The 57671-nt window shown below is 68.7% G+C and carries 49 protein-coding genes (2 of these 49 running past the window's edge); 36 read left to right on the plus strand and 13 right to left on the minus strand.

Annotated elements, in window-relative coordinates:
• The 7 genes from AAEX60_RS08480 to AAEX60_RS08510 all read left to right on the plus strand — a co-directional run.
• Positions 1–2645: the 3' portion of a glycoside hydrolase family 2 TIM barrel-domain containing protein gene (locus tag AAEX60_RS08480; RefSeq protein ID WP_342102650.1), read on the plus strand. It extends 535 nt beyond the left edge of the window; the window shows 2645 of its 3180 coding nt (coding positions 536–3180); its start codon lies beyond the left edge, outside the window; its stop codon occupies positions 2643–2645.
• Positions 2645–3679, plus strand: a complete 1035-nt coding sequence (locus AAEX60_RS08485; protein WP_342102652.1) for a LacI family DNA-binding transcriptional regulator — start codon at positions 2645–2647, stop codon at positions 3677–3679. Before AAEX60_RS08480 ends, AAEX60_RS08485 begins: the two co-directional genes overlap by 1 nt.
• On the plus strand, positions 3676–4974 hold the full coding sequence (locus tag AAEX60_RS08490) for an ABC transporter substrate-binding protein (RefSeq protein ID WP_342102653.1): 1299 nt from the start codon (positions 3676–3678) through the stop codon (positions 4972–4974). The genes AAEX60_RS08485 and AAEX60_RS08490 overlap by 4 nt, the downstream gene beginning before the upstream one ends.
• A 44-nt stretch (positions 4975–5018) precedes the next feature.
• Positions 5019–5948 carry a carbohydrate ABC transporter permease gene (locus tag AAEX60_RS08495; RefSeq protein WP_342102655.1) on the plus strand — a complete coding sequence of 310 codons (930 nt, stop codon included), beginning with the start codon at positions 5019–5021 and terminating at the stop codon, positions 5946–5948.
• Complete coding sequence (locus AAEX60_RS08500) at positions 5945–6844, plus strand: carbohydrate ABC transporter permease (protein ID WP_342102656.1); 900 nt, start codon at positions 5945–5947, stop codon at positions 6842–6844. The genes AAEX60_RS08495 and AAEX60_RS08500 overlap by 4 nt, the downstream gene beginning before the upstream one ends.
• A 61-nt stretch (positions 6845–6905) precedes the next feature.
• Positions 6906–10463, plus strand: coding sequence for a DNA polymerase III subunit alpha (gene dnaE / locus AAEX60_RS08505; RefSeq protein ID WP_342102658.1), 3558 nt, complete (start codon positions 6906–6908; stop codon positions 10461–10463).
• A gap of 42 nt (positions 10464–10505) precedes the next feature.
• Positions 10506–11231, plus strand: a complete 726-nt coding sequence (locus tag AAEX60_RS08510; protein WP_342102661.1) for a hypothetical protein — start codon at positions 10506–10508, stop codon at positions 11229–11231.
• On the opposite strand, the gene bluB is transcribed toward AAEX60_RS08510, so the two are convergent.
• The 3 genes from bluB to AAEX60_RS08525 all read right to left on the minus strand — a co-directional run bounded on the left by bluB (position 11228) and on the right by AAEX60_RS08525 (position 14351).
• Positions 11228–12964: a 5,6-dimethylbenzimidazole synthase gene (gene bluB / locus AAEX60_RS08515; RefSeq protein ID WP_342102663.1), complete on the minus strand. Its 1737-nt coding sequence runs from the start codon at positions 12962–12964 to the stop codon at positions 11228–11230. The two genes, AAEX60_RS08510 and bluB, sit on opposite strands and share 4 nt — an antisense overlap.
• Before the next feature lie 135 nt (positions 12965–13099).
• On the minus strand, positions 13100–13588 hold the full coding sequence (gene ybaK, locus AAEX60_RS08520) for a Cys-tRNA(Pro) deacylase (RefSeq protein WP_342102666.1): 489 nt from the start codon (positions 13586–13588) through the stop codon (positions 13100–13102).
• Between the two features lie 10 nt (positions 13589–13598).
• Positions 13599–14351, minus strand: coding sequence for a DUF554 domain-containing protein (locus AAEX60_RS08525; protein ID WP_342102668.1), 753 nt, complete (start codon positions 14349–14351; stop codon positions 13599–13601).
• A gap of 95 nt (positions 14352–14446) precedes the next feature.
• Here AAEX60_RS08525 and hisD point away from each other — a divergent pair, with 95 nt between their 5' ends.
• From hisD to AAEX60_RS08565, 8 genes are all read left to right on the plus strand, one after another.
• Complete coding sequence (gene hisD / locus AAEX60_RS08530) at positions 14447–15802, plus strand: histidinol dehydrogenase (protein ID WP_446721296.1); 1356 nt, start codon at positions 14447–14449, stop codon at positions 15800–15802.
• Complete coding sequence (locus AAEX60_RS08535; protein WP_342102669.1) at positions 15802–16932, plus strand: histidinol-phosphate transaminase; 1131 nt, start codon at positions 15802–15804, stop codon at positions 16930–16932. The genes hisD and AAEX60_RS08535 overlap by 1 nt, the downstream gene beginning before the upstream one ends.
• The gene (hisB, locus tag AAEX60_RS08540; protein ID WP_342102671.1) at positions 16929–17537 is read left to right on the plus strand and encodes an imidazoleglycerol-phosphate dehydratase HisB; all 609 of its coding nucleotides are present in this window, start codon (positions 16929–16931) and stop codon (positions 17535–17537) included. The genes AAEX60_RS08535 and hisB overlap by 4 nt, the downstream gene beginning before the upstream one ends.
• Positions 17534–18187, plus strand: a complete 654-nt coding sequence (gene hisH, locus AAEX60_RS08545) for an imidazole glycerol phosphate synthase subunit HisH (protein ID WP_342102673.1) — start codon at positions 17534–17536, stop codon at positions 18185–18187. The genes hisB and hisH overlap by 4 nt, the downstream gene beginning before the upstream one ends.
• Before the next feature lie 9 nt (positions 18188–18196).
• Positions 18197–18934, plus strand: a complete 738-nt coding sequence (gene priA, locus AAEX60_RS08550) for a bifunctional 1-(5-phosphoribosyl)-5-((5-phosphoribosylamino)methylideneamino)imidazole-4-carboxamide isomerase/phosphoribosylanthranilate isomerase PriA (protein WP_342102675.1) — start codon at positions 18197–18199, stop codon at positions 18932–18934.
• Positions 18931–21255, plus strand: a complete 2325-nt coding sequence (locus tag AAEX60_RS08555; protein ID WP_342102676.1) for an HAD-IB family hydrolase — start codon at positions 18931–18933, stop codon at positions 21253–21255. Before priA ends, AAEX60_RS08555 begins: the two co-directional genes overlap by 4 nt.
• Positions 21216–22274: a GNAT family N-acetyltransferase gene (locus tag AAEX60_RS08560; protein ID WP_342102678.1), complete on the plus strand. Its 1059-nt coding sequence runs from the start codon at positions 21216–21218 to the stop codon at positions 22272–22274. The genes AAEX60_RS08555 and AAEX60_RS08560 overlap by 40 nt, the downstream gene beginning before the upstream one ends.
• Positions 22275–22351: 77 nt before the next feature.
• On the plus strand, positions 22352–23152 hold the full coding sequence (locus AAEX60_RS08565; protein WP_342102679.1) for a YebC/PmpR family DNA-binding transcriptional regulator: 801 nt from the start codon (positions 22352–22354) through the stop codon (positions 23150–23152).
• A gap of 70 nt (positions 23153–23222) precedes the next feature.
• Here AAEX60_RS08565 and AAEX60_RS08570 read toward each other — a convergent pair whose 3' ends face one another.
• Positions 23223–23846, minus strand: a complete 624-nt coding sequence (locus AAEX60_RS08570) for a trimeric intracellular cation channel family protein (protein ID WP_342102680.1) — start codon at positions 23844–23846, stop codon at positions 23223–23225.
• Positions 23847–24018: 172 nt separating this feature from the next.
• On the opposite strand from AAEX60_RS08570, the gene ruvC reads away from it, so the two are divergent.
• The 8 genes from ruvC to AAEX60_RS08610 all read left to right on the plus strand — a co-directional run bounded on the left by ruvC (position 24019) and on the right by AAEX60_RS08610 (position 32651).
• Entirely contained in the window at positions 24019–24573 is a 555-nt protein-coding gene (gene ruvC / locus AAEX60_RS08575) for a crossover junction endodeoxyribonuclease RuvC (RefSeq protein WP_342102827.1), read from the plus strand.
• Positions 24570–25175, plus strand: coding sequence for a Holliday junction branch migration protein RuvA (gene ruvA, locus AAEX60_RS08580; RefSeq protein ID WP_342102681.1), 606 nt, complete (start codon positions 24570–24572; stop codon positions 25173–25175). Before ruvC ends, ruvA begins: the two co-directional genes overlap by 4 nt.
• A 10-nt stretch (positions 25176–25185) precedes the next feature.
• Complete coding sequence (gene ruvB, locus AAEX60_RS08585) at positions 25186–26229, plus strand: Holliday junction branch migration DNA helicase RuvB (RefSeq protein WP_342102682.1); 1044 nt, start codon at positions 25186–25188, stop codon at positions 26227–26229.
• A 124-nt stretch (positions 26230–26353) separates the two neighbouring features.
• Complete coding sequence (yajC, locus tag AAEX60_RS08590; protein WP_342102684.1) at positions 26354–26797, plus strand: preprotein translocase subunit YajC; 444 nt, start codon at positions 26354–26356, stop codon at positions 26795–26797.
• 85 nt (positions 26798–26882) lie between these two features.
• Positions 26883–28565 carry a protein translocase subunit SecD gene (gene secD / locus AAEX60_RS08595; RefSeq protein WP_342102828.1) on the plus strand — a complete coding sequence of 561 codons (1683 nt, stop codon included), beginning with the start codon at positions 26883–26885 and terminating at the stop codon, positions 28563–28565.
• A complete protein-coding gene (gene secF, locus AAEX60_RS08600; RefSeq protein ID WP_342102686.1) occupies positions 28565–29722 on the plus strand; it encodes a protein translocase subunit SecF in 1158 nt (385 codons plus the stop codon). Before secD ends, secF begins: the two co-directional genes overlap by 1 nt.
• Before the next feature lie 19 nt (positions 29723–29741).
• Positions 29742–30275 (plus strand): adenine phosphoribosyltransferase, encoded by a 534-nt coding sequence (locus tag AAEX60_RS08605; RefSeq protein ID WP_342102687.1) that lies wholly within the window; start codon positions 29742–29744, stop codon positions 30273–30275.
• Positions 30276–30308: 33 nt separating this feature from the next.
• On the plus strand, positions 30309–32651 hold the full coding sequence (locus tag AAEX60_RS08610; RefSeq protein WP_446721297.1) for a RelA/SpoT family protein: 2343 nt from the start codon (positions 30309–30311) through the stop codon (positions 32649–32651).
• A gap of 108 nt (positions 32652–32759) precedes the next feature.
• Here AAEX60_RS08610 and AAEX60_RS08615 read toward each other — a convergent pair whose 3' ends face one another.
• The gene (locus AAEX60_RS08615; RefSeq protein ID WP_342102688.1) at positions 32760–34043 is read right to left on the minus strand and encodes a DUF349 domain-containing protein; all 1284 of its coding nucleotides are present in this window, start codon (positions 34041–34043) and stop codon (positions 32760–32762) included.
• Here AAEX60_RS08615 and AAEX60_RS08620 point away from each other — a divergent pair.
• Genes AAEX60_RS08620 through AAEX60_RS08630 form a run of 3 tightly spaced genes read left to right on the plus strand, consistent with a single transcriptional unit; the run spans position 34036 to position 36605 of the window.
• Positions 34036–34743 carry an MBL fold metallo-hydrolase gene (locus AAEX60_RS08620; RefSeq protein WP_342102689.1) on the plus strand — a complete coding sequence of 236 codons (708 nt, stop codon included), beginning with the start codon at positions 34036–34038 and terminating at the stop codon, positions 34741–34743. The two genes, AAEX60_RS08615 and AAEX60_RS08620, sit on opposite strands and share 8 nt — an antisense overlap.
• Entirely contained in the window at positions 34743–36086 is a 1344-nt protein-coding gene (gene hisS / locus AAEX60_RS08625) for a histidine--tRNA ligase (RefSeq protein WP_342102690.1), read from the plus strand. Before AAEX60_RS08620 ends, hisS begins: the two co-directional genes overlap by 1 nt.
• A gap of 6 nt (positions 36087–36092) precedes the next feature.
• Complete coding sequence (locus AAEX60_RS08630) at positions 36093–36605, plus strand: hypothetical protein (protein ID WP_342102692.1); 513 nt, start codon at positions 36093–36095, stop codon at positions 36603–36605.
• An 81-nt stretch (positions 36606–36686) separates the two neighbouring features.
• On the opposite strand, the gene AAEX60_RS08635 is transcribed toward AAEX60_RS08630, so the two are convergent.
• On the minus strand, positions 36687–38753 hold the full coding sequence (locus AAEX60_RS08635) for a glycoside-pentoside-hexuronide (GPH):cation symporter (RefSeq protein WP_342102694.1): 2067 nt from the start codon (positions 38751–38753) through the stop codon (positions 36687–36689).
• Positions 38754–38996: 243 nt separating this feature from the next.
• Here AAEX60_RS08635 and aspS point away from each other — a divergent pair, with 243 nt between their 5' ends.
• The 6 genes from aspS (at position 38997) to AAEX60_RS08665 (ending at position 46622) form a co-directional block, all read left to right on the plus strand.
• The gene (gene aspS, locus AAEX60_RS08640) at positions 38997–40838 is read left to right on the plus strand and encodes an aspartate--tRNA ligase (protein ID WP_342102697.1); all 1842 of its coding nucleotides are present in this window, start codon (positions 38997–38999) and stop codon (positions 40836–40838) included.
• 70 nt (positions 40839–40908) lie between these two features.
• Entirely contained in the window at positions 40909–41958 is a 1050-nt protein-coding gene (locus AAEX60_RS08645) for a lipoate--protein ligase family protein (protein WP_342102699.1), read from the plus strand.
• A 115-nt stretch (positions 41959–42073) separates the two neighbouring features.
• Complete coding sequence (locus AAEX60_RS08650; protein WP_342102700.1) at positions 42074–43591, plus strand: sodium:solute symporter family protein; 1518 nt, start codon at positions 42074–42076, stop codon at positions 43589–43591.
• 52 nt (positions 43592–43643) lie between these two features.
• Positions 43644–44495 carry a tyrosine-protein phosphatase gene (locus AAEX60_RS08655; protein WP_342102701.1) on the plus strand — a complete coding sequence of 284 codons (852 nt, stop codon included), beginning with the start codon at positions 43644–43646 and terminating at the stop codon, positions 44493–44495.
• On the plus strand, positions 44492–45250 hold the full coding sequence (locus tag AAEX60_RS08660; protein WP_342102702.1) for a dienelactone hydrolase family protein: 759 nt from the start codon (positions 44492–44494) through the stop codon (positions 45248–45250). Before AAEX60_RS08655 ends, AAEX60_RS08660 begins: the two co-directional genes overlap by 4 nt.
• 7 nt (positions 45251–45257) lie before the next feature.
• A complete protein-coding gene (locus AAEX60_RS08665; protein WP_342102703.1) occupies positions 45258–46622 on the plus strand; it encodes a replication-associated recombination protein A in 1365 nt (454 codons plus the stop codon).
• Positions 46623–46640: 18 nt separating this feature from the next.
• On the opposite strand, the gene glsA is transcribed toward AAEX60_RS08665, so the two are convergent.
• The 7 genes from glsA to AAEX60_RS08700 form a co-directional block, all read right to left on the minus strand.
• Entirely contained in the window at positions 46641–47558 is a 918-nt protein-coding gene (glsA, locus tag AAEX60_RS08670; protein WP_342102705.1) for a glutaminase A, read from the minus strand.
• Positions 47559–47592: 34 nt separating this feature from the next.
• Positions 47593–47916 carry a hypothetical protein gene (locus AAEX60_RS08675; RefSeq protein WP_342102706.1) on the minus strand — a complete coding sequence of 108 codons (324 nt, stop codon included), beginning with the start codon at positions 47914–47916 and terminating at the stop codon, positions 47593–47595.
• Between the two features lie 40 nt (positions 47917–47956).
• Positions 47957–49435 carry an SDR family NAD(P)-dependent oxidoreductase gene (locus tag AAEX60_RS08680; protein WP_342102830.1) on the minus strand — a complete coding sequence of 493 codons (1479 nt, stop codon included), beginning with the start codon at positions 49433–49435 and terminating at the stop codon, positions 47957–47959.
• A 138-nt stretch (positions 49436–49573) separates the two neighbouring features.
• Positions 49574–50368 (minus strand): amino acid ABC transporter ATP-binding protein, encoded by a 795-nt coding sequence (locus AAEX60_RS08685; RefSeq protein WP_342102709.1) that lies wholly within the window; start codon positions 50366–50368, stop codon positions 49574–49576.
• Complete coding sequence (locus AAEX60_RS08690) at positions 50368–51315, minus strand: amino acid ABC transporter permease (RefSeq protein WP_342102711.1); 948 nt, start codon at positions 51313–51315, stop codon at positions 50368–50370. The genes AAEX60_RS08685 and AAEX60_RS08690 overlap by 1 nt, the downstream gene beginning before the upstream one ends.
• A complete protein-coding gene (locus AAEX60_RS08695) occupies positions 51312–52199 on the minus strand; it encodes an ABC transporter substrate-binding protein (RefSeq protein ID WP_342102712.1) in 888 nt (295 codons plus the stop codon). Before AAEX60_RS08695 ends, AAEX60_RS08690 begins: the two co-directional genes overlap by 4 nt.
• Positions 52200–52379: 180 nt before the next feature.
• Positions 52380–53531: a YihY/virulence factor BrkB family protein gene (locus AAEX60_RS08700; protein WP_342102713.1), complete on the minus strand. Its 1152-nt coding sequence runs from the start codon at positions 53529–53531 to the stop codon at positions 52380–52382.
• Between the two features lie 135 nt (positions 53532–53666).
• On the opposite strand from AAEX60_RS08700, the gene AAEX60_RS08705 reads away from it, so the two are divergent.
• The 4 genes in view from AAEX60_RS08705 to mltG are tightly spaced (at most 29 nt apart) and all read left to right on the plus strand, a layout consistent with a single transcriptional unit that may run on beyond the window.
• On the plus strand, positions 53667–54191 hold the full coding sequence (locus AAEX60_RS08705) for a DUF948 domain-containing protein (RefSeq protein WP_342102715.1): 525 nt from the start codon (positions 53667–53669) through the stop codon (positions 54189–54191).
• Positions 54191–56875, plus strand: a complete 2685-nt coding sequence (gene alaS / locus AAEX60_RS08710) for an alanine--tRNA ligase (protein WP_342102717.1) — start codon at positions 54191–54193, stop codon at positions 56873–56875. Before AAEX60_RS08705 ends, alaS begins: the two co-directional genes overlap by 1 nt.
• Positions 56876–56904: 29 nt before the next feature.
• A complete protein-coding gene (gene ruvX / locus AAEX60_RS08715; protein ID WP_446721298.1) occupies positions 56905–57348 on the plus strand; it encodes a Holliday junction resolvase RuvX in 444 nt (147 codons plus the stop codon).
• Positions 57345–57671, plus strand: partial view of an endolytic transglycosylase MltG gene (gene mltG / locus AAEX60_RS08720; protein WP_342102720.1) — the start only. Its footprint extends 801 nt past the window's final position; the window shows 327 of its 1128 coding nt (coding positions 1–327); its start codon is at positions 57345–57347; its stop codon lies off the right edge, out of view. The genes ruvX and mltG overlap by 4 nt, the downstream gene beginning before the upstream one ends.

Raw genomic sequence — 57671 nt, forward strand, 5'->3', positions numbered from 1 at the left:
AACTGGACGTCACCGAACACCTGCACCCCGGCGCCAACCTGCTGCACATCCGCGTGCACCAGTGGAGCGCCAACACCTACGTCGAGGACCAGGACCAGTGGTGGCTGCCGGGCATCTTCCGCAGCGTCAGCCTGGTGGGCCGCCCCGTCGCCGGCATCGACGACGTCTGGCTGCGTGCCGACTACGACCACACCGACGCCACCGGCACCATCACCCCCGAGGTACGGGCCACCGAAGCCGCCTACCCGATCACCCTGCGCGTCCCGCAGCTCGGCGTCGACGTCACCTGGCAGAGCGAAGCCGAGATCGGGCCCATCCGGATCAACAGCGTCGAGCCCTGGTGCCCGGAGACGCCCCGGCTCTACCCGGCCACGGTCAGCAACCAGGCCGAGCAGATCGAACTGCGGCTGGGCTTCCGCACGGTGCAGATCATCGGCCGCGACTGGCTGGTCAACGGCGCACCCGTGCGCTTCCGCGGCGTGAACCGGCATGAATTCCACCCCAGCAAGGGACGGGTTTTCGACGCCGCGGACGCCCGCGCCGGGCTGGAGCTGATGAAGCGCCACCACCTCAACGCCGTGCGCACCAGCCACTACCCGCCACACCCCGAGCTGCTGGAGATGTGCGACGAGCTGGGTTTCTGGGTGATCGACGAATGTGACCTGGAGACCCACGGCTTCGAGCTGAACGGCTGGGTTGGCAATCCGTCGGAAGACCCGGCCTGGCAGCAGAACTACCTGGACCGCGCCGACCGGATGCTGGAGCGGGACAAGAACCACCCGTCGATCATCTGCTGGAGCCTGGGCAATGAGTCCGGCACCGGCGCCAACCTGGCCGCGATGGCCAACCAGATCAAGCGCCGCGACCCCGGCCGTCCCGTGCACTACGAGGGCGACTACGAGGCGGCGTATTCAGACGTGGTCAGCCGGATGTACACCTCACTGGTGGAGATGCGCGAGATGAGCGAGGGCTTGGGAGTGGCTCTCACGCATCGCAGCGCGCAATCCGTCCGGCTGGCCGCCAAGCCAATGATGCTCTGCGAATACGCGCACGCCATGGGCAATGGCCCCGGCGCACTCGCCGAGTACGACGAGGCCTTCAACCTGCCCGGCTGGCACGGTGGCTTCGTCTGGGAGTGGCGCGACCATGGCCTGCTCACCCACACCGTCGACGGCACACCCTTCCACGGCTACGGCGGCGACTTCGGTGAACGGGTGCACGACGGCTCCTTCGTCTGCGACGGCCTGTTGCTGGCCGACGGCACGCCGAGCCCCGGGCTGGCCGAGCTGGCGGCGGTCAATGCCCCCTTCACCTTCGCCCTGACCGAGGATCGACGGCTGCGGATCACCAATCGCTGGCACGGACTGGATTCCGCCAAGGTGGACTTCGTGTGCACCTGGGCGGTGGGGGAGAGCCCCGCCCCGTTGCTGGAGGCGATGGAGCGCGGCGAGATCCGACGGGACAAGAGCGTGCGGTTGGACGTGCCGGTGATCCCGGCCGGTCAGAGCGTCGTGGTGAGCCTGCCCGACTGGGTCAGGGAGAGCTACCAGCCCGGCTCGTGGGCCACCATCGCCCTCACCGCCCTGTGGTTCGAGCACGAATGCGCCAAGCGGAGCTGGCTGGCGGGTGAACACGCCTTCGAGCTGGGCCATGCCCGCTTCCGGCTGGACCGGCCCGCCGCACCGCAGCCCCTGCCGCGCCCCACGGCCGCCCCGACACTGGACGGCGATGTGGTTCGGATCGGTCCGGCGCGCTTCGACGCCCTCACCGGCACCCTGACCAGCCTGGGGGAGGTTGCCGTCGACGCCTGCCACCTGGAGCTGTGGCGCGCGCCGACGGAGAACGACTCGCTGACCACCTTTGGCTCCTATGAGCTGGCCGACCCGGAACTGACCCACGGCCACGGCGTCGATGGCCCCTCGTCGGCCGACCGCTGGCGCGCCGCCGGCCTGGACCGGCTGCATGCCCGGCTGGTGCACGCCCGGATCGAGGGCGACGAGTACGTGGTGCGGGAGCGGCTGTTGCCCGCCCAGGGCACCCACGGCGCCGAGGTGGAATTCCGCTGGGCACTCGTCGATGGGGCACAGGTTGAGGGGGCACGGGTTGAGGGGACGCAGCTGGACGGGGCGCTGCGCTGCGAGGTCAGCGTCGACCCGATCGGCCCGCGCGAACCGATCTGCACCTGGCCCCGGATCGGCGTCCACCTGGCGCTTCCGCTGGGCTACACCGAAGCCCGGTGGTGCGGGATGGGCCCCGATGAGGCCTACCCGGACTCCCGCACCGCCGCCCGGCACGGCTGGTGGGAACGCCCGATCGACGAGATGACCACGCCCTATGCCGTGCCACAGGAGAGCGGCCACCGGCCCGAGCTCTTCTGGGCCTGGCTGAACGGCCGGGACCTGCCCACCCTGCGGATCGGTTCGGTGGGGGAGCGGCGGATCGGTTTCGGCGTCGGCCGGCACGACGCCCACCAGCTCACCGCGGCCACCCACCAGCACGAGCTGCCGCCGGCCAGCCACACCCACCTCTACCTGGACGCCGCCCAGCACGGCCTGGGTTCGCGCTCCTGCGGCCCCGACGTGCTGCCGCGTTACCAGCTGTGGCCCACCAGCCTGCGGTTCGGCTTCACCCTGGGGTGCCAGTGATGCCCAAGCAGGCCACCATCCAGGACGTCGCCCAGCTCGCGGGGGTTTCCCGCGGGACGGTCAGCCGCGTCCTGAATGGCAGTCCCAAGGTGAGCCCCGAGGCCCGCAAGGCCGTCGAGGCGGCGGTGAAGAAGACCGACTACCGGGTCAATCCGCACGCCCGCTCCCTGGCCAGCGGCCGCAACAATGCGATCGCGGTGCTGCTCACCCAGCCGCAACACGAGTTGTTCGCCGACCCCACCTTCAGCCTGCTGCTGCAGGGCGTCTCCGACGGTCTGGCCGGCAGCGACACCGCCCTGGTGCTCCTGCTGGCGGGCAACGACGAGGAACGCCGGCGCACCGCCAACTTCCTGCGCTCCCGGCACATCGACGGGGTGGTGCACCTGACCCCGCACGTCAGCGACCCGATGCTGGACGTGATTGCCGACGCCGAGGTGCCGGTGGTGGTCTGCGGCATCCCGCCGGCCGACCACCACAACAAGCGGCTGTGGTCGGTCACCATCACCGACCGGGCCGGGGCCCGCGAGGCCGTCCAGCACCTGCAGGAGCTGGGTGCGTGCCGGATCGGCATGATCGCCGGGCCCACCGACGCCCTCGGCAGCTGCGAGCGGGTGGTCGGCTTCCGGGAAGCGCTGGGGGAGGCCTTCACCCCGGACCTGGTGGCCCACGGTGACTACGGACGAGACTCCGGCGCCGCCGCCCTCAAGACCCTGCTGACCCGTCACCCGGACCTGGACGCCGTCTTCTGCGCGTCGGACCGGATGGCGATCGGCGCGCTGGACGAGGCCCGGCTGCGCGGCCTGGCCGTCCCGGAAGACCTGCTGCTGGTCGGCTTCGACGACCACGAGATCAGCCGGATCTCCCAACCTCCATTGACCACCGTCGCCCAACCCCTGCGCCAGCTTGGCCGGGCGACGGTGCAGATGCTCACCACGGCACTGCAGGGAGACGATCCCGGACATCGGGTCTTCTCCACCCAGCTGGTCCGCCGGGCCAGTACCCAACCCATCCGCTCTCAAGGAGGAGAACGATGACCAATCCAACCATTCCCATGCCGCACTTCGGCCGCCGCGCCATGCTGCAGGGCCTCGTCGGCGCCGCCGCCCTGGGCGGTCTGACCGCCTGCGGTGGGGACAAGAAGAGCAGCACCGCGCCCGGTTCCGGCGCGTCGGTGGGCGGCACCGTGACCGTCGGCTCCAGCCAGTCCGACGACATCCCGAAGAAGGCCTTCGCCCAGATGATGGCCGGCTTCAAGAAGGCCGACGTCAAGATCAACACCATCCAGCACGAGACCTTCAAGGAGGGCATCAACAACTACCTCCAGGGCAGCCCCGACGACGTCTTCACCTGGTTTGCCGGCTACCGCGCCCGCTACTTCGCGGACAAGGGCCTGGTGGGTGACATCACCGACGTCTGGGAGAAGATCGACGGGATGCCGGAGTCGATGAAGAAGCTGGCCACCGCCAATGACAAGCAGGTCTTCGTGCCCTCCACCTACTACCCGTGGGGCATCTTCTACCGGCCGAGCGTCTGGAAGCAGCACGGCTACGAGGTTCCCAAGACCAAGGACGAGTGGCTGACGCTGTGCGAGAAGATGAAGAAGGACGGCCTGACCCCGATCGCCTTCGCCAACAAGGACGGCTGGGAGGCGATGGGCACCTTCGACATGCTGAACCTGCGGATCAACGGCTATGACCACCACGTCAAGCTGATGGCCGGCGAGGAGTCCTGGGAGAGCGAGCAGGTCAAGAAGGTCTTCGCCGCCTGGAAGGAACTGCTGCCCTTCCACCAGGCTGACTCCCTGGGCCGCACCTGGCAGGAGGCCGCGCAGAGCCTGGTGCAGAAGAAGTCCGGCATGTACACCATGGGCATGTTCATCTCCCAGCAGTTCCAGGCCTCCAAGGACGCCAAGGATGACCTGGACTTCTTCCCCTTCCCGGAGTTCGACGCCGGGATCGGCGCCAAGGTCGTCGAGGCCCCCGTGGACGGCTTCATGATGGCTGCCAAGCCCAAGAACGAGGCCGCCGCCAAGGAACTGCTGCTCTACCTGAGCACCCCGGAGGCCGTCGGCATCACCATCAAGTCCGACCCGTCGGTGATCGGCGCCAATTCCAAGGCCGACCAGGCCAGCTACACCGCGCTGCAGAAGAAGGCCGTGACCATGATCGAGGAGGCGGAGAACATCTCCCAGTTCCTGGACCGCGATTCCCGGCCCGACTTCGCCAACACCGTCGTCGGCCCCGCCTTCCAGCAGTTCACCAAGGATCCGTCCCAGATCGATTCCATCCTGAAGTCCGTCGAGGAACAGAAGAAGTCCATCTTCGCCTGATCTGCCCCGCGCGTCCGGGAGGACAGCGCGACCAGAGGAGAACCATGTCTGTCACCACCCCTGCCGTGACCACCACGGAAACCCCACCCCCGCAGCGTCGGCGCCGCAAGATGCGCGCCGCCGACAAGGCCACGGTCATCGCCATGGCGACGATCCCCGTCCTGCTGGTGGTGGTCTTCGTCTGGATCCCGGCGATCACCTCGGTCGCGCTGTCCTTCACCAAGTGGGACGGTGTCGGCGGCCTGGACCAGATCAAGTTCGTCGGCCTGCAGAACTACACCGATCTGGCCACCATCTACCCGCCCTTCTGGCCGGCCCTGACCCACAACGTCATCTGGCTGCTGGGGCTCTTCCTGGTCTTCACCCCGCTGGGTATGTTCCTGGCCGTCCTGCTGGACAAGGAGATCCGGGGCTCGCGGGCCTACCAGACCGCGCTCTACCTGCCGGTGGTGCTGTCCGCCGCGCTGGTGGGCTTCATCTGGCAGCTGATGTACAGCCGGGACCAGGGCTTCCTGAACTGGCTGTTCGGCACCCAGATCGACTGGTACGGCAATTCCAACATCAACCTGTGGGCGGCCATGCTGGCCAATGGCTGGCGGCACGTCGGCTACATCATGCTGCTCTACCTGTCGGGCCTGAAGGGGATCGACCCGTCGCTGCGGGAGGCCGCCGCCATCGACGGCGCCAGCCAGTTCAAGACCTATCGCGACGTGATCTTCCCCGCCCTGCGGCCGATCAACATCATCGTCGTCACCATCACCGTCATCGAGGGCCTGCGCGCCTTCGACCTGGCCTGGGTGATCAATCGGGGCCGCAATGGCCTGGAGCTGATCTCCACCCTGGTCACCACCAATGTGGTGGGTGAGGCCAGCCGGATCGGCTTCGGCTCCGCCCTGGCCACCATCATGCTGCTGATCAGCTCGGTCTTCATCGTGATCCAGCTCCGCGTCGTCATGAAGGGAGAGGGCCAGTGAGCACCTCCACCACCAGCCCCGAGGCCCTGCCGTCGCGGCACCGCCCGCTCACCGCCGGCCGAGTCGCCCTGCACGCCTTCCTGATTGCCACCAGCCTGGTCTTCCTGTTCCCGCTGCTGTGGGCGCTGTTCAACAGCTTCCGGGACTACGGCTACACCATGGACCACGGCTACATGTCCTTCGGTGGCTTCACCCTGGACAACTACACCAATGCCTGGGAGCGGGGCGGATTCTCCAACAGCTTCCTGAACTCGGCCATCATCACCATCTCCGCGGTGCTGCTCACCCTGGCCTTCAGCAGCTGCATGGCCTTTGTGCTGGCCCGGTTCAGCTTCAAGTTCAACCTGAGCCTGCTGAGCCTGTTCGTCGCCGCCAACCTGCTGCCGCCGCAGTCCCTGCTGATCCCGATCTACCGGATGTTCCGGGCGCTCGAGGTGCCGGAGTGGATCTCCGCGTCAGGCACCCTGCTGAACTCACATCTGGGCGTGATCCTGGTCAACGTCGCCTTCCAGACCGGTTTCTGCACCTTCGTGCTGAGCAACTACATGAAGACCTTGCCCAAGGAGATCTACGAATCGGCCGAGATGGACGGCGCCTCGGTCTGGCGGCAGTTCTGGGGCCTGACTATCCCGCTGTGCCGTCCGCCGCTGGCGGCGCTGGGAACCCTGCAGGTGGCCTGGATCTACAACGAGTTCTTCTGGGCGACGGTGCTGCTGCAGTCTGGTGACAAGTTCCCGGTGACCAGCTCGCTGAACAACCTCAAGGGCTCCTTCTTCACCGACTACAACCTGCTCTCGGCGGGCTCGATCATCGCCGCGCTGCCGGTGCTGGTGGTCTTCTTCGCCCTGCAGAAGCAGTTCGTCGCGGGCCTGACGCTGGGTGCGACGAAGGGCTGAGTTTGCGCGGTAGATTGGCTGCTCCGGAACGCAGCAGCAGAAAGTAGGGCGCATCCACCCCATGGCTGACAACTTCGTCCACCTGCACACCCACACCGAGTACTCGATGCTGGACGGCGCCGCGAAGAACTCCAAGCTCTTCGCGGAGGTCGCCCGGCAGGGGATGCCGGCGATCGCGATGACCGACCACGGCAACATGTTCGGCGCCTATGAGTTCAACAAGCTCGGCAAGGACTACGACGAGGTCAAGGCGATCATCGGGATCGAGGCCTATGTCGCCCCGTCCTCGCGCCATTCCCGGGTGCAGGAGTACTGGGCGACCGGCCGGCATGACAATGGCGACGCCTCGGTGGAGGGCGGCAAGGATGTCTCCGGTGGTGGGCGCTACACCCACATGACCATGTGGGCGGCCAATGCCACCGGGCTGCGCAACCTGTTCCGGCTGAGCTCGTTGGCCAGCTTCGAGGGTTACTACATGAAGCCCCGGATGGACCGGGAGCTGATCAGCCAGTGGTCCGAAGGGATCATCGCCACCACCGGCTGCCCGTCGGGGGAGGTGCAGACCCGGCTGCGGCTGGGGCAGTTCGACGAGGCCGTCGCCGCGGCCGCCGCCTACCAGGAGATCTTCGGGAAGGAGAACTACTTCCTGGAGCTGATGGACCACGGCATCGACATCGAGCGCAGCGTCCGGGAGGACCTGCTGCGCGTCGCCAAGAAGCTCAGCATCCCGCTGCTGGCCACCAACGACTCGCACTACGTCACCGAGGACCAGGCCGACAGTCATGACGACCTGCTGTGCGTCGGCGTGGGCCGCAACAAGGACGATCCCAACCGCTTCCGCTTCAACGGTTCGGGCTACTACATCAAGAGCAACGAGGAGATGCGAAAGCTCTTCTCCGAACTGCCCGAGGCCTGCGACAACACCCTGGCGATCGCCGAGCGGATCGAGAGCTATGACGACGTGTTCAAGCACGTCGACCGGATGCCGCAGTTCGACGTGCCCGAGGGGGAGACCCAGGAGTCCTGGCTGCGCAAGAAGGTCACCGAGGGCATCACCCTGCGCTACGGCGAAAACCCGTCGCAGGAGGTGCTGGAGCGGGTCGAGACCGAACTGTCGGTGATCGAACCGCTGGGCTTCAGCTCCTACTTCCTGGTGGTTTCCGACATCTGCAACCAGGCCCGTGAGATGGGCGTGGCCGTCGGCCCGGGACGAGGATCGGCCGCCGGCTCGATGATCGCCTACCTGACCGGCATCATCCAGGTGGACCCGCTGGAACACGGCCTGCTGTTCGAGCGCTTCCTCAACCCGGAGCGGATCAGCCCGCCCGACATCGACCTGGACTTCGACGACCGCAAGCGGGACAAGGTCATCGACTACGTCACCACCAAGTACGGCGAGGCCTACACCAGCCAGGTCAACACCTTCGGCACCATCAAGGCGAAGGCCGCCGTCAAGGACGCCAACCGCATCCTGGGCTATCCCTTCGGCCTGGGGGACAAGATCACCAAGGCGATGCCCGCCGACGTGATGGGCAAGGGCGTCCCGCTCAAGGACCTGTTCAATGAGCAGCACCCCCGCTACGCCGAGGGCATGGAGATCCGCGAGCTCTACAACACCCAGGCCGACGTCAAGAAGGTGATCGACACCGGGATGGGCCTGGAGGGCCTGATCCGCGGCACCGGCGTGCACGCCTGCGCCTTCATCCTGTCCAGCGAGAAGCTGCTCGACGTGATCCCGATGCACAAGCGGGACAAGGACGGCATGATCATCGCCGGCTTCGCCTATCCTCAGCTCGAGGAAATGGGCCTGATGAAGATGGACTTCCTGGGCCTGCGCAACCTGGGCATCATGGACCACGCCGTCCAGATCATCAAGCGCAACCAGGGCATCGACGTCGACGTGTCCACCCTGGCCCTGGACGATGAGAAGACCTACCAGCTGCTGGCCCGTGGCGACACGCTGGGCGTCTTCCAGCTGGACGGTGGCGCCATGCGCTCCCTGCTGCGCCAGATGGGGCCCACCGGCTTCGACGACATCACCGCCGTGCTGGCCCTCTACCGGCCGGGCCCGATGGGCGCCAATGCCCACATTGCCTACGCCGAACGCAAGAACGGCCGGCAGGAGATCATCCCGATCCACCCGGAGCTCAAGGACGCCCTGGACCCGCTGATCGGTGACACCTTCCACCTGATCGTCTACCAGGAACAGATCATGGCCATCGCGCGGGCGCTGGCCGGCTACACCCTGGGCGGCGCCGACCTGCTGCGCCGCGCGATGGGCAAGAAGAAGCCCGAGATCCTGGCCAAGGAGTTCAACCACTTCCAGGAGGGCATGCGCGGCAACGGCTACTCCGATGCCGCCATCCAGACCCTGTGGGACGTGATGGTCCCGTTCGCCGGCTACGCCTTCAACAAGTCCCACGCCGCCGGCTACGCCCTGGTCTCCTACTGGACGGCCTGGCTGAAGGCCAACTACCCGGCCGAGTACGGGGCCGCGCTGCTCACGTCGGTGGGCGACGACAAGGACAAGATGGCGATGTACCTGGGCGACATGCGCGCCCAGCGGATCAAGGTGTTGCCGCCCGACGTGAACTCCTCGGAGCTGGAGTTCACCGCCGTCGGACCCGACATCCGCTTCGGGCTGGGCGCCATCCGCAATGTCGGTGACCACGTGGTGGCCGGCATCGTCCAGGCCCGCGAGGAGCACGGCGCCTACACCGATTTCTACGACTTCCTGGACAAGGTGCCGCTGCAGGTCTGCAACAAGCGGATGATCGAGTCCCTGATCAAGGCCGGCGCCTTCGACGGGCTGGGGCACTCCCGTCGGGCATTGATGAGCATCTTCGAGGCCGCGGTCGACCAGGTGCTGGACCTCAAGCGCAACCAGGCCAATGGCCAGGACGACCTGTTTGGCGACTTCGGGCTGGCCGCCGACGAGCCCGAGGTGCAGCAGCACCACGAGACGGTGCCGGACCTGCCCGACTGGGACAAGCGCACCAAGCTGGCCTTCGAGCGGGAGATGCTGGGCCTCTACGTCTCCGACCACCCGTTGCAGGGCCTGGAGCACATCCTGGAGTCCGAACGCGACATCTCCATCGGCAACCTGATTGCCCCCGACGGGCCGAAGGAGGGGATGATGACCATTGCCGGCATGATCACCTCCATCCAGCGCAAGCAGACCAAGACCGGTGCCATCTGGGCCATCCTGCAGGTGGAGGACCTGGAGGCGTCGGTGAACGTGATGTGCTTCCCCAAGGTCTACGAGCAGATCCAGATGCACCTGGCCACGGACCAGGTGGTGCGGGTCAAGGGCCGGATCCGGGAGAAGGAGGAGTCGGTGGAGCTCCACTGCCAGGAGCTGTCCATCCCGGACATCTCCGACGGCCCCAGCGGCCCGGTGGTGATCCAGCTCCCGGCCGGCCGGTGCACCCCGCCGGTGGTGGACCAGCTCAAGGAGGTGCTGCACAGCCATCCGGGGATGACCGAGGTGCGGCTGCGCCTGGTGACCCAGCAGCACAAGACCCTGTTCCGGCTGGATGACACCCTGCGGGTCACGGCCTCCCAGCCGCTGATGGCGGACCTGAAGGCGCTGCTCGGCCCGTCCTGCCTGGCCGGGTGACGGGGGGATAGAGTGACGGCACCAATCGAGAGGGGTGAGCCGGTGACGCACGTCGATCCTGCGCCGGGGCTGGTGGGCACGGGCGCAACCAGCCTGGCCTCGGCCAGCCCGGAGGACGTCGAGGTGCTGCAGGGCGAGGCCTACGCGCCCCAGCCGCGGCTGCCCCGCTTCACCCGGGTGGTGGTCAGCCCGCGGACCCGGGGGATCCTGGTCTTCGTCCTGCTGGCCATGCTGGTGGGTTCCCTGACCGGTTTGCTGTGGAAGCTGGCCACCCACCTGCCCAGCTACCAGGTGGACGCCGAGGGCAATGCCACCATCTCGGAGCGGGGGCTGACGCAGGTCTTCAATGCCGACGCCTGGTTCTGCCTGTTCGGGGCCGTGATCGGCACCGTGATCGGAGTGCTGGTCTGGCGCTGGTTCCGTCGCCTCGGCTGGACCGTGGTGCCGCTGGCCATTGCGTCGGCCAGCCTGAGCGGCCTGCTGTGCTGGTGGGTCGGGATGCTGCTGGGCCCGCACGACTTCCGGTCCCGGATTGCCCGCGCCAATGCCGGGGACCAGGTGCCGATCGACTTCCAGCTGCACACCTGGTCCGCCATCCTGGTCTGGCCCTTCTTCGCCACCATCCCGGTGCTGCTGTACTCCTCGCTGGGCCGCGACGACCAGCTCCGGACCAGCGCCCGGCTTCGCAGACCCAACCAGCCGGCCCCGGCCGACGAAGTGGCGTCGGAGCCGGCCCCCAGCACCCCGGTGCCGCCGCCGGCCGGCTAGCGGGTACGCGCCACCAGCCGTCGGATCTGCTGCCCCTGCAGCAGCAGCGAGGCGGCCAGGCAGCCGCCCACGCCCTCCCCGCTGCGCAGCCGCAGCGCCAGCAGCGGCTCCAGGCCCAGCTCGGTGAGCACCGCCGCATGGGCCCGTTCCCGGCTCTGCTGCCCGGCCACCAGGTAGGCCTGCGCCCCCGGCTCCAGCCGGACCGCCAGCAGCGCGGCGACGCTGGTGGCCAGCCCGTCCAGCAGCACGACGGCCTGCTGCTGGGTGGCGCCCAGCACCACCCCGGCCAGGACCGCGAACTCGCCGCCGCCCAGTGCCGCCACCAGCCGCAGCGGATCGTCGTGGCCGGGCTGACCGCGCCAGCGGGCCAGTGCCCGGGCCACCACCTGACGCTTGCGGGCCAGCATGTCCGCGTCGGCCGCGGTGCCCAGACCCACCGCCTCGTCGGGTTGGAGGTCCAGCAGCGCGGCGGCCAGGGCGGCCGCGACGGTGGTGTTGCCGATGCCCACCTCACCCAGCACCACCAGCCCGTCGCGCGCGGCCTCGACGCCCAGTGCCCGGCCGGCCTCCACCAGCCGGGTGGCGTCCGACAGGCCCAGGGCGTCGGCATCGGTGAGATTGCCGCGTGGCCCCTGGGGCCGGGCCGGCCGCGCACCGCCCACCGGGGTCTCGACCCCGGCATCCACCACCAGGCTGCGCAGGCCGGCGCCGGTGGCGCTCACCACACCCATCCCGGTGCCCTCGACATTGGCGCCCAGCACGTCCCGGGTGACCCGCGGTTCGAAGGAGCTGATCCGGTGCTCGGTGACGGGATGGTCGGCGCCCACCAGCACCAGGCAGCCACCGTCGATTCCCTGCGGACGGACGGCCTCCGCCCGGTTCAGTGCCCGGTCCAGCACGCCCAGCGAGCCCGGCGTCGTGAGCAGGTCATCGGCATCATCGGTGGCCCCCACCATCCGCTGCTGGTCCGGGGCGCGCAGGTGGCTCGTCGGGGCCGGCGGTTCCTCACCGGGCCAGCGGTCGCGCAGCAGCACGTCGTCCACCGGCAGCTTCTTTGACCAGGCCAGGCGTTCCAGGCCGGGGGAGGGCGGGCGTTCGTCGGGCCAGCCCAGGCACAGCCAGCCCAGGGTCTCGACACCCTCGGGCAGGCCCAGCAGGGCCGCCAGCTCCTCGGGCTGGAAGAGGGTGACCCAGCCCATGCCCAGCCCGTGGGCCCGGGCGGTCAGCCAGATGTTCTCGATGGCCGCGGCACAGCTCCACATGTCGGCATCGGTGAAGGTGGCCCGGCCCAGCACCCCGACGGCCGGGGTGCGCCGGTCACAGGCCACCACCAGGCCCAGCGGCGCCTCCCGCAGGCCCTCCAGCTTCAGGTCCAGCAGCTGCTGGCCGCGTTCGGGTGCCAGCTGGGCGGCCTGCCACAACCTGGACTTGTCGGCCATGGCCGCGGCCCGGTCCCGCAGCTCGGCATCCTCGACGACGATGAAACGCCACGGCTGGCTGTGGCCCACCGACGGACCGGCGTGGCCCGCCGCCACCAGCGTGCGGACCAGCTCCTCGGGCACCGGGTCCGGCCGGAAGCGGCGGATGTCGCGACGGGCGGTGAGCACCCGGTCAAGGGCGTCGATGGTCTGCTGGTCGAAGGCCCAGCCCCGCGGATCGGTGGCGCGCTCGTGCGCGGCTGAGGTGTCCCCGACGAGGGGAACCGGACGGGGGAAGGAGGTGCGTTCAGCCATGTCACCAACCTATTGACCCCCTGATGGCGCCCGGCAGGCGGGCTGGGGGAATGGGTCAGGCGCTGGCTCCATAGCGTTGACGGGCAGCCTCACCGCTGGTGCCGATGGCGTCCCCCAGCTCCCGCCAGGGGGTGCTCAGGGCTGTCGCGCGATCGGCGCGAACTGGGCGCCGGTGACCCGGGCCAGGTCGGTGGGGGAGAGCTGCACCTGCAGGCCCCGTTTCCCGGCCGAGACCATGATCGTCGCGAAGGTCTGCGCGGACGCGTCGATCACCGTCGGCAGGGCCTTCTTCTGGCCCAGCGGCGAGATGCCGCCCACCACGTACCCGGTGGTGCGCTCGGCCAGGGCATGGTCGGCCAGGGCCGCCTTCTTGGCGCCGGCGGCCGCGGCCAGGGCCTTCAGGTCCAGCTGCTGCGCGACGGGGACCACCGCCACCACCAGGGGGGCCGTGCCGCCGGTGCAGGCCACCACCAGGGTCTTGAAGACCTGGCGCGGATCCTGGCCCAGTGCCGCCACCGCCTCCTCGCCGAAGTGGGTGTTGCCGGGGTCATGGTCATAGGGGAGCAGGGTGTGTGGCACCCGGGCGCGCTGGAGCGCCTTGGTGGCTGGTGTTCCGGTGGCCACGACGGTCCTTTCAGGAGGCGAGCTGGACGAACCAGACGAACAGGGGAGCGCACACCAGCGCGGGCAGCATGTCGGCGACCCGCAGGGGCTTGAGCCCCATCAGCCGGACGGCGAGGGCCATCAGGATCACCCCGCCGGCCACGGTCAGCGCGTCGATCTGGGCCGGGGGCAGCACGTCCCCCAGCAGGGCCCCGACGATGGTGAGCGTGCCCTGGTAGAGCGCCACGGCGACGGCGGACAGCATCACGCCCACGCCCAGGGAGGAGGCGAAGGCCACCGAGGCGAAACCGTCCAGGACGGCCTTGACCAGCAGCTGCTCCGAGCCGCGGCCCAGCCCGTCGGACAGGGCCCCGAGGATGGACAGCGGCCCCACGCAGAAGACCAGCGTCGCGGTGACGAAGCCGTCGACGAAGCGATGATCTCCTTCGGCCCCCACCCGGCCCCGGATCCAGCGGCCGAGGTCATCCATCCGCTCCTCCAGCCGGAGCACGGAGCCGATCAGGGCACCGACCACCAGGGCCAGCAGGATCACCACCAGGGCGGCGCCATTGCCCACCGCCTCGTTCAGCGTGGGCTGCAGCAGCGGGCGCACGGACAGGGCGCCGATCACCAGCACCACCAGGGAGAGCACGTCGGTGATGGTGGCGGCGGTGCGCTGGCTCAACCGCCCGCCCAGGGCCAGGCCGGCCAGCGAGCCGAGGACGATGAGCAGCACATTGACCGCCGTGCCCACCCCGATGAAGCCGTGCTGCAGGAATTCCACCCCCGTATCCCACCACAGCCCGGCCGTCGGGCCTGCGCCATGCCAGCGGGTGGAAGCCGACGGGAATTGTCGGTGGCCCAAACTAGACTCGGTCCGTGCCTGAGAACCAGCTTCTGCGAACCCTAGACCTGACCGCCGCCGGCGCCGACGGCTCCGCCTTCGACTACCGGGCCGCGGTGCCGCGCGCCAGCTTCGACGTCGAGCATGCCGTGGCCGCGGTCCGTCCCATCTGCGATGCCGTCGCCGACGAGGGTGAGGCCGCGCTGGTGCGCTTCGCGCAGCAGTTCGACAAGGTGACCCCGCAACACCTGCGGGTCCCGGCCGAGGAGCTGGCCCGGTGCGCCGAGCAGCTGGACCCCGAGCTGCGGGCGGCCTTCGAGGAATCGATCACCCGGCGACGGCAGGTGTGCGAGCTGGCGGAGAAGGAGACCACCTCGCCCAGCATCACCGTCGCGCCGGGCGCCACCGTGGCGCAGCGCATCATCCCGGTGCAGCGGGTGGGCCTGTACGTGCCCGGTGGGCTGGCGCCGCTGGCCAGCTCCGTGATCATGAATGTGGTGCCGGCCCAGGTGGCCGGGGTGTCCTCGATTGCCGTGACCAGTCCGCCGCAGGCCGAGTTCGGTGGCCTGCCGCACCCCAACATCCTGGCCCTGTGCCACATCCTGGGGATCGACGAGGTCTACGCCGTCGGCGGCGCCCAGGCCATCGCCATGTTCGCGTACGGGGTGCCCGGCCTGTGCGAGCGGGTGGACATGGTCACCGGACCCGGCAACATCTACGTCGTGGCGGCCAAGCGGCTGTTGCGCGGGCTGGTGGGCATCGACTCCGAGGCCGGCCCCACCGAGATCATGATCCTGGCCGACGACAGCGCGGACCCGGAGCACGTGGCCGCCGACCTGATCAGCCAGGCCGAGCACGACCCGATGGCCGGCTCGGTGCTGGTCACCGACTCGGTGGACCTGGCCAACCGGGTGCAGGAGGCCACCGCCCGGCAGGCGGCCGCCACCCGGCACGCCGAGCGGGTGCGCACCGCCCTGACCGGGCAGCAGTCCGGCGTGGTGCTGGTGCGGGACCTGGAGCAGGGCCTGTTGGTCTGCGACGCCTATGCCGCCGAGCACCTGGAGGTGCAGACCCGGCATGCGGCCGCCTGGGCGGCCCGGGTGCGCAATGCCGGTGCCATCTTCGTCGGCAGCTGGTCCCCGGTCTCCCTGGGGGACTACTCCGCCGGCTCCACCCACGTCCTGCCGACGGCGGGCTGCGCCTGCCACAGCTCCGGGCTGAGCGTGCGCAGCTTCATGAAGGCCGTGCACGTCATCAACTATGACCAACAGGCGCTGCTGGACCTGGCCGACGCGGTGGAGACCTTCGCCCTGGCCGAGAACCTGCCCGGGCATGCCAATGCCATCACCGTGCGTCGGGGCAGCGTCGAGCAGCCCGCCCGGGAGCAGTGATGAACGAGCCGATCACCCCGATCGCCCTGGACCAGCTGCCGCTGCGCCCCGAGCTGGTGGGGGAGGAGCCCTATGGCGCCCCCCAGCTGGACGTGCCGGTGTGCCTGAACGTCAACGAGAACCCGTACCCGCCCAGTGACCGGGTGCGCGAGCAGATGGGGCGGGCGGTGGCCGAATCCGCCCGCGGCATGAACCGTTACCCGGACCGGGAGGCCACCCGGCTGCGCACCGCGCTGGCCGGCTACCTGGGCTTCGGGCTGGGGGCGGACAACATCTGGGCCGCCAACGGGTCCAATGAGGTGATGACGCACCTGCTGCAGGCCTTCGGCGGCCCGGGCCGGACGCTGCTGGCCTTCAGCCCCACCTACTCGATGTACCCGGAGTACGCCCGCAACACGTTGACCCACTATGTCGCGGTGCCGCGCACCGCGGACTTCCGGGTGGAGGCCGACGCGGTGCTGGCCGCCGTCGAGGAACACCGGGCCGACATCATCCTGATCACCACCCCGAACAACCCGACTGGCACCACCACCCCGGTGAGCGTGATCGACGAGATCTGCACCCGGCTGGCCGAGGTGCGGCCGGACTGCATGGTGGTGGTGGACGAGGCCTACCAGGAGTTCACCGAGGTGCCGGAGGACTCGGCCCTGGCCCTGCTGCCGCGCCACCAGCACCTGGTGGTCAGCCGCACCATGAGCAAGGCCTTCGCCTATGCCGGTGGCCGGCTGGGCTACCTGGCGGCCACCCCCGCCGTCGTCGACGCCTGCCGGATTGTCCGGCTGCCCTACCACCTGTCCGTGGCGGCGCAGGAGATTGCCCTGGTGGCGCTGGCCAATGCCGACGAGATGCTGCACCGCGTGGCTGACCTGCGGGAACAGTGCCAGCTGCTGCAGCAGTGGCTGCGGGAGCAGGGCCTGGACGTGGTGCCCAGCCAGGCCAACTTCTGCCTGTTCGGCCGCTTCCTCGATCGGCACGACGTCTGGCAGAAGCTGCTGGACCGGGGCGTGCTGATCCGCGAGACCGGCCCGGCCGGCTACCTGCGGGTCTCGGCCGGCACCCCGGAGGAGATGGCGGCCTTCCGCACCGCCCTGACCGAGATCCTGCCCACCGTCACCCAGGAGATGCCATGAGCCGCACCGCCACCGTCGAGCGAGCCACCAGCGAGTCCGCCATCCGGGTCAGCGTGAACCTGGACGGCACCGGGCGCAGCACCATCAGCACCGGCGTCGGCTTCTATGACCACATGCTGACCGCGCTGAGCAAGCACTCCGGGATCGACCTGGAGGTCAGCTGCACCGGCGACGTGCACATCGACGGCCACCACAGCGTGGAGGACACCGCGATCGCGCTGGGCCAGGCGATCAGGCAGGCGCTGGGCGACAAGTCCGGGATCACCCGCTACGGGGACGCGATGGTGCCGCTGGACGAGGCGCTGGCCCAGTGCGTCGTCGACGTCGCCGGCCGTCCCTACTGCGTCTGCACCGGGGAGCCCGAGGGGCAGGTCTATGCCCTGATCGGCGGCTCCGGCGTGCCCTACGCGGGCTCCATGACCTACCACGTCTTCGAGTCCCTGGCCCTCAACGCGGGGCTGTGCATCCACCTGAGGCTGCTGGCCGGGCGGGACCCGCACCACATCGTCGAGGCGGAGTTCAAGGCGCTCGCCCGGGCGCTGCGCGCCGCCGTCGCTCCGGACCCCAGGGTACAGGGCATCCCCAGCACCAAGGGCGCGCTGTGAACTCGCCGGGCCAGCCCGCGCGCTTCCCGAAGGTCGCGGTCCTGGACTACGGCTCCGGGAACCTGCACTCCGCCTGTCGCGCGCTGGAGGCGGCCGGGGCGCGGGTGGTGCTGGGCAGCAGCCACGACGAGTTGCTGCGCTGTGACCGGCTGGTGGTGCCGGGTGTGGGCGCCTTCGCCGCCTGCATGCGGGGCCTGCGGGCCGTCGGTGGGGATGACCTGGTGCATCGCTGGGTGGCGGCGGGCCGGCCGCTGCTGGGGATCTGCGTCGGCCACCAGATCCTGTTCGAGCGTGGTCTGGAACACGGGCACGACACGCCCGGCCTGGGAATCCTGCCCGGAACCGTGGAACGGCTCACCTCCGCCCGGCTGCCGCACATGGGGTGGAATGGGGTGGAGGTGGCCGCGGGCAGTCGGCTGCTGGCCGGACTGGCCCAGGAGCGCTTCTACTTCGTGCATTCCTACGGCGTGCACGCCACGGGGGACACCGCGTCGGTGACCTGGGCGGAGCACGACGGCGACCGCTTCGTGGCCGCCACCGAACGGGACGGGGTGTGCAGCACCCAGTTCCATCCGGAGAAGTCCGGCGCCGCCGGTGCCGGACTGTTGACCAACTGGTTGTCCCTCGGGGACAACACGACGATGGGCTAGGGTTCAGTCGTGAATTCTCTTGTTCTGCTTCCCGCCGTAGATGTCCAGAACGGGCAGGCCGTACAGCTTGTCCAGGGTGTGGCCGGCTCCGAGAAGGTCTTCGGAGACCCGCTGGAGGCCGCCAGCCGATGGCAGGGCGAAGGCGCCGAATGGATCCACCTGGTGGACCTCGATGCCGCCTTCGGTCGTGGCAGCAACTACGAGGTGCTGGCCCGGATCGTCGACGAACTGCACATCAACGTGGAGATGTCCGGTGGCATCCGCGACGACGCCAGCCTGGAGCGCGCCCTGCAGGCCGGGGCCCGACGGGTGAACGTCGGCACCGCTGCCCTGGAGAACCCGGAGTGGTGCGAGCGGATCATCAAGGAGCACGGTGACCGGGTGGCGATCGGTCTGGACGTGAAGGGCACCCGGTTGGCCGCCCGCGGCTGGACCACCGAGGGTGGTGACCTGTTCGAAACCCTGGAGCGGCTCAATGCCGCCGGCTGCCAGCGCTACGTGGTCACCGACGTGGCCAGCGATGGCATGCTGACCGGTCCCAATCTGGAACTGCTGGGGCAGGTCTGCGCCCGCACCGAGGCCGCCGTGGTGGCCAGCGGCGGCATCTCCACCCTGGACGACCTGCGTCAGCTGCGCGGGCTGGTTCCGATCGGCGTGGAGGGTGCCATCGTCGGGACCGCCCTGTACGTCGGCAACTTCACCCTGCCCGAGGCGCTGGCCGCCGCCACCGGCGAGGCCGAGCGATGACGGCGCTGCTGCAGGGTGGCCGGCTGCGCGAGGAACTCGCCGGCAAGAAGATCGTGATGACCGGCGTGACCGGCTTCATCGGGGAGCAGATCCTGTGGAAGATCCTCACCGAGCTGCCCGACACCCGGGCCGTGGTGCTGGTCCGCCCCAAGGGCTCGGTCACCGCGCGGGACCGCGTCGTGTCCCTGCTGAAGAAGCCCATCTTCAAGGAGCTGGCCGAGGCCGCCGGCGGGGCCGACGCGCTGTGCGAGAACCGGGTGGACGTGCTCTCCGGGGACCTGCCGAATGTGCCCGAGCTGCCGCGGGACCTGGATGTGGTGATCCATTGCGCCGGTGATGTCAGCTTCGACCCGCCGATCGATTCCGCCTTCAAGACCAATGTGCTGGGCACCCAGGCGCTGATGGAGGCCATGCTGGCCGCCTGCCGGGACGAGCAGGGCACCCTGGCCCGGATCCCGCACTATGTGCACATTTCCACCGCCTACACGGCGGGCCGGCGTCGTGGCGCCATTCCCGAGGCAGCGCATGAACACGACGTCGACTACCGCGAGGAAACCCGGCAGGCCCTGGCCATGGGCGAGCTGGTGGAGGCCCAGAGCCGCACCTCCGAGCAGCTGGCGGAGCTGCGCAAGCAGGCGGAGCGGGAGCACCGCCAGGCCGGCTTCCTCACCACCGCCGAGGACACGGAACGACGCCGGCAGGCGTGGGTCAAAGCCAAGCTGGTGGAGGCCGGCACCGAGCGTGCCCGCTCCCTGGGTTGGACCGATGTCTACACCTTCGCCAAGGCGATGGGGGAACGGGTCGTGGCGGACCTGGGCAAGGACATCAAGGTCTCGATCGTGCGGCCCGCCATCGTGGAGTCCAGTCTGGTGCACCCCTACCCGGGGTGGATCGAGGGCTTCAAGATGGCCGACCCGATCATCTTGGCCTATGGCAAGGGGCAGCTTAAGGAGTTCCCGGCCTCTCCCGACGCGGCCCTGGACATCGTGCCCTGTGACCACGTGGTGAACGCCATCGTCGCGGTCTGCGCCACCCAACCGGAGATCGGCCAGCCGGAGTTCTACCACTGCTCCACCGGTGCCCGGAACCCGATGACCTTCCGGGAGATCTACGAGTACATCCGGGAGTACTTCAGCCAGCATCCCTATACCCGCTCCGACGGGACGGTCGCGCCGCTGGCCACCTGGAAGTTCCCCGGCGAGCAGCCCGTGGAGCGTTTCCTCAAAGTTGCCGAGCAGGCGCACAAGGTGGGCAATCGCGCGCTCAGCTGGGCCCCCCGCGGCAAGTACACCCGGCAGGCGGCCACCGCGCTGGACAAGCAGGGCAAGAGCCTCAGTTTCCTGCGTCGCTACCTCAGCCTGTACGGGGAGTACCTGCAGTCCCAGGTGCACTTCGTCGACGACCGGACCATGGCTCTGCACAATTCGCTGCATCCCGAGGACGTGGCCGCCTTCGCCTTCGACACCTCGGCGGTGGACTGGCGCACCTACATGATGGAGATCCACACTCCGGCGATCACCGATCCGGTGCGTCGGCTGGAGGCGCTGCGCAACCGTCGCGGCAAGCCTTCCAGCACCTACAAGGAGCTCAAGCCCGCGGAGCCGGGCACCGTGCTGGCCGCCTTCGACCTGGACGGCACCGTGATGGACACCAATGTGGTGGAGACCTATCTGTGGGCTCGGTTGCCCGACCTGTCCCCGGCGGGGCGGGTGCGGGAACTGGCCGAGGTGGCGGCCTCGCTGCCCGGCTACCTGGGGGCGGATCGTCGGGACCGGGCCACCTTCCTGCGCTCCATCTACCGTCGCTACGCCGGCATGGAGATGAGCCGGCTGGAGGCCTATGTGGACCAGCAGATGGCGCCCTTCGTCAAGGATCGGCTCTCCCCGCAGGCCATTGCCCGGATCCAGGAGCACCGCGATGCCGGGCACGTCACCATCCTGATGACCGGCGTGATCCGGCCGCTGACCCGGCCCCTGGAGGACCTGTTCGACGTGATCGTCGCGTCGGAGCTGGTGGTGGATGACAACGGCATCTGCACCGGCTTCCTGGCACAGCCACCGATGGTGGGCGAGTCCCGCTCCGCCTGGCTGCGACACCACGCCGCCCAGCACGGGATCGACCTCGCCCAGTCCTATGCCTATGCCGACAGCCACGTGGACCTGCCGATGCTCAATGCCGTCGGCAATCCGGTGGCGGTGCAACCCGACGTCGGCCTGCTACGTGCCGCCCGCAAGGGTGGTTGGAGCGTGGTGGACTGGCACGCCAGCCCCTCGATCCAGCGGTGGCGGCTGCCCCGCCGGGCCGAGAACCCCGGGAACTGACCAGCGGCGTGGACCCCTTCGTCGGGGGCGGCCTGGAATGGAGCGCCCTGGTAGCCGAGGACCTCGAGCAGCTCGCTGAACTGCGGACTGCCATCGAGTACTTCGACGACCCCGTGGAGCGGCTCAGCCTGGCCGAGCTGGAGGAGTACTTCTCCGCGCCAGGAGCCACCCCCGAGGCCGATGCCGTGGTGGGCCGGGACAAGGGCGGCACCATCGTCGCCTATGGCTGGAACCACATCCGCGGTCTGGACGTGGGCGAGCCCCAGGTCTGGCTGGATGGTGGCGTGCACCCCGCCTGGCGACACCAGCAGCTGGGGCGACGGCTGCTGGAGTGGCAGGTGGCCCGGGCCCAGGAGTGGTTCGACGAGATCCGGCTGGAGCACCCGGAGCTGAACCGGCTGCTGCTCACCCGCTTCGTGGAACAGAAGGCGGGCACCCACGCCCACATGATGGAGGCGGCGGGATTCACCGCGCGTCGCTGGTACTTCGACATGCACCGCACCTTCGCCGACGACAATGGGCCGCGGATCCTGCCGTCGATGCCGCGCACGGACGGGATCGGGTTGCAGCCCTACCATCCGCACTTCAGCGAGCAGGTGCGGCTGGCGCACAATGAGGCCTTCGCCGACGTGCCCGGCGTGCATGCCGTCTCCCGCGCCGCCTGGGAGCACTCGATGCGGCGCCGGGCCGCCCGGCCCGAATGGTCCTGGGTGGCCACCGTCGACGGGCAGGTGGTGGGCTACGCAATGAACAGCGCCTACGTGCAGGACTGGGAGGCCCAGAGCTTCTCCGAGGGGTGGACCGACCGGCTCGGTGTGCGGCCCGCATGGCGGGGGCACAATGTGGGCTCGGCGCTGCTGATCGCGTCGATGCGCACCTTCCTGGACGCCGGCTTGGACGGTGCCGGGGTGGGCGTCGACACCACCGACCCCGGCGGGGCGGTGCTGCTCTTCGAGTCGGTGGGCTACGAGGCGGAGGAGATGGTGGTGCTCTACGGCCGGGAGCTGGTGGCCGGCTGACCGCCGGTTTGGGGGCACAGGGTCCGCAGCGGGTAGCATGGCGCGTCAGGATTCTGCACGAGAGGTGAGGTTGACGCATGAGCGGTCACTCCAAATGGGCCACGACGAAGCACAAGAAGGCCGTCATCGATGCCAAGCGCGGCAAGCTCTTTGCCAAGCTGATCAAGAACATCGAGGTTGCGGCACGCGTTGGCGGCGGTGATCCTGGCGGGAACCCGACCCTCTACGACGCCATCCAGAAGGCGAAGAAGAACTCGGTGCCCAATGACAACATCGACCGCGCCGTCAAGCGTGGCTCCGGTGTGGGTGCCGACGCCGTCAACTACGAAACCATCATGTACGAGGCCTATGGCCCGGCCGGCGTGGCGATCCTGATCGAGGTGCTCACCGACAACCGCAACCGCGCGGTCTCCGAGGTGCGCGTCGCCGTGACCCGCAATGGCGGCACCATCGCCGACGGCGGTTCGGTGCAGCGGCTGTTCGAGCGCAAGGGCGTCGTCACCGTGGCCAAGACCATGGAGGTGCCGGGTGAGGGCCGCAAGACCGAGACCCGCGAGATCACCGAGGACGAGCTGCTCGAGGCCACCATCGAGGCCAATGTCGAGGACGTCAACGACAACGGCGACGAGTTCGAGCTGATCAGCGACCCCAACGACATGGTGGAGGTCCGAAAGGCCGTCCAGGCCGCCGGGATCGACTACAACTCCGCCGACGTGAACTTCGTCGCCAGCTTCGGCCAGGTCATCGACGACTTGGAGACGGTGGAGAAGGTGGAGCGGATCGTCGATGCCCTGGAGGAGTCCGACGACGTCCAGAATGTGTACACCAACGTGGAGCTCAGCCCCGAGCTGCAGGCCAGGATCGACGCCGAGGACTGACCCCGGCCGGACAACCTGGACGGGCCGCGCACCAAGCCGGGTGCGGGGCCCGTCACGGTCTTGAACAGCATCAGTCGCGTTCCGGGCGGCGGGGCGTGGGGGAGTGCCATCCGAACCTGATGGCCGCCAGTCGAAGACCGCAGACCAGAGCCATCAGGACCCATTGCAGCGGGTGGCCGATGACCGGGCGGCTGGTCAGGTCGAGCCGGGCGGCGGCGTCGGTCAACAGGGAACCCAGCAGGGCGGGCAGCGCGTAGAGCTCCGGGGAGAAGACGCTGGGCACCTGCCCGGCCAGGACGTCGCGCAGCACCCCGCCACCCACGGCGGTGATCACGCCCACCATCACGGCCTCCATCCCCGGGTGGCCGGCATGGATCGCGGTCAGCGTGCCAGTGACGCAGAAGGCGCCCAAGCCCACGGCGTCGGCCACCAGCACGGTGCGGCGCAGTTTCGAGACGGGGCGTTCGGAGTAGAAGGTGATCATCCCAGCAGCCAGTGCGGTACAGAACAGCGGCAGGTTGGTGATGTTCGACGGGGGAGTGATCCCCAGCAGCAGGTCCCGAACGATTCCGCCGCCCAGGGCCGTGACCACGGCCAGGGTGAGGATTCCGAAGATGTCGAAGTGCCGGCGCACGCCGACCAGGCCTCCGGACAGGGCGAAGGCAAACACACCGACGAAATCAAGCAGCACCACCCGAGCAGCCTACTGGAGTAGGATTCCGAACGCGTGTTCGAGGGGTGATGTGGCTGGTGGGCCACGACCAGGCGTGCGCAACCAGGGCGGCCGAGCTTGCCGAGGGCTCAGCAACAGCGTCGGGGATCCTGGCTGGGGTATGTGCGTGGAATGGAGGACGAGGATGCGGGTACTGGGTGTGGATCCCGGCCTGACGCGGTGCGGCATCGGCGTCGTGGAGGGCGTCCCCGGCCGTCCGCTGGACCTGCTCGACGTCGGGGTGGTGCGCACCCCGCATGACCTGGACCACGCCAAGCGGCTGCTGCGGATCCACGACGGGATCGAGGAGTGGATTATCCGTCATCGGCCGGAGGCCGTCGCGGTGGAGCGGGTCTTTGCCCAGCACAACCTGGAATCGGTCACCGGCACCAGCCAGGCCGCCGGAATCGCGATGTTGGTAGCCGCCCGGCACGGCATCCCCGTCGCCCTGCACACCCCCAGCGAGGTCAAGGCCGCGATCACCGGCTCCGGCCGGGCGGACAAGGCCCAGGTGGGCACCATGGTGGCCAGGATCCTGAAGCTGGCCGAGCCGCCGAAACCCGCCGACGCCGCCGACGCCGTCGCCCTGGCCATCTGCCATGTCTGGCGGGGTGCCGCCACCAATCGCTACGCCGAGGCCGTGGAGAAGGCCGCCCGGCAACGGCCCGCCCAGGCCCCCACCCGTCGCATCCCCAGGAGACCCGCATGATCAGCCACCTCACCGGACAGGTCGCCGCCGTCGGCGCCACCTTCGTCGTGCTGGACCTGAACGGCTTCGGCATGAAGGCGCTGTGCACCCCGGGAACCGCCGCCGCGGTCCGGTTGGGTGCCGCCACCACGCTGTACACCTCGCTGGTGGTGCGGGAGGACTCGCTCACCCTCTACGGCTTCCAGGAGGCCGAGGAGCGGGACCTGTTCGAGCTGGTGCAGTCGGCCAGCGGCATCGGCCCCAAGATCGCGCAGGCGGTGGTGAGCGTGATGAGCCCCGATGACTTCCGGGCCGCGATCGCCAGTGAGAACCTGGCGGCCCTGACCCGGGTGCCCGGGATCGGCCGCAAGGGGGCCGAGAAGATGGTGATCGAGCTGCGGGACAAGGTGAACTCGCTGGGTGCCGTCACCACCCCGACCCCCAGCGGCGACGGCGCCGCCCAGTGGCGGGAACAGGTGGCCGACGGCCTGCAGGGCCTGGGCTGGTCCGCCAAGGATGCCGAGGCCGCCTGTGACAACGTCGCGCATCTGGTGGAGGCCGACCCGGCGGTGGGGATCGCCGTGCTGATGCGCGCCGCCTTGGCCTCCCTGGCGCGGAAGTAGGCTGGGTCGGGTGGAACACTCTCCGGTTGACCCGCACGCCGAGCCCGAGGAACGCGCCGTCGAGGCCGCCCTGCGCCCGTCCAGACTCGACGAGTTCGAGGGCCAGCCCCGGGTGAGCGACCAGCTCGGCCTGGTGCTGGCCGCGGCCCGGCACCGCGGCACCACCCCGGACCACGTCCTGCTCTCCGGCCCGCCCGGCCTGGGCAAGACCACCCTGGCCATGATCATCGCCGCCGAGATGGGGGCGCCGCTGCGGATCAGCTCCGGCCCGGCCATCCAGCATGCCGGGGACCTGGCCGCCATCCTGTCCGGGCTGAGCGAGGGCGAGGTCTTCTTCCTGGACGAGATCCACCGGATGAGCCGGCCAGCGGAGGAGATGCTCTACCTGGCGATGGAGGACTTCCGGGTGGACGTCGTGGTGGGCAAGGGGCCCGGGGCCACCGCCATCCCGATCGACATCCCGCCCTTCACCCTGGTGGGCGCCACCACCCGGGCCGGCCTCTTGCCGGGCCCGCTGCGGGACCGCTTCGGTTTCACCGCCCAACTGGACTTCTACGGCTCCGACGCGTTGGAGCACATCGTCCACCGCTCGGCGGCGGTGCTCGACGTCGACCTGGACGACGCCTCCGCCCGGGAGATCGCGCTGCGTTCCCGCGGCACCCCCCGGATCGCCAACCGCCTGCTGCGGCGGGTGCGGGACTACTCCCAGGTGCGCCACCAGGGCCGGGTCACCCGACGGATCACTGCCGAGGCCCTGGAGCTGTACGAGGTGGATCCCCTGGGTCTGGACCGGCTGGACCGGGCCGTGCTGCAGGCCATCTGCACCAAGTTCGGCGGCGGGCCGGTGGGGCTGTCCACCCTGGCCATCAGCGTGGGGGAGGAGACCGAGACCGTGGAGGAGGTGGCCGAACCCTTCCTGGTGCGGCTGGGCTTCCTGATGCGCACCCCGCGGGGCCGGGTGGCCACCCACCGGGCCTGGCAGCACCTCGGGCTGACCCCGCCCGGGTCGGCGTCGGGGGGCGTCGGGGACACCCAGGAAGACCTGTTCAGCTGACCAAGGTCGACGCCGGATCGGGTCCACGCCGCCCGATGAATCGTCGCTGGGGCACGGCAGTGGGTACGCTGTCCGTTGGGTCACGCCCGTGTCCCGCCCCTGCCGTCCACGGAATGGATTCCCGATGACCCCGATGTTTGCCAGCGGAGCCACCACCATCATGTTGGTGCTCGCGGGCATGCTGCTGTTCACCTTCCTGCTGCAGCGCCCGCTGAAGAAGCAGATGGCCGCCCAGAACGAGCTCCGGGCCTCGGTCGCGGAGGGCAATCGGGTGCTGCTCACCAGCCAGATCTTCGGCACCGTGACGCATGTGGGTGACGAGCAGCTGATCGTGGAGATCGCTCCCGGCGTCGAGGTCACGGCGATGAAGCAGGCGCTGGTGCGGATTGTCACCCCGCAGGACGAGGAATTCGAGTTCGCCGACCCCGAGGACACGGTGGCTGAGGCCTCCACCACGGTGGTTGAGAAGACCACCCCGGTGGGTGAGGCCCCCACCACGGCGGCTGAGCCGGTCGAAGCCCCCGTCGCTGACCAGAACCTTCCGGGCGATTCCGCCCGCCCCAACTGATCCACCCCCGCCTGACTGGTTCAGGAAGTAAGGACAAGACACTGTGGCAACCAGTACGGGCCGGTCACACCCCGGCCGCACGCTGATCATCTTCCTCCTGTGCGCGGCCGCGCTGTACGCCCTGATGGGGGTGGCCCACACCTGGAAGCCGCGCCTGGGCCTGGACCTGGCCGGCGGCTCCACCATCACCCTGACCGCGTCCAACACCAATGGTGGTGGCTCCATCTCCCCGGAGAACCTGGAGCAGGCGCGCACCATCATCCAGAACCGCGTCGACGGTCTGGGCGTGGGTGAGTCCTCGGTGGCCACCCAGGGCGGCAACCACATCGTGGTGAGCGTGCCCAATGTCTCCAGCGATGACCTGACCAACATGGTCGGTGCCACCGCCCAGCTGATGTTCCGCAATGTCTACGCCGTGGAGCCGGTCACCCCGGATCCGTCGGCGCAGCCGTCGGCCACCGGCAGCGCGACGCCGGGCGCCTCGGCGACGCCGGGTGCCTCGGCCGCCCCCAGCGCGTCGGCCGCTGCGTCGGCACCGGGCCTGCCCACCGTCGCACCGAGCCCGGTGGACCGGTCCAAGATCAAGTCCACCGGCAAGGTGCTGGACCTGAAGACCGCGATGGCCTACCAGCCGCCGGCCGATGTCCAGGCGGACTTCGCCAAGTACACCTGTGACCAGGAGTACCCGGACAATCCCGACCTGCCGCTGCTCACCTGCGACCGGGAGGGCACGGCCAAGTACCTGCTCGGCCCCGTCGTGGTGGAGGGCAAGGACGTGAAGAATGCCACCGCCGGTGTGCCCCAGGGCCAGCTGCAGGTGGCCGTCGACCTGACCTTCAATGACAAGGGCAAGGCCAACTTCGGCACCGTCACCACCGCCCTGGTCAGCAAGCAGCAGCCGATGAACCAGAACGCGATCGTGCTGGACTCCAAGGTGGTCTCCGCCCCCGCGATCCAGTCGGCCATCCTCAACGGGCAGGCGCAGATCACCGGTTCGTTCACCCAGAAGTCGGGCCAGGACCTGGCCAATGTGCTGAACTACGGCGCGCTGCCGCTGAAGTTCGACGTCTCCGAGGTGCAGACCGTCAGCCCCACCCTGGGCGGCGAGCAGCTGCGGGCCGGCATCATCGCCGGCCTCATCGGCCTGGGTCTGGTGGTGGCCTACTCCTTCCTCTACTACCGCGGCCTGGGCATCATCGTCGTCGGATCGCTGATCATCGCGACGGTGATCACCTGGGCGACGATGAGCCTGTTGGGTGAGGCGATGGGCTTCGCCCTGAACCTGCCGGGCATCGCCGGCGCGATCATGGCGATCGGCGTCACGGCCGACTCCTTCATCATCTACTTCGAACGGATCCGCGACGAGATCCGCGACGGCCGCAGCCTCCGCTCGGCCATCGAGACCGGCTGGCAGAAGGCCCGCGGCACCATCGTGATTGCCGACGGCGTCTCCCTGCTGAGTGCGGTCGTGCTGTTCGTCCTGGCCGTCGGCGCGGTGAAGGGCTTCGCCTTCACCCTGGGCCTGACCACCCTGATCGACCTGGCCATCGTGTGGTGGTTCACCAAGCCCCTGATGAGCCTGTTGGGCCGCACCAAGTTCTTCGGCGAGGGCCACAAGTGGTCCGGTCTGGATGCCGAGCACATGGGCGTCAGCCGCAACTCGCTGTTGGGCATCCGCACCCGGGCGCCCCGCCACAAGACCACCCGCAACTCCCGCGAGGCGCGTACCCGCCGCGGTGAGGCCGCCACCACCACCGAGGAGGCCTGATGAGCACCGCCCACGTCCCCACCGACGAGCAGCTGTCCGGCGAACAGGCCAGCAATGTCGACGTCAACGGCAAGAAGCTCAGTCTGACCCACCGGCTCTACACCGGCGACATCTCCTGGGACTTCATCGGCCACCGCAAGCTGTTCTTCCTGATCTCTGCCGGCATCCTGGCCGTGGTGATCGGCTCGATGCTGCTGCAGGGCCTGAAGCTGGGCATCGAGTTCAAGGGCGGCGCGGACTTCAGCGCCCCCGTCCAGGTCAACGCCCAGACCGTGGACACCATGCGGGAGGCGGTGCAGGGCACCGGCCTGAAGGACCTGGACTCCACCCAGGTGCTGACCGTCGGCGAGAACCAGGTGAAGATCCAGACCCGCACGCTGAACACCGACGAGGTGACCAAGGTCCGCACCGCCATTGCCAAGGCGGCCAACACCACCAATGACAAGGTGGCCTACTCCCTGATCGGCGCCTCCTGGGGCAAGCAGATCACCGCGAAGGGCCTGCAGGCCCTGGTGGTCTTCCTCGGCCTGGTGAGCCTGCTGATCTGGGCCTACTTCCGGGACTGGAAGATGTCGGTGGCCGCCATCGTCGCCCTGCTGCATGACCTGCTGGTCACCATCGGCGTCTACTCGCTGGTGGGTTTCACCGTCACGCCGGCCACCCTGATCGGCGTGCTGACCATCCTGGGCTACTCGCTGTACGACACGGTGGTGGTCTTCGACAAGGTCAAGGAGAATGTCCGTGGGCTCACCAGCCAGCGTCGCAGCTACTCCGAGGCCGCCAATGCCGCCGTCAACCAGGTGCTGATCCGCTCCCTGAACACCACCATCATCGGCGTACTGCCGGTGGCGGCGCTGCTCTTCGCCGGCGTCTTCGTGCTGGGATCCGGCCCGCTGGAGGACCTGGGCCTGGCCCTGTTCGTCGGCATGATCGCCGGCGCCTACTCGTCGATCTTCATCGCCACGCCGCTGCTGGCCTGGCTGAAGGAGCGGGAGCCCGGCATGAAGCAGCACCGCGCCAAGCTTGAGCGTCGCGCCCAGCGCCACCAGCCCCGGGACGGGGAGCCAGTGGCCGAGGGCGTCGCGGCCCCGCTGGCCGCCACCGGGGAACGCACCCAGCGCACCCGGACCACGCGCTCCTCGCGCAAGAACAAGTGAACCCACGAAGGCAGACATCATGACCACCGAGCTCGACCTGATCCAGTCCCTGATCACCGACGTCCCCGACTTCCCCAAGCCGGGGGTGACCTTCAAGGACATCACCCCGCTGCTGGCCTCGCCCCAGGGCTTCAAGGCGGCCGTGGAACAGCTGGTGGCCGCCGCCCCCGGTGAGATCGACGTCGTCGTCGGCATGGAGGCCCGCGGTTTCATCTTCGCCGCCCCGGTGGCCGTCGCGCTGGGCGCCGGTTTTGTGCCGGTGCGCAAGCCCGGCAAGCTGCCCCGCCCGGTCTATGAGGAGGCCTTCGCGCTGGAATACGGCACCGAGACCCTGACCATGCACCGGGATGCCATCAAGCCGGGTGCCCGGGTGATGGTCGTCGACGATGTGCTGGCCACTGGCGGTACGATCGGCGCCACGGCAAAGCTGCTGAAGAAGCTCGACGTCAACCTGGTCCACGTGGCCGTGGTGATGGAGCTCAGCTTCCTCAACGGCCACGCCGCGCTGGACGACAGCGGAATCGACTCGTACAGCGCCATCCTGACCGTCTGAGCCCCGGCTCACCGAAACTCGTTGGAGGCCCCCGTGAGCAGCAATGGCGTCTACGGACCCTACTCGCCACCGGGGGCCGCCACTCCGTCCAGCCCGATGTCGGCGGCACAGGACCGGTTCAGCACTGGCCCCGAGGCGCCGCGGATGCGCATGCGCCAGCGGCTGGCCCGGTTGGGAGCCTCCAAGTCCCCGACGTCGGCGGTACTGGACCCGCTGTTCAAGGTGGTCCGGGCCAACCATCCCAAGGCGGACCTGGCGCTGCTGGAGCGGGCCTACAACACGGCCGAGCACTACCACCGAGGGCAGACCCGCAAGTCCGGTGACCCCTACATCACCCATCCGCTGGCCGTGACCACCATCCTGGCCGAGCTGGGCATGACCGAACCGACGCTGGTGGCGGCGCTGCTGCACGACACCGTCGAGGACACGTCGTACACCATGGAGCAGTTGACCGCCGACTTCGGTGAGGAGGTGGCGCTGCTGGTGGACGGGGTGACCAAGCTGGACAAGGTCACCTACGGCGAGTCCGCCAAGGCCGAGACGCTGCGCAAGATGGTGATCGCGATGAGCCGCGACATCCGGGTGTTGGTCATCAAGCTGGCCGACCGCCTGCACAACATGCGCACCATCAGCTTCCTGCGGCCGGACAAGCAGGCCCGGATTGCCAATGAGACGCTGGAGATCTTCGCCCCGCTGGCGCACCGCCTGGGCATGAATGCGGTCAAGTGGGAGCTGGAAGACCTGTCGTTTGCGGCCATGCACCCCAAGATCTACGACGAGATCGTCCGGCTGGTGGCCCAGGAGGCGCCGCAGCGGGAGCGCCAGCTGCGTGAGGTGCGCAAGCAGGTGGAGCTGGACCTGGCGGCCGCCAACATCCACGCCACTGTCTACGGCCGGCCGAAGCACTACTACTCGATCTACCAGAAGATGGTGGTGCGCGGCCGCGAGTTCAAGGACATCTATGACCTGGTGGGCCTGCGGATCCTGGTGGACACCCCGCGGGACTGCTACGCCGCGTTGGGCGTGATGCACGTGCGCTGGAACCCCCTGCCGGGGCGGTTCAAGGACTACATCGCCATGCCCAAGTTCAACATGTACCAGAGCCTGCACACCACGGTGATCGGGCCCGGTGGCAAGCCCGTCGAGCTGCAGATCCGCACCCATGAGATGCACCGCCGCGCCGAGTACGGCGTCGCCGCGCACTGGAAGTACAAGGAGGCGCTGCGCAATCCGGTGGCCGGGACCACCTCCGAGGCCGAGGGCACCGATCTGACCTGGGTGCACAACCTGAACCAGTGGAGCAAGGAGACCGAGGATCCCAGCGAGTTCCTGGACTCGCTGCGCTATGAGATCAACTCCTCCGAGGTGTACGTGTTCACCCCCAAGGGCGACGTCCAGGCGCTGCCGGCCGGGGCCACGCCGGTGGACTTCGCCTATGCCGTGCACACCCAGGTGGGGGCGCGCTGCATCGGTGCCCGGGTGAATGGCCGGCTGATCCCGCTGGAGTCCAAGCTGGGCAATGGCGACGTGGTGGAGATCCTCACCAGCAAGGACGAGAATGCCGGCCCGTCGCGGGATTGGCTGAACTTCGTCACGAGCCCCCGGGCCCGCAGCAAGATCAAGGCGCACTTCAGCAAGGAACGCCGCGAGGAGGCGATCGAGCGCGGCAAGGAGGAACTGGGCCGGCAGATGCGCAAGTCCGGGCTGCCGCTGCAGCGGATCCTCACCGTCGAGCACCTGACCAGCATCGCGGACCAGATGAAGCTGGCCGACGTTTCCGCCCTGTATGCCGCGATCGGGGAACAGACGGTCAGCGCCCAGGCCGTCATGCACCGGCTGATCACCTTGGCCGGAGGCGCGGAGGCCGCGGCCGAGGAGTCCCTGGAGGAGGCGCCGGTCGGGCGTCGTCGTACCCCCAGCCAGCGCTCCGAGACCGGGATCGTGGTCTCCGGGGACCCGAATGTGTACGTGAAGCTGGCCAAGTGCTGCACCCCCATGCCGGGCGACGAGATCCTGGGCTTCGTCACCCGTGGGGAGGGGGTCAGCGTCCATCGACGGGCCTGCACCAATGCCGCCAACCTGCTCGAGAACCCGGAACGGATCGTGCAGGTGGAGTGGGACAGCGCCGGCAAGACCAGCTATCTGGTCAACATCCAGATCGAGGGGTTGGACCGCCAGGGCGCCTTCGCCGACATCAGCCGGGTGATGGCCGAGCAGCACCTCAACATCATCCAGGGCAGTATGAAGGCCACCGGGGGGCAGCTGTACACCATGCGGCTGAGCTTCGAATCACCCGACCCCTCGCACCTGGACCACGTACTGGGCCACCTGCGGATGATCCCCGGCGTCTACGACGTCTACCGCGTGCGCTCCTGACCCAGATCACCGTCGGCCGAGCCGGGCGATCCCCGGCAGCCGCCGTCAACGCAACAGCCCCCGCGGCCAGCACGGTCGCGGGGGCTGTGTCGTCGGATCGGTGGCGGCTCAGGCCTTGAACTCGTCCAGCGCCTTCTGGGCCTGGTCCAGCAGGGACTGGTTGAAGGCGATCGACTCGCGGGCCTCCTTGGCCTTCTTCTCCTTGCCGTCAGCCTCCAGCTTCTCGGCCTGCTTGGTCAGCTTCTCGATCTGGGAGGTGAACATCGCGACGGTGTCGGCGGCGCGCTGACGGGCTTCCGGATCGGTCCGGCGCCATTCCTCGGCCTCGGCATCCTTCACGGCATTCTCCAGCTTGCGCACCCGGGCATCCAGCGGCCGGATCGCGTCGCGCGGCACCTTGCCGTACTCGTTGAACTTGGCCAGGAAGTCCCGGAACTGGGTCCGGGCGGTGGCCAGGTCACTGACCGGCAGGATGGTCTTCTCGGCCTCGTCGAGCAGGGCCTCCTTGGCCTGTTGGTTGCCGATGAACTCCTGGTCCTGCTCCGCCATGGCGGCGTCGCGGGCGGCGAAGAACTCGTCCTGGATGCCGCGGAAGGTGGCCCACAGCTTGTCATCCTCGGCGCGGGGGGCCGAACCGGCGGCCTTCCAGCGCGCCATCAGGTCCCGGAAGGCGCCCGCGGTGGGGCCCCAGTCGGTGGAGGTGGCCAGCGGACGGGCCTCCTCGATGATCTGTTCCTTGAGCTGCTTGGCACCCTCTCGCTTGGCATTCTGCTCCGCGAACTGGGCCTTGCGGCGACGGGTGTAGGTGGTCCGGGCGCTGGAGAACCGGTGCCACAGGGCATCGTCGGTGGCGCGGTCGATCCGGGGGAGTGCCTTCCACTCCTCCAACAGGGCGCGGAAGCGGTTCACCCCGCCCCGCCAGTCATTGCCCTGGGCCAGCTTCTCGGCCTCGCCGACCATCCGCTCCTTCTCGGCCCGGGCGGCCTCGGCGGCCTTCGCCTTCTCCGCCTTGCGCGCCTCCGCGGCCGCATCCAGGGTGGGTGCCAGCGCCTCCAGCCGGGCCAGCAGCCCGGCCAGGTCGCCGACGGCATTGGCCTCGGCGATGGAGTTGCGGTGCGAGTTGATCGACTTGCGGGCCTCCTCCACACCCACGGTGCCCGACTTCACCCGGGATTCCAGCAGACCGACCTCGGTCTCCAGTGCCTGGAATCGGCGGACGTAGAAGGCAAGTGCTTCGGAGGGATCGACATCGGGGACCTGGCCAACCCGTCGTTCACCATCGGCGGTGACCACATAGACGGTGCCATCGTCTTCAACGCGACCGAACGGGTTCGGACCTGCAGTTTCGCTCATGGGCTCCATCTTGCCCGATATGGTGCCAGTTGTGCTCATTGCCTCATTTCCGGCCGGCCCCTGGCAGGCCAACTGTTATCTGCTCGCAACCGAACAGGGCGGCCGGTGCGTCGTCGTCGACCCGGGCGTGGACGCGGCCGACGGGGTCCGGCAGGGCCTCAAGCAGTACGGCCTGAGCCTGGACGGGGTGCTGCTGACGCACGGTCACGTGGACCATGTGGCGGCCGCGGCCACCATCGCCGACGAGGCGGGCGTGCCGGTCTGGGTGCACGAGGCCGACGTCGACCTCCTGCAGTACCCGCTGCGCGCCCTGGGGGATGACGCGAAGCCGATCCTGGAGGCGCTGTGCGGCGGCACCGAGTTCACTCCGCCCTCCGACGTGCGGCACTATGAGGGCGACGTGATGGTGGCCGGGATCCGGTTCGGCACCCGGCACGCGCCGGGGCACACCCCCGGCTGCACCCTGCTGCTGCCCGAGCTGGGTGAGCAGCAGCTGGTCTTCACCGGCGACGTGGTCTTCGCCGGCTCGATCGGCCGCACCGACCTGCCCCGTGGCGACGGCCACGTGATGGCCAGTAGCCTTGTCACCGAGGTGTTGCCCCTGCCCGACGAGGCGCACCTGCTGCCCGGCCACGGCCCGACCACCACGATGGCCGCCGAGCGGATGACCAATCCCTGGCTGCAGCCCGACCGCCTGGTGGCGCTGCAGAACCCCGATGTCGATGGAAGTGATCTGTGATGGCCCGTCCCAAGCCGCTCTCCGGTTTCCCCGAATTCCTGCCCGCCGGACGGATGGTGGAGCAGGCGGTGCTCGACATCCTGCGCGAGACCTTCGAGCTGCACGGCTATGCCAACATCGAGACCCGCGCCGTCGAGACCATGGAGACCCTCACCCGCAAGGGCGAGATCACCAAGGAGGTCTACGTGGTGCGTCGGCTGCACGCCGACCCCGAGGAGAAGGCCGGTGCCCACGATGACCTGGGCCTGCACTTCGACCTGACCGTGCCCTTCGCCCGCTATGTGCTGGAGAATGCCGGCCACCTGGCCTTCCCCTTCCGTCGCTACCAGATCCAGAAGGTGTGGCGCGGCGAGCGACCCCAGGAGGGGCGCTACCGGGAATTCCTGCAGGCCGACATCGACGTCGTCGCGCAGGACAGCCTGCCGCAGCACTTCGACGTCGAGGCGCCGATCGTGATGCTGGCGGCGCTGGAGCGGATGCACGTCGAGCTGGGGCTGCCGCAGGCCCGGATGCACGTCAACAACCGCAAGCTGGCCGAGGGCTTCTACCGCGGGCTGGGCATCACCGAGACCCTGGACGTGCTGCAGCGGGTGGACAAGTTCGACAAGATCGGCGGCGACGCCGTGGCGGAACTGCTCGTCGACGAGCTGGGCCTGAGCCCCGAGGTGGCTGGCAAGTGCGTCGCCCTGGCCGGGATCTGCACCCCCGACGACTCCTTCGTCGAGCAGGTGCGGGCGCTGGGAGTGGAGCACGAGATGCTGGACGAGGGGCTGGAGGCGCTGCGCGCCGTGGTCAATGCGGCCAACCAGCGGGTGCCCGGCCGGATCGTCGCGGACCTCAAGATCGCCCGCGGTCTGGACTACTACACCGGGACCGTCTACGAGACGGAGCTGGTGGGCCACGAGAAGCTGGGCTCGATCAGCTCCGGCGGGCGCTACGACTCCCTGGCCAGCGACGGCAAGGTCACCTTCCCCGGCGTCGGGATCAGCCTGGGCGTGACCCGGCTGCTCGGGCCGCTGATCACCAAGGGCCAGATCACCGCATCGCGCAGCGTGCCCAGCGCCGTGCTGGTGGCGGTGGACCAGGAGGAGACCCGCGGCACTGCCGAGGAGGTGGCCGCCGCGCTGCGCGCCCGGCGGATCCCGTGCGAGGTGGCGCCTCGGGCGGACAAGTTCGGCAAGCAGATCAAGCATGCCGACCGGCGCGGCATCCCCTATGTCTGGTTCGGCGGCCAACACGGCCAGGTCAAGGACATCCGAACCGGTGAGCAGACCGACGCCGATGCGGAGTTCTGGGCGCCGGCCGAACAGGACCTGCGCCCCCGGATCACGATGGGGGACTGACCCGCCATGAAGGCCGTCGCGGTGGGGGTGGTCGGGATCGCGGTGATGACCGTGGTGCTGGTCAGCTTCTTCTGGTGGCTGCGTCGGCGTGACCTGGTGCACCACTTCATCGCCGACCACGACTTCGTCGGCTGGGTGGACGTCTTCCGGCTGGAGGGCCGGGTCTTCGGGCCCGAACTGATTGGCCGTGCCCGTCGCTGCTACCGTGCGTTGGCCGGGGGAGTCCCGGTGGAGCTCGTGGTGGAGGAGGTGCCGGTGGGGCAGCGGCACCGACACCGTTGGCTGCTGGCGGCCCGGGCGCCCCGCGGCACGGAATTCGCCGTCACCGCTCAAGGCGTCGACGGCACGGTCCCGGCCAGCCTGGCCGAGATGATGGCCGCGGTCCGGCAGGACAAGCGGATCGACGCCGTCCTGGCGGGCCACGGCCTGTTCGTGGTCCGGCTGGTCACCGCCCGCGGGCTGGAGCCCGGTCTGGCGCTGCTGCGCCAGTGCCTGCAGGCCCCCGGGGGCGGGCGCTGACCCCTTGCCCGGGGCCAGCGGCACCGATCGGTTCGGCGCACCGGGGGCAGGGCAGGGCGGTCAGGGCCTGGCCGGTGGGGTTCAGGCCTTCGGGGGTGTCGCGTCGGTGCGCGGGTACTTGGCCAGGTAGGCCCCGACGATCATCTCCACCGCCTGGTCATAGGTCATCGAACCCGTGTTGATCACCAGGTCGTAGTAGTCGTCGCTGTACGGATCCCAATGGAAGAGCCGTTCGGACAGCTGTGCGCGCAGCGCCTCCTCGGTGCTGATCAGGGCCTCGGCCTTGGTCACCGGGACCTCCAGGCGGTCGGCGACCCGGGCGGCCCGGGTGGCCAGCGGGGCGGTGAGCCGGACGTGGAAGGCACCGAGTGCGCTGTGCAGGATGTAGGCGGAGTTTCGGCCCATCACCACCCCGCCGTCGCTGACCGCCTCCAGCACCTCGCGGGTGGCCTGGTCGGCCAGCCGGTTGTCCACCGACTCCTCCAGGGCCTGCGCCAGCGCGGACTCGGAGGTGGCGGACCAGGACAGCGAGCGCACGAAGCGGTCGAAGCCGCTGGGGGTGACGACGTCGTCGTCCATCTGGGCGATCTGTCGGGAACTGAAACGCTGGGCGGTGAAGGAGACCCCCAGCGCCTCGGCCACCTTGGGGCCGATCTCGGTCCCGCCGGAGCCTTCTCGCTCGAACAGGGTGATCACCGGCGCGTCGCTGCGCGTCAGCCGGGTGCTGCGGCCGTCGCCCAGCTGCACCACCGTCAGCTCCTGGGCGTCCAGGCCCAGAGTCTGCCCGGCGGCCCGCCGGGTGCGACGGTCGTTCAGCTCGCCGACCAGGCTGCGGTGCTGACTGGCCGTCAGCGGGTAGAGGAACATCACCGCGACGGCGGCCACGGCCAGTACCGCGGGGACCGCGCCGGTGGCCAGCCGGATGCCGTGCAGGGCCCCCGGCGACTGGGCCGGGGCCTTGGCGACATAACCAAAGGCGCCGATGATGGCCGCCCCCAGTGCCCCGCCGATGCCCTGGCCACACTTGCGGATGAAGGACAGGATGGAGTAGCTGCCGCCCTCGGAGCGGATGTCGGTCTTCCACTCGCCGTAGTCGACGGTGTCGGCCTGCATGGAGAACATCATCGCGTTGGTGCCGCCGGTGCCGGCGCCGAACAGGAACCAGGCCAGGACGGCGACCGGCAGGCTGCCGCTGGGAACCAGGTAGATCACCAGGTAACCCAGCACGGCCACCACGCCCAGGGCCAGGTAGGCCTTGCGCTTGCCGAAGGCCACGGTGAGCTTGGGCAGGATCGAGGCCACCAGGATGGTGCCCACCGCCTGGGCCAGGGCCAGGAAGGTGTACCAGGAGGCGTGCCCCAGCACGTAGCGCGTGTAGTACATGGCGACAGCGCTCATGGTGTACATCGAGCCGAGCATGAACAGGGCACCGGAGCACAGCACCACCAGCGGCCGGTTCTGCTTGACCATCGTCAGCGTGCGGGCCAGGTTGATCTTGCCCGGGCTGCGGGGGACCACCTCCCGGGTGTTCTTGAAGCAGATGGCGTACAGCACCAGGGCCAGCAGGGCCAGCGCCAGGGTGGTGTAGGTGAACTTCTGGCGCACGCCCTCCGCCGCGGTGTTCTGGAACTGCGGGGAGACGACGGCGGACAGGGCCACGCCGGTCACCGAGGCGGCGATCGACCGGGCCCCGGACAGCCGGGAGCGGTCCGTCGAGTCCTGCGTCATGGCCGCGGACAGCGATCCGTAGGGGATGTTCACGAAGGAGTAGCACAGCTGGAAGGCGGCGTCGAAGAGCAGGATCCAGGCGATGGCGGTGCGCTCACTGATCCCCGCCGGGGTGCTGAAGAGCAGGACGAAGCAGATGGCCAGGGGAACCCCGCCCATCAACAGCCAGGGTCGCAGGTGCCCCCAGCGAGAGTTGAATCTGTCGACGGTGTTGCCCGCGAACAGGTCGCAGAAGCCGGCCCAGATCTTGGTGACGCCGTAGATGGTGCCACCCACCGCGGCCGGAACCCCGGCGATGTCGGTCATGTACACCATCAGGAACATCGACGTGAGTCCGAAGGAGATGTTGTTCGCCACATCTCCCATCGCGTAGGAGACCACGCGACCCGTGGAGAGCTCCCCACCATTGCGTCTTGCCACAGCAATCCTCCGAACCTCGTTGTTGGGATCCACGGAAGTGGCCAGCGGTCGCTTCCATTGGTCCCACGCTACGGCGGCTGAAACTCTTGCCCGCAGTACTTGCAGCCAGTTGCCGCACGCTGCGGTGGCCGCATGCTGCGGCAGAGGGGAATTGGGGAGGAAGTGGCGGCGTCGAGCCGCTAGGGTGGTGGGCGCAACCACGGCGCCGCACCGTCTATGTGAGCGCCCCAGAAAGGAATACGCATGCTGCGCACCCATGAGGCCGGGACCCTGTCCAGGGCCGACGTCGGAACCACTGTCACGCTCGCCGGATGGGTCGCCAAGCGGCGTGACCACGGCGGCGTCGCCTTCATCGACCTGCGCGACGCGTCGGGCATCTGCCAGGTCGTCGTGCGCGACGAGTACCTGGCCAAGGCCGGCATCCACGACCTGCGCAATGAGTTCTGCATCCAGGTTACCGGCGTGGTCGACGCCCGGACCGAGGAGAACATCAACCCGAACATCGCCACCGGTGAGATCGAGGTGGCCATCCGGGAGCTGGAGGTGCTCAGCGCCGCCGCGCCGCTGCCCTTCCAGATCGACGAGCGCACCGGGGTCGGTGAGGACGCACGCCTGAAGTACCGCTACCTGGACCTGCGCCGGCCCCGGATGCACGACGCGATGGTGCTGCGCTCCCAGGTCACCCACACCATCCGTCGGGTGCTGGACGAGGAGAAGTTCTACGACGTCGAGACCCCGACGCTGACCCGCTCCACCCCCGAGGGTGCCCGCGACTTCCTGGTGCCGGCCCGCCTGCACCCGGGCAGCTGGTACGCCCTGCCGCAGAGCCCCCAGCTGTTCAAGCAGCTGCTCATGGTGGCCGGAATGGAGCGCTACTACCAGATTGCCCGCTGCTACCGCGACGAGGACTTCCGCGCCGACCGGCAGCCCGAGTTCACCCAGCTGGACATCGAGATGAGCTTCGTGGACCAGGACGACGTGATCGCCCTGGCCGAGAAGGTGATGGCCGAGTGCTGGAAGCTGATCGGCGTCGAGATGCCCACCCCGCTGCCGCGGATGACCTGGCACGACGCGATGGACAACTACGGCTCCGACAAGCCGGACCTGCGCTTCGACAACCCGATCCGCGAGGTCACCGAGTTCTTCTCCGAGACGCCCTTCCGGGTCTTCCAGAACCCCTACGTCGGCTGCGTCGTCATGCCCGGCGGTGCGTCCCAGCCCCGTCGCCAGTTCGACGCCTGGCAGGAGTGGGCCAAGCAGCGAGGTGCCAAGGGCCTGGCCTACATCACGGTGGCGGAGGACGGCGAGTTGGGCGGCCCCGTCGCCAAGAACATCTCCGAGACGGAGAAGGCCGGTATCGCCGAGGCCGCCGGTGCCAAGCCCGGCGACTGCATCTTCTTCGCCGCCGGTGAGCGTGAGAGCTCGCAGGAGTTGCTGGGTGCCGCGCGCCTGGAGATCGGCAAGCGCTGTGGCCTGATCGATGAGGACGCCTGGAGCTTCCTGTGGGTGGTCGACGCCCCGATGTTCAAGTCCACTGCCGCCGCGACGGCCTCGGGCGACGTGGCGCTGGGCAACTCCAAGTGGACGGCCGTGCACCACGCCTTCACCTCGCCCAAGCCGGAACACCTGGACAGCTTCGACACCGATCCCGGCTCGGCCCTGTCCTACGGCTATGACTTCGTCTGCAATGGCAATGAGGTGGGTGGCGGTTCCATCCGTATCCACCGTCCCGACGTCCAGCAGCGGGTCTTCACCGTGATGGGCATCAATGAGGAGGAGGCCAAGGAGAAGTTCGGCTTCCTGCTGGACGCCTTCGCCTTCGGCGCCCCGCCGCACGGTGGCATCGCCTTCGGTCTGGACCGCCTGGTGATGCTGCTGGGCAAGTTCGAGACCATCCGCGACGTCATCGCCTTCCCGAAGTCGGGTGGCGGCTTCGACCCGCTGACCTCGGCTCCGGCGCCGATCACGCCGCAGCAGCGCAAGGAGGCCGGCGTGGACGCCAAGCCGAAGAAGGACGAGGAGAAGGACAACGCCGACAAGGCGGAGTCCGCCGAGAAGAAGGCGGCTCCCGCCGACAAGAACTGATCGCTGCACGTGGAGGCCCGCTGCCCATTTGGGTGGCGGGCCTCCTTGCGTGTGTCCATAGGCTGGCGTCATGCGCGGTGAGTACAAGGTTCCAGGCGGCAAACTGGTCGTCGTCGACGTCGAGGTGGAAGACGGACGGCTGGTGCGGCCGTCAGTCCATGGAGACTTCTTCCTGGAACCCGACGAGGCGCTGGACGACATCACGGCCGCGCTGGCCGGACTGCCCCAGGAGTCCGGGGTCGCGGACATCCGGCAGGCCATCAACCAGCGCCTGCGTCCCGAGGCACGGCTGATCGGCTTCGACGCCGAGGCCGTCGGCGTGGCTGTGCGTCGGGCCCTGGGCAATGCCACCCGGTGGGAGGACCTCACCTTCGACGTGATCCGCCCGGTCAAGCTGGACCCCAAGATGCACGTTGCGCTGGACGAGGTGATTGCCAACCGGGTCTCCCGGGGCGAGGCCAACCCGAACTTCCGACTGTGGGACTGGGACCGGCCGCTGGTGGTGATCGGCTCCTTCCAGAGCTACCGCAACGAGATTGACGACGAGGGCCGCGCGAAGCATGGCATCGAGGTGGTGCGGCGCATCACTGGGGGCGGCGCGATGTTCATGGAGGAGGGCAACTGCATCACCTACTCACTGGTGGTGCCGGGCTCGCTCGTGGAGGGGCTGAGTTACGAGCAGTCCTACAAGTACCTGGACACCTGGGTGATCGGCGCCCTGGCCGAACTGGGGGTCAACGCCCGCTACGTGCCGCTCAACGACATCGCCTCCGACCAGGGCAAGATCGGCGGCGCGGCACAGCGCCGGCTGGTGGACGGCACCGTGCTGCACCACGTCACCACCTCCTACGACATCGACGCGGACAAGATGCTCGAGGTGTTGCGCATCGGCCGCGAAAAGCTGTCCGACAAGGGCGTCAAGTCCGCCAACAAACGCGTCGACCCAATGCGCTCCCAGACCGGCATGGCCCGGGACGCGATCATCGACAGCTTCCTCGAGTACTTCAAGAGGCAGTACCGCTGCGTCGAGCGGGACTACACCGACGACGAGCTGGCCCAGGCGGCCGACCTGGTGCGCACCAAGTTCGCCACCGAGCAGTGGGTGAAGCGCGTGCCGTGACCCGACGGCAACTGATGGCAACTGCAGGCAATGTCGTCGGTGAGAGGCAAGGATCATGCCGTTGCGGGGCCGTTGACAAGGTGCGACCCCGGTCGGACGGACAAGGTGGTCTGCTGTGTCGCTTCTCGACTGGATTGTTGTCGGGTTCTTCTTCGCGTTGATGATCGGGATCGGTTTCTGGTCCAGGCGCAAGAGCTCCAACTCGGGTGACTTCTTCGTGGGTGGCGGCAATGTGCCGTGGTGGCTCTCCGGGGTCTCCCACCACGTCTCCGGGCACAGCGGCGTCGTCTTCGTCGCCTACGCAGCCATCGCCTACAACCTTGGCTTCACCATGTACGTGTGGTGGGCACTCGTGATCGCGATGGCGACGCTCATCGGTGCCAAGGTCTTCGCGCCGCGCTGGCCGCGCCTGCGCCAGAACCTCGGAATCCAGTCCCCAACGGAATACCTCAAGATGCGCTACGGCCTGCCCGCGCAGCAGGTGATCGCATGGCTGGGCGTCCTGATGAAGCTGGTGGACATCGGCGCGAAGTGGGCCTCCATCGGTGTACTGATGAATGGCTTCACCGGCCTGCCCATCTGGCAGGGAATCATCCTGTCGGGTGCCGTCAGCCTCGTCTACATCACGATCGGTGGTCTGTGGGCGGACCTGCTGACCGACTTCGTGCAGTTCGGGGTGCAACTCATTGCCGGCATCGTCATCCTGATCGGCGTTGGTCAGGCCCTGGGCAACCGCGGGCTGAACTACTTCACCATGTGGGGGGAGCTGGACAAGGTCCAGCCGAACTTCTCCAGCCCCTTCAACGGCAGTTACACGATGCTGTGGTGTGCGCTCTACCTGTTCGCCAAGACCTTCGAGTACAACGGCGGCAACTGGAACCTCGCCGCTCGCTTCATCTCCACCTCGTCGGGCAAGGAGGCCCGCAAGGCCGAGCTGCTGAGCTCCCTGCTGTACTTCGTCTGGCCGCTGCTGATCTTCGCGCCGATGTGGGCTGGCCGCCTGCTGCACCCCGGGCTGGACAAGCCCGCGGCTCAGCTCTACCCACTGCTGACCAACACCTACCTGCCGCACGGCCTGATCGGGCTGGTGCTGGCCAGCATGTTCGCCTCCACCATGGGCATGACCGTCTCGGACATCAACACCCTCTCGGCCGTCACCCAACGCGACATCCTGCCGGTGCTCAGCCGCCGCTTCGACGAGGCCCGGATGAGCGGTGCCGGATCGCTGCGGCTGGCCCGGATCATCACGGTGGCCTTCACCATCGTGACCGTGGTGGTGGGCCTCAACAAGGACGCCTTCGGCGACATCATCGGCATGATCATCACCTGGTTCGGCGCCTTGGTGGGCGTGACCGGCATGCCGCTGCTGCTGGGCCTGTTCAAGCGATTCCGGCACACCGACGGCCGGGCCACGATCATCGCGATCATCGGCGGAATGCTCACCTTCGGCGCCAGCCAGGTCTGGAAGGACGGCTTCCCGTCCGACTGGGTGACCGTGGGGCCGATGCTGGTCACCGCGGTGATCTACCTGGCCGGTGGTCTGGCCAACCGCGCCGCCGGCCGGCCGGTCCCGGCCGCAGTGGACGCGATGCTGGACTATGTCGGCCGCAAGGAGACCTCGGCTCGCCACTGAGTCACTCGTCCAGCTTTTCGGTGCCTCGGTGCCGCGCGATAGCGTGGGCGGCATGGAACTTCCCGAGATCGGCTGGATCGACCTGCCCGGCGTGGTGAACATGCGTGACATCGGCGGTAAGCCCACTCCCGACGGGGCGAGGACCCGGCGCGGCGTCGTGATCCGCACCGACAACCTGCAGGACCTGCCGCCGGCGTCGGTGCGTCGGCTGGTGGACGAGTTCGGCGTGACCGACGTGGTGGACCTGCGGACCAACCTGGAACGGGCCAGCACCGGCGACGGGCCGCTGAAGGCCGAGCCGCTCACCTTCCACGAGCTGACCCTCTACCCGGAGGACTCCGCCGAGACCGGCATCCCCGATGACGAGGAGGAAGAACAGGCACAGCTGCCGTGGAAGGACGAGCAGGTGCTGCTGGACCGGCAGAACTCCAGCCATGAGGAGCACCTGGCCAACCACTACTTCGGCTACCTGAACGGCCGGCCGGAACACGTGGTGGCGGCCATCCGGGCCATCGCCCAGGCGCCCGGGGCGGTGCTGGTGCACTGCGCCGCCGGCAAGGACCGCACCGGCACCATCATCGCGATGTCCCTGACTGAGGTGGGGGTGCAGCGGGAGGCGGTCGTCGCGGACTACGACGCCACCAACCAGCGGGTGGAGCTGATCTTCAACCGGCTGGCCAACACCGAGACCTACCGGGAGGACCTCGCCGGTCAGCAGGTGGCCGACCAGAGCACCCCCGCCGCCACCATGCAGATGCTGCTGACCGCCCTGGACGAGGAGTACGGCACCGAGCAGTTCTCTGGCGTCCACGGCTGGCTGGTGGCCCATGGCTGGACGGACGAGGACCATGCCGCCCTGCGGGCCAAGCTGCTCCAGGACACCCCCGAGGAGGAGACGAAGTGAACATCCTGCCCCGTACCTGGGAATCAAGGTCCAAGGTCACCATGCGCAAGGTCAAGGTGGAGGTGGCCGACGGCAGGATCCCCGGCAAGCTCTTCCTCCCCGAGTCCGGCACCGGCGCCGGGATGGTGCTGGTGCAGGAGATCTTCGGCGTCAGTGACTACCTCCTGCAGCGGGCCGCTGACCTGGCCGACGAGGGCTGGACCGTGCTGGTGCCCAACCTCTACTGGCGGATCGGTGGCGACGTGCTGCAGGGCGACGAGCCCGACGCCATGCCCCGAGCCATGGACCTCCTGGGCAGAAACCCCTGGGACGAGACGGTGGCCGACATCCGGGACTGCGTGGCGTGGCTGCGCCTGCGCCCGGAGACCGGCGGCCGGGTGGGGCTGATCGGCTTCTGCTACGGCGGCGGCCTGGCCTACGCCGCCTGCTCAGGCGCGACCGGTGCGGGCTGCGCCGACGCCCTGGTCAGCTACTACGGCTCCGCGCTGCCGGACCTGGTGGACCAGATCCCCGTCGTCCAGGTGCCCAGCCTGCACCACTTCGGCGAGGCCGACGAGTACGTGCCCTTCGCCACCGTGCAGCACATCCACCAGGTGGTGACCCAGGGCGCCGACGTGGAGTTCTGCAGCTGGCCCGGCGCCGGGCACGCCTTCGACAACCCGCTGCCGATCTTCCACCACCAGATGAGCTCCGAGGACGCCTGGCGCACCACCCTGGTCTGGCTGTACGAGCACTTCCCGGCCGAGCCCCGGTGATGCTCGGGTGACGGACCTGTTCGGAAACCCGGACCCCGCCGAGGACCAGGCCGAGGCCACCACGGGGGGCACCCTGGGCGGGGCGACGCACGGCCAGCTGCCGCTGGCGGTGCGGCTGCGGCCGCGCACCATCGATGAGATCGTCGGCCAGCAACACCTGCTGGGGCCGGGCTCGCCGCTTCGTCGGCTGGCGGAGGGCAACACCGCCATGAGCGTCTTCCTCTGGGGCCCGCCCGGGGTGGGCAAGACCACCATCGCCTCGGTGGTCTCGCACGCCACCAACCGTCGGTTCGTGGAGATCTCCGCGGTCACCGCCGGGGTGAAGGAGGTCCGGGCCCAGCTGGACGTCGCCCGACGGGAGCTGGCCCACGGCCGGGCCACCGTGCTGTTCGTGGACGAGGTGCACCGGTTCAGCAAGGCGCAGCAGGACGTGCTGCTGCCCGCGGTGGAGAACCGGCTGGTCACCCTGATTGCCGCCACCACGGAGAACCCGTCGTTCTCGGTGATCTCGCCGCTGCTCTCGCGCTCCCTGCTGCTCACCCTCAAACCGCTGACCGACGCCGACATCGGTGCCCTGGTGGACCGGGGCCTGTCCGACGAGCGCGGCCTGGGCGGACGCTACCAATTGGATCCGGAGGCCCGCCAGACCATCATCCGGTTGGCCGGGGGAGATGCCCGTCGCAGCCTCACCTACCTGGAGGAGTCGGCCGCCGGCGCCGACGCGATGGGGCAGAGCGAGATCACCCCCGAGATAGTGGAGAAGTCCGTCGACCGGGCCGCCCTGCGCTATGACAAGGACGGGGACCAGCACTACGACGTGATCAGCGCCTTCATCAAGAGCGTGCGCGGCTCGGACGTGGATGCCTCGCTGCACTACCTGGCGCGGATGCTGGAGGCGGGGGAGGATCCGCGCTTCATCGCCCGGCGGCTGATCATCAGCGCCAGCGAGGACATCGGGATGGCGGCACCCTCGGTGCTGCAGACCTGCGTCGCCGCGGCCCAGGCCGTGCAGCTGATCGGCATGCCGGAGGCGCAACTCACCCTGGCCCACGCCACCATCGCGGCAGCCACGGCACCCAAGTCCAATGCGGTCACCACCGCCATCGGCGCGGCCCGGGCCGACGTCTCGGCGGGCCGGATCGGCCTGGTGCCACCGCACCTGCGCGACGCGCACTATTCCGGCGCCCAGGATCTGGGGCACGGCAAGGGCTACCTCTACGCCCACGACGCGCCTCATGCCGTCGCGAAGCAGCAGTACCTGCCCGACGAGCTCGTGGACGCGGAGTACTACCGGCCGACCGAGCACGGCAATGAGGCCCAGATCAAGGACCGGCTGGCCACCATCAAGCGGCTGCTGGGGCGAAAGGCCTGAGACCGACTGGTGGAGATGTCAGCGGCGCGAGCCCATGATGTGCAGGTCCAGTTCCCGGCTGACGATCTCGCAGGTGCGCACGCCGCGGACACTGGAGCCGTGTTCGTTGAGCCGCGGGGAGAAGGTTGCCAGCCCCAACTGTCCGGGGGCGACGGCGATCAGTCCACCGCCGACACCCGACTTTCCCGGCAGCCCGACGCGGACCATCCACCAGCCGGCCTCGTCGTACATGCCGGACATGGTCATCACTGACAGGACGCGCTGCACCACCAGCGGGTCGACGAGTTGCTCGCCGGTGGTGGGCTGGCGGCCCGAATTGGCCAGGGTGGCCGCCATCCAAGCGAGGTCGGCGGTGGTGACCATGGTGGCGCAGGCGGCGCAGTAGTCACGGGTTGCCTCCACCGGGTCGTCGCCGAGGACGTCGAAGGAGCGCATCAGGTGCGCCATGGCCAGGTTGCGGTGTCCGTTCTCCACCTCCTCCATGGCGATCGACGCGTCGGCGTGCAGGAGGCGTCCCGCCAACGAGGAGTAGAAGCGCAACAGACGTGACATGCGGCCCTTGTGGGGCAGCAGGCTCGTCGCCGCGATCGCTCCGGCATTGATCAGGGCGTTGTCGGGGCGCCCGGTCTCGTCCTGGAGGGAGATCATGTTGTAGGCCTCGCCGGAGGGTTCCACGTCGATGGCCGCGTCGACGGCTTCGAAACCGGCCTCCTGCAGGGCAAGGGCATAGGTGAACGGCTTGGAGACCGACTGCAGCGAGAACTCGGTGCGCGAGTCGCCCGCCTCGTGCAGCTGCCCGTCCACCGTGGCGATGGCGATGCCGAAGGGATCTGGGTCCGCCTCCGCGAGGGCTGGAATGTAGGAGGCCACCTCACCCTCGGTGAACGGCAGCACCCGGCGGTGCACGTCGGCCAGGTAGCCCGTCAGGTCGTCCATGATCCAGATCCTGTCATGCTCGGTGCCTGAAGGGTCAGCGGAGCTGTTCCAGGAGCACGAGGACGACCTGCACCAGTGCAGGCAGGATGAACAGGGCCAGCGCAATCCGCGCCACGATCCGGTGCCGGCGCCGGTCAGGGTTCAGGGAAGTGGCCATCGCCAGACCGGGGGCGGTCAGGTCGGTGAGTCCGAGGTTCTGCGCGTCGACGGGGATGCGTTCCACCGCCGCCGCCTCGTGGGTCACCTGCTCGGTGCGTGGGGTATGCCCGTGGACGTCCGGCCGCGGGGCAACCTGACGTGGGTCGTCGAGCTGCCACAGGCCACCCGTGGCCGCCGCATGATGCTGGTCGCTGGACATGACTCCATGGTGCCACCCATGGATCCCAGGGGGACACCCGTCACCACGCGAAGGGCTGGTAGTCCTTGAGGAAGACGCCGTACAGGTCGGTGCCGCGCTCACCCATCACCACGGGGTCGTAGACCCGGGCTGCTCCGTCGACGAGGTCCAGCGGGGCGTGCCAACCTTCCGCCGCGATCCGCAATTTCTCGTCGTGCGGGCGCTCGTCGGTGATCCAGCCGGTGTCCACCGCGGTCATCAGGATCTGGTCGGTCTCGAACATCTCCTGCGCGCTGGTGCGGGTCAGCATGTTCAGGGCCGCCTTGGCCATGTTGGTGTGGGGATGCCCCGCGCCCTTGTACCGACGGCCGAACTGGCCCTCCATGGCGGAGACATTGACCACATACTTGCGACGGGCGGTGCTGGCCCGCATGGCCTCGCGCAGCCGGCTGATCAGGATGAAGGGGGCGGTTGCATTGCAGAGCTGCACCTCCAGCATCTCCAGCGGGTCCACCATGTCGACGGTCTTGGTCCAGGAGTTCTCGGTGGCCAGGTCCGGCAGCAGGCCGCCGGCGTCGATCGCCGTCCCGGCCAGGTGCTTCTCCAGCGAGGCATTGCCGGCCTGCAGCGCCAGCGCGGTCATCTGGGCCGCGGACTGGCTGGCCAGCTCCGCGCCCAGGCCAGCGCCGGCGCCCACCAGCGCGGCCGGGTGGGCCTCGCTGATCCGGTCGAAGGTGAGCATCCTGGGCAGCGGGCGGTCGGTGGGCAGCGCCGCCTGCTCGCCCTCCACCAGGTGGGAGTAGGCGCCGGGGGAGCGACGTACGGTCTGGGCGGCATTGTTGATCAGGATGTCCAGCGGACCGCCGGCAGCCACCTCGTCGGCCAGGCTGACCACCTGGGTGGGGTCGCGCAGGTCGATCCCGACGATGCTGAGCCGTTCGATCCATTCGTCGCTGTCCGGCAGTTGGCTGAAGCGGCGCGCCGCGTCGTGCGGGAAGCGGGTGGTGATGGTCAGGTCAGCACCGTCGCGCAGCAACCGCAGCGCGATGTACATCCCGATCTTGGCCCGGCCGCCGGTCAGCAGCGCGCGGCGCCCAGACAGGTCACAGCGCTGGTCCCGCTTGCCGTGGCTGAAGGCGGCGCACTCCGGGCAGAGCCAGTGGTAGAAGGCGTCCACCGTGGTGTAGTCCCGCTTGCAGATGTAGCAGGCCCGCGGCTCCTTGAGTTCGCCGGCCACGGCACCGGGTGCGTGCGAGACCAGCGGGATGCCGGCCGTCTCGTCGTCGATCCGCTCCGGGGAACCGGTGGCGGTCAGCTCCAGGATGGCGTTGTCGTGATCCTCGATGGGCTGGCGCACGGCGCGGCGACGACGGTGCCGGATGGTGCGGTTCATCCGGTTCACGGCCTGCTTGAAGGCGATCTGGTCCGGGTGCTCCAGCTCCAGGGCGGCCAGCTCGTCCAGCACCCGCAGGGTGGTGGCCATGTCCTCGGGGCTGATCCCCGGCCCGAAGGCGTCGTCGTCCGGGCGTCCCGGCTGCATTTTCACCCCGGAATTCTAGGACCAACCATCCCGACCACCGAATCCCGGCCGGAGTGCCCGCTGAGAACAGATGCAAGATGGGGGGTCCAACGCAATAATTGCGTCGGACCCCCCATCCTGCATCTGTTCTCGTGGGGCTCAGTGGGAGACCCGGCCCAGGAAGGCCCGGGTGCGCTCCTCGCGCGGGTTGTCGATCACCTCGGCCGGGGTGCCCTGCTCCACCACGACGCCGCCGTCCATGAAGACCACCCGGTCCGCCACCTCCCGGGCGAAGCCGATCTCATGGGTCACCACAATCATGGTCATTCCCTTGGCGGCCAGGTCCTTCATCACGTTCAGCACCTCACCCACCAGCTCCGGGTCCAGCGCGGAGGTCGGCTCGTCGAAGAGCATCAGGTCCGGGTCCATCGCCAGCGAGCGGGCAATGGCCACCCGCTGCTGCTGACCGCCGGACAGGTGGCTGGGGAAGGAGTCGGCCCGGTCCGCCAGCCCCACCTGGGCCAGCAGCTCCCGGCCGCGGGTCTCGGCGGCGGCCTTCGGGGTCTTCTTGACCACGATCGGTGCCTCGGTGATGTTCTCCAGCGCCGTCTTGTGCGGGAACAGGTTGAACCGCTGGAAGACCATCCCGATGCTGGAGCGCTGCCGGGCGATGTCCTTCTCGGTGCGCTGGTAGAGCTTGCCGTCGCGCTCCTCGACGCCGATCAGCTCGCCGTCCACCCAGATCCGGCCACCGGTCAGGGTCTCCATCTGGTTGATCAGCCGCAGGAAGGTGGTCTTGCCGGAACCCGACGGCCCCAGCAGCACCACCACCTCGCCGCGCCTCACCTCCAGGTTGACGCCCTTGAGCACCTCCAGCGCCCCGAAGGACTTGTGCACGTTGATCGCGCGGACCTGCACGTCGTCGGCGGCGACGGAATTGTCAGCGGTGCTCATCAGTGGTCGCCTCCGGTGTAGTTGAGCGGGGCATGCCCGCGGCCAAAGCGCTTCTCCAGCCAGCTCTGGCCGATCATCAGGATGGTGGTGGTGATCAGGTAGTACAGGCAGGCCGCCATGTAGACCGGGATCATCTTGTAGTAGTTGGTGCCGATGCTGCGCAGCTGGAAGAGCATCTCACCGGCCAACGGCAGCGCGATCAGCAGGGAGGTGTCCTTGAACATGGCGATGGTCTCATTGCCCATGGGCGGGATGATCACCCGCATCGCCTGCGGCAGGATGATCCGACGCATCGCCTGGCCGCGGGTCATGCCCAGGGCGGTGGCGGCCTCGTGCTGGCCCTTCTCCACGCTGATGATGCCGGAGCGGGCAATCTCGCTGAAGTAGGCGGCCTCGGACAGGCCCAGGCCCAGCATGGCACCCAGGTAGCCGGTGAACAGCTGGTTGGCGTCCAGGTTGGCGATCTTGAGCGACGCGTCGATCCCGAAAAGGTTCATCAGCTGGGCGCCGTAGGGGATGCCGATGCCCACCATGTGGTTGGGGAAGAAGGCGCCGGCGCCGCCCAGGATTGACAGCAGCACATAGCGCGGGATCGAGCGGAAGAACCAGGCATAGGTGAAGGCGACGCCGCTGAGCAGCTTGTTGGGGCTCATCCGCATCACGGCCAGCAGGATGCCGCCCAGTACACCCACCACCATGGAGCCGATGGTGACCAGGATCACGCCCAGCCAGAAGCCCTTGGCGACGGGGACCTGGCGCATCGCGTCCAGGGTGAAGCCCCAGTCGAAGGCGGGATTGGTGGCCAGCTGGTGGGCGAGCATGGCCAGCAGGATGACCACCAGGACGGCGGCCACGCCGCGCCAGGGATGCCGCACGGGGACGGCTTCGATCAGGTCCCGGCCGCGGCCGTTGGGCTCGACGGTGGTGTTCTCGACGGAGGTGCTCACTTCGGGTTCACCTCGAAGGCCTTGATCGCGCCGTCGGTCTGGTTCCACTTGGCCAGGATTTGTTCGTAGTGGCCGGAGGTCTTGAGCTCGTCGAAGGCCGTCTTGATCGCCTCGGCGAACTGCGCGTCGTCCTTGCGCACCACCGTGCCGTAGGGCGCGGCGTCGTAGGTCTCGCCGAGCTGCTCGATCGTGCCCTCGTTCATCTTGACCGCGTAGAGCGCGATGGGGGAGTCGGCCGCCATCACCTGCGCCCGGCCGCTGACCAGCGCCGCCGTCGCCTCACCCTGGTCGGAGAAGGACAGGATCTTGATCGGGTTGGCCCCGCAGCTCTTCTGCGCATCCTTGAGCTCCAGCTCCTGCACCACGCCGGTCTGCACCGCGATGGTCCGGCCGCAGGGCTTGCCCGCCTCCACCTTGCTCGGGTTGCCCTTCTGCACGGTCCACAGCGACCCGGCCGACAGGTAGCTCACCATGTTGACGCTCTTGATCCGCTCGGGGGTGACCGTGAAGGCGCTGACCCCGGCGTCGTACTTCTGCGCCTGGATGCCGATCAGGATCTGGTCGAACTGGCTCTGCTCCCATTCGATCTGGACCCCGAGGCGCTGTCCGACGGCCTCGAACAGGTCGATGTCCAGGCCGCTGACCTTGTCACCCTCCAGGAATTCCACCGGCTTGTAGGTGGGGCTGGTGCCCACGACGATCTTCTTGCTGTTCTGGATCCGGGTGGGCAGCTTGGCCATCAGCTCCGGATTGGCGGCGATCGGGGGGAGGCTCGCCGACGTCGAACTGGTGGGCAGCCCCGAACCACTCAGGTTGGTGGCGCAGCCGCTGGCCAGCAGTGCCGTGGCGATGATCGCCGCCGTGGCGGCAACTGATCGTTTCATGCGAGAGATCCTCCCGGGATTGGACAACCGGGACATCTTCTCACCGCAAAATCTGTGGCACCAAGCGGGGGATGGGCTGCTCGATCCGCAAGAATTCCTCCCGTTGGGTATAAGGACCGGCGCCAGCCCCGTGGTGGGGGCTGGCGCCGGGAGTTTCGCTTGTCGCTGGGGCTTGTGGCCTCAGGACTTCTCGTCGACGAATCCGTCCTCGTCGTAGCCGTCCTTGGCTCGCAGCTTGGCCGCGGCCTTCTGGTCGGCGGCATCCAGCTGCTTCCCGCCGGTGGCGTGCAGCCGGACGTCGCGGGCCTCGGCCATGGCCTCGGCCTCCTTCTTCTCGTGCTTCTCGATGCCCTTGGTGTCGCGGGGCGGCAGCTGCAGGCTCTCCTCGGCCCGTAGCCCGGTCTGCAGCTGGCGGGCGCGCTCCAGTTCGGAGTCCACCTCGGCGCCGAAGAGGAGCGCCAGGTTGGTCAGCCATAGCCACAGCAGCATCACGATCACGCCGGCCAGGGCGCCATAGGTCTTGGAGTAGTTGCCGGCATTGGCGACGTAGAAGGCGAAGGCCAGTGAGGCCAGGATCCAGACCAGGATGGCGACGGCGGCCCCCACGGACATCCACTTGAACTTGGGCTGCTTCACATTGGGGGTGAAGTGGTAGAGCACGGCCACCATCAGGACCACCAGCAGCAGCATCACGGGCCACTTGACGATTCCCCACAACATCACCGCCTGGGAGCCCAGCCCGATCACGTTGCCGACGGCCTCGGCGATCGGACCGCTGACCACCATGGCCACCAGCATCAGGGAACCCACCAGGGTGCAGAACAGGGTGACGGCCAGGTTGGTCAGGCGCAGCTTCACCATCGGGCGGCCCTCGGCCACCTCGTAGACCTTGTTCATGGTCCGGCCAAAGGCGCCGACATAGCCCGACGCCGACCACATGGCGCTCGCCAGACCGATGAACAGAGCCAACCCGGTGCCCCGGGAGTTGACCATGTTCATCAGCGGTTCCTTGATCTGGTTGTAGGCATCGCCCGGTGCCAGTTGGCGCACGATGTCCAGCAGCGCCTGGGCGCCGCCCTCGGACTGGCCGAACAGCGCCATCATGGAGATCAGCGCCAGCAGACCGGGGAACAGGGCCATCACCATGAAATAGGTCAGGCCAGCGGCCAGATCCGTGCACTGGTCATTGGTGAACTCGCGCAGCGCATTCTTGGCGGTGAACTTCCAGCCGGGCTTGTGCAGCTCCGCTGGTGACGAGGGCTTGCGCGGGTCGTCCGGGTGAGGGGCCTCGGACTTCTGCTTCGTGTCGGTGGCGTGCTGTTCGTCAGACATGGGACCTCCAGGGGAAGGGGACCGCGGGCAACGGTCAATCGAGGCCGACTCTAATGGGGCGGGGTGATGTGCGGGGACCGCCACGGGGCGTTGTTCGCTCAGGACGGATTCATTGGTCGAGTAGGATTCGACACCATGGCCTGGGGAGAGATTGCGGGACTCGTCGCCGCCGCGGCCGCGGTGGTCTTCGTCGCGCTGTGCGCCGTGCCGCTGCTGAAGTTGGGCGGCGTGATGGACGAACTACGGATCGCGGTGCGCAACCTGGGTGAGGGCTCGACGCCGATCCTGGACGAGTTGAAGGGCACCGTCGCCACCACGACCCAGGAGATCGCCCGGTTGAGCCAGGTCACCGAGGAGTTGGCGAAGATGGGCCACAACGCCTCCACCATGACCGAGCAGGCCGCCACTGTCTCCACCGTGGTCAGCACGCCCCTGGTCAAGACCGCCGAGGTGGTGGGCAAGGGTGCCACCGCCGCCCGGGATGTGGGCCGACGGGTGCAGGAGCGGCGCCCTCGTCGTCACCGTCCGGTTGCCGGGGAGCTGGCGTCGGCCACACCCGATAGCATTGGGCGCACGTCTGGACACCCCCTGTCCGGCCAACCCCCGGTTGGAAACACCCCAGCAGAATCGCCGCAGGACAACGAGCAAGGACACCTTTGATGAAAGCAGCCGAGATCGGTCGTCGCTACCTGGACTTCTTCGCGTCGAAGGAGCACGCCGTCGTGCCCAGCGCCTCGCTGCTCTACAACGACCCCACGCTGCTGTTCGTCAATGCCGGCATGGTGCCCTTCAAGCCCTTCTTCACCGGTGAGGAGCCGGCGCCGTGGAAGCGGGCGGTCAGCAACCAGAAGTGTGTCCGCACCCTGGACATCGAGGAGGTGGGCAAGACCACTCGGCACGGCACCTTCTTCCAGATGTTGGGCAACTTCTCCTTTGGTGACTACTTCAAGAAGGAGGCCATCGCCTACGCCTGGGAGCTGGTCACCACCGAGCAGCACAACGGCGGCTTGGGTTTCGATCCGGACAAGGTCTGGGTGACAGTGCTGGGCCCCGGCTTCCACCCGGACTACCCCGACGGCGATGTCGAGGCGATCACCTACTGGAAGCAGGTCGGCATCAACCCCGACCACATCCAGGGGCGCAGCCTCAAGGACAACTACTGGAACATGGGCGTGCCCGGACCCGGTGGCCCGTGCAGTGAGATCTACATCGACCGCGGGCCCCAGTTCGGTGCCGACGGTGGCCCCGAGGCCGACGAGGACCGCTTCCTGGAGATCTGGAACCTGGTCTTCCAGCAGGAGGACCTGTCCGCGGTCCGCGCGAAGGACGACTTCGACATCGCCCGGCAGTTGCCCACCCAGAACATCGACACCGGCGCGGGCCTGGAGCGGATCTCCTACCTGCTGCAGGGCAAGAACAACATGTACGAGATCGACGAGGTCTTCCCGGTGATCGAGCGGGCCGCCGAGCTGGCCGGCAAGGCCTACGGCAAGGATCCCGAGGACGACATCCGGCTGCGCGTCGTGGGTGACCACGTGCGTTCCTCGCTGATGCTGATGACCGACGGCGTCACCCCCGGCAACGAGGCCCGCGGCTATGTGCTGCGCCGGCTGTTGCGGCGTTCCGTGCGCTCCATGCGGCTGCTGGGCGTGAGCGATCCGGTGCTGCCGGAGCTGCTGGGGGTCTCCAAATCCTTGATGGAGGTCTCCTACCCCGATGTCACCGAGCAGTGGGCGCGGGTACTGCCCGTCGCGACGGCGGAGGAGGAGAGCTTCCGTCGCACCCTGACCCAGGGTACGCAGCTCTTCGACCTGGCGGTGGCCGACGTGCAGGGCTCCGGCTCCCACAAGTTGACCGGTGACAAGGCCTTCCAGCTGCACGACACCTACGGCTTCCCGATCGACCTGACCCTGGAGATGGCCTCCGAGGCCGGTCTGGACGTTGACGTCGAGGGCTTCAAGTCCCTGATGACCGAGCAGCGCAACCGCGCCAAGGCCGACGCGAAGGCCAAGAAGGGCGGCACGGTCAGCCACGAGGCCTACCGCGAACTGCGGGAGCAGGGTGAGACCCCCTTCCTGGGCTACACCGAGCTGAGCGTGCCCACCACGCTGCGCGGCATCATCGCCGACGGCAAGGTCAGCGACCGCGCCCAGGCCGGGCAGACCGTCGAGCTGGTGCTGGCCGAGACCCCCTTCTACGCCGAGTCCGGCGGCCAGGACTCCGACGCCGGCAGCATCGTCGTCGACGGCGTGAGCCTGGACGTGCTGGACGTCCAGCGTCCGGTGCCCGGCCTGGTGGTGCACAAGGTGCAGGTGCCCGAGGGCGTCGACTTCGGTGCCGGGTCCGAGGCGAAGGCGATCGTCGATGCGCAGTACCGGCTGGGCGCCTGCCAGGCGCACACCGCCACCCACGTGCTGGGTGCTGCGCTGCGTGAACTGGTGGGGCCGACGGCCACCCAGGCCGGCTCCTACAACAAGCCCGGCTACCTGCGCTTCGACTACTCCAGCCAGCAGTCCATGAGCGAGGCCATGCGGCTGGAGATCGAGGAACGCTGCCAGCAGGCGCTGCGGGAGAACCTGGCCTTCCACGCCACCGAGCTGCCGCTGGCCGAGGCGCGGGCCAAGGGTGCCCAGGCCATGTTCGGGGAGAAGTACCCGGAGATCGTGCGGATGGTGGAGCTGGGCGACGGCAACTGGAGCCGCGAGCTGTGCGGCGGCACCCACGTGGCCAGCACCGCGCAGATCGGGATGATCGACATCCTCAGTGAGCAGTCGATCGGTTCTGGTGCCCGGCGCTTCGAGGCCCTGGTCAGCACCGACGCCTTCAAGCATCTGGCCGGCGAGCGCGCCCTGGTCAATGGACTGACCGACATCCTCAAGACCCGCCCCGAGCAGCTCACGGAGCGGGTGAACAAGCTCGTCGCGGACCTGAAGGCCGCGGAGAAGCAGATTGCCGACCTCAAGGCCCAGCAGCTGCTGGCCGGCGCCGGTGAGATCCTGGCCAGCGCGCACGACGTCAACGGCTACACCGTGATCAGCAAGGAGGTGCCCGGGGTGGGCGGCAATGAGCTGCGCAACCTGGCCACCGAACTGCGCGGCCGGCTGGGTGATGTCGCCGGCGTGGTGGCCCTGGTGGGCGGCACCGAGGCCAAGCCGGCCATCATCGTCGCCACCAGCCCGGCGGCGCGGGACAAGGGTGCCAAGGCCGGTGCGCTGGTGCGCGTGGCCGCCGAGCAGCTGGGTGGCAAGGGTGGCGGCAAGGATGACCTGGCGCAGGGTGGCGGCAGCAATGCCGCGGCCGCACCGCAGGCGCTGGCCGCCCTCGAAGCCGCGCTGCAGGGCTGAGCGTGGCGGGGCTGACCACGGCCGGCGGCGTGCTGCTGGCCCTCGACTGGGGCAAGGCCCGGATCGGCGTCGCCGCCTGCGACGCGCAGCGGATCCTGGCCTACCCTGTGGACACCATCCAGAACACGCCGAAGGACCCGGCCCAGGTGTTGCGCCGGGTCCGGGAACTGGTGGCCGAGTACGAACCCGTCGAGGTGGTGCTGGGGCTGCCGATCTCCCTGCAGGGCGACGAGGGGATCGCGGCGCGCGCCATGCGTGAGGTGGCGAAATCCCTTGCCGATGAGCTCGGGGACGTAGCCTTGACCCTGGTGGACGAGAGGTTGACCAGTGCCACCGCCCACCAGCGCCTTTCCCAGGCGGGCAAGAATTCGCGCCAGCGGCGCGGCATGATCGACCAGATGGCGGCGGTTGCCATCCTGGAACAGGCCCTCGCCGAGGGATCTGGCAACCCAACGTGTAAGGACGGACTGTGAGCGGCTTGTTCATGGACAACAACGGCAACCGGGACTGGAAGAAGGTGGGCTACCACGCCCGCAGCGCCTTCGCCGTGCTCCTCAGCCTGGCGGTGCTGTTCGGCGGCGGCTGGTTTGTCTATGACAAGGCCAAGACCGCCTACGTCAGTTACAAGACCTCCGACGACTATGCCGAGGGTGCCGGGGTCAAGGACGTCCTGATCACCATCCCGGAGGGCTCGTTGGGCGGCGACATCGGTGACCTGCTGGTGGCCAACAAGGTGGTGAAGAGCCGAAAGGCCTTCCTCAAGGCCTATGCGAAGAACGAGAAGGCCAAGACTATC

It is taken from the genome of Luteococcus sp. H101, from assembly GCF_038433155.1.
Taxonomy (GTDB): Bacteria; Actinomycetota; Actinomycetes; order Propionibacteriales; family Propionibacteriaceae; genus Luteococcus.

Coding starts and splice junctions, on each gene's coding strand:
- AAEX60_RS08485 (WP_342102652.1), top strand. CDS start 2,645: ATGCCCAAGCAGGCCACCATCCAGGACGTCGCCCAGCTCGCGGGGGTT.
- AAEX60_RS08490 (WP_342102653.1), top strand. CDS start 3,676: ATGACCAATCCAACCATTCCCATGCCGCACTTCGGCCGCCGCGCCATG.
- AAEX60_RS08495 (WP_342102655.1), top strand. CDS start 5,019: ATGTCTGTCACCACCCCTGCCGTGACCACCACGGAAACCCCACCCCCG.
- dnaE (WP_342102658.1), top strand. CDS start 6,906: ATGGCTGACAACTTCGTCCACCTGCACACCCACACCGAGTACTCGATG.
- bluB (WP_342102663.1), bottom strand. CDS start 12,964: ATGGCTGAACGCACCTCCTTCCCCCGTCCGGTTCCCCTCGTCGGGGAC.
- AAEX60_RS08535 (WP_342102669.1), top strand. CDS start 15,802: ATGAACGAGCCGATCACCCCGATCGCCCTGGACCAGCTGCCGCTGCGC.
- hisB (WP_342102671.1), top strand. CDS start 16,929: ATGAGCCGCACCGCCACCGTCGAGCGAGCCACCAGCGAGTCCGCCATC.
- AAEX60_RS08555 (WP_342102676.1), top strand. CDS start 18,931: ATGACGGCGCTGCTGCAGGGTGGCCGGCTGCGCGAGGAACTCGCCGGC.
- AAEX60_RS08565 (WP_342102679.1), top strand. CDS start 22,352: ATGAGCGGTCACTCCAAATGGGCCACGACGAAGCACAAGAAGGCCGTC.
- ruvA (WP_342102681.1), top strand. CDS start 24,570: ATGATCAGCCACCTCACCGGACAGGTCGCCGCCGTCGGCGCCACCTTC.
- yajC (WP_342102684.1), top strand. CDS start 26,354: ATGACCCCGATGTTTGCCAGCGGAGCCACCACCATCATGTTGGTGCTC.
- secF (WP_342102686.1), top strand. CDS start 28,565: ATGAGCACCGCCCACGTCCCCACCGACGAGCAGCTGTCCGGCGAACAG.
- AAEX60_RS08605 (WP_342102687.1), top strand. CDS start 29,742: ATGACCACCGAGCTCGACCTGATCCAGTCCCTGATCACCGACGTCCCC.
- AAEX60_RS08615 (WP_342102688.1), bottom strand. CDS start 34,043: ATGAGCACAACTGGCACCATATCGGGCAAGATGGAGCCCATGAGCGAA.
- hisS (WP_342102690.1), top strand. CDS start 34,743: ATGGCCCGTCCCAAGCCGCTCTCCGGTTTCCCCGAATTCCTGCCCGCC.
- AAEX60_RS08630 (WP_342102692.1), top strand. CDS start 36,093: ATGAAGGCCGTCGCGGTGGGGGTGGTCGGGATCGCGGTGATGACCGTG.
- aspS (WP_342102697.1), top strand. CDS start 38,997: ATGCTGCGCACCCATGAGGCCGGGACCCTGTCCAGGGCCGACGTCGGA.
- AAEX60_RS08645 (WP_342102699.1), top strand. CDS start 40,909: ATGCGCGGTGAGTACAAGGTTCCAGGCGGCAAACTGGTCGTCGTCGAC.
- AAEX60_RS08655 (WP_342102701.1), top strand. CDS start 43,644: ATGGAACTTCCCGAGATCGGCTGGATCGACCTGCCCGGCGTGGTGAAC.
- glsA (WP_342102705.1), bottom strand. CDS start 47,558: ATGGACGACCTGACGGGCTACCTGGCCGACGTGCACCGCCGGGTGCTG.
- AAEX60_RS08675 (WP_342102706.1), bottom strand. CDS start 47,916: ATGTCCAGCGACCAGCATCATGCGGCGGCCACGGGTGGCCTGTGGCAG.
- AAEX60_RS08680 (WP_342102830.1), bottom strand. CDS start 49,435: ATGCAGCCGGGACGCCCGGACGACGACGCCTTCGGGCCGGGGATCAGC.
- AAEX60_RS08685 (WP_342102709.1), bottom strand. CDS start 50,368: ATGAGCACCGCTGACAATTCCGTCGCCGCCGACGACGTGCAGGTCCGC.
- AAEX60_RS08695 (WP_342102712.1), bottom strand. CDS start 52,199: ATGAAACGATCAGTTGCCGCCACGGCGGCGATCATCGCCACGGCACTG.
- AAEX60_RS08700 (WP_342102713.1), bottom strand. CDS start 53,531: ATGTCTGACGAACAGCACGCCACCGACACGAAGCAGAAGTCCGAGGCC.
- AAEX60_RS08705 (WP_342102715.1), top strand. CDS start 53,667: ATGGCCTGGGGAGAGATTGCGGGACTCGTCGCCGCCGCGGCCGCGGTG.
- alaS (WP_342102717.1), top strand. CDS start 54,191: ATGAAAGCAGCCGAGATCGGTCGTCGCTACCTGGACTTCTTCGCGTCG.